Raw genomic sequence first — 45,374 nt, 5'->3', positions numbered from 1 at the left:
TCTCGTGGGCTCGGAGATGTGTATAAGAGACAGACGCCACACCGCTCGCCACGGCGACCCGGGCGAGCGCCGTCGGGGCAGGGGTCTCCGTCGTGCCGGCGGCGTACCGGCCGGCCGACGAGGACGGCACGGTCCAGCTCGCCAAGGGCTCGAAGGGGTCGGGCGGCTCGTCGGGGTCCAAGGGCTCATCGGGCTCGGGCGGCTCGTCCGGCTCGTCCGGCTCGAAGGGCTCCGGGTCCAAGGGCTCGAAGACCGGCCGCACCGTGCACCACCACATCGACCATTACGACTCGGACAACAACACCGGCGTCCACAGCCACTGCTCCGGCAACCCGGCGCCGGTGCCCGGCGGCTCGACGACACCTACCCAGCCACCGGCCCAGCCGCTGGCCGCGACACCGACACCACCGCCGACGCCGACGCCGCTGCCCACGCCGCCCAAGCCGACGGCCGTCCCGACCGCACCGGCCACACCGGCCACACCGGGCGTCCCGACCGCACCGGCCGTCCCGACCAAGCGCTGAGCGGACGGCCCCTCGGTCAGTCCAGGACCGGGTCCAGTCCCAGGGCCCGGTCCTGCTCCGCCTCCGCCTCACGGCGCAGCAGGCGGTACCACATGAAGACGACGAAGCCCCCGAAGACGAACCACTCCAGCGTGTAGCCCAGGTTCTGGAACGCCCGCAGGGTGAGCCCGTCGCCGCCCTGCGGCTGCACGGTCGGTACGGAGGTCAGCCCGGCGGGCGCCTCGTCGGCGGCCACCCAGCCGTCGTACCAGCCGTCGTACGCGAGGACGTTCAGCAGCGCGGCCCGGTTGATCATGCCGAGCTGCCCGGCCGGCAGGCCGCCGGCCACCGCACCGTTGGTGCCCACGGCCTCGTTGGCCTGCAGCCGCCCGGTCACCGTCACCTGCCCGCCCGGCGGCGTCCCGGTGACCGCCTCCGCAGCCGACGTCCCGGCGGCCGACATCCCCGACGCCCCCGACGCCCCCGCCCCCGGCGTCCCGGCAACCCAGCCGCGCACCACCGCGACGGCGTGCCCGTCGGCGGTGCGCAGCGGGGTGAGCACGTAGTAGCCCTGCTTGCCGTCCAGCACCCGGTTGGGGACGAGGAGCTGGTGTTCGGTGTCGTAGCTGCCGGTCACCGTGACGGGCTTGCCGACGGTCTCCGTGGTCACCTGCGGAGTCGTCTGGTTGAGCAGCGCGTCGATCGGCCGGGGATCACCCGAAGCGGTGACCGCGTTCTTGGTCTCCTGGTGCGTGGACACCCGGTCCTCGAAGCGGCCGAGCTGCCAGGATCCCAGCCATACGCACACCGCTACGGCCGCCACGGCCAAAGCGGTGCCGCCCAGCCAGCGCGGAGTCAGGAGGAACCGGTACACACCCCCCACGGTAACCAGTCCTCACACCCGCACGGCCCCCCGGGGCCGTTGCCGGGCGCCCTCACCTCGCCGAGGGAGTGCCCGACGGTTGGAGCGCCGCTCCGCCGGCCGGCTGGACGCCGCCGCGGTAGAGGGTGCCGCTGCAGGCCAGGGGCAGGGTCGCGGTGGCGACGTTGGGGCTGCCGGGGGCCGGGGTGTGGGCGATGGTGGCGGTGGGCGGCTGGCCGGTGGGGTTGGTGGTCGCGGTGGCGGTGGGGCTGGGGGCGCCGGTGGGGCCCGCCGAGGGGGACGAGCTGGCCTGCGGGTTGTTGCTGGCGGCCCCGGTGGCGCCGGAGGCGGGGGCGCCCGAGGCGGCGTGCGCCTGGGAGTTCGCGGACACCTGGTTGGCGCTGGTGGGCCCGGTGGTGGCACCGCCGGAGCCGGTGCAGCTCTGGTCGGGGATCCAGGCGAACGGCACCCGGTAGCCGGCCTGGGGCGCGAGCACCGGCGGCTCCGCGTCCATCGAGGTCAGGCCGCCGGCCGGGTCGCCGGGGCTGTGGTCGGCGGTACGGATGCGGCTGCGGTCGGCGCCGGTGACACCGGTGACGGCCACCGCGCCGGGCCCGCCGATGCGGCAGCTGTGCCCGGAGACGTTGTAGACGGTGAACGAGCCGTAGATCCGCCCGGCGGCGTCGGCCGTGCCGACCTGCGCGGTGCCCTCTCCGAGGTCGGCCCGGGTGCAGAGCGGCACGATGCCGCCGTCGCCCGCGCCGGAGGTCCCGGTGGGTGCGGCGGTGCCGTCGGCGCGCGAGGCCTCGGCGCCGGGGGTGCGCGAGGTGGAGGACGTACCGGCCGCCGGCGTGGTGTCCCCGGTGCCGCTCGGACCGGCGTGCGAGGCCGTCCCGGTGCCGTTGTGGCCGACGGCGGTGCTGCTGGGGGCCGTGGCGGCCGGGCTCTCGGCTTCGGCCGAGCCGGGGCCGCCGGAGAGCCCGAGGTGCTCCCCCTCGTGGATCACCGGCAGGACGATCGCGACGGCGAGGGCGAGGGCGGCGGCACCGGTCCAGGCTCCCCGCCGGGCGGCCCGCCGACGGGGGATGGCCCGCCGGATCCGGGGCAGTCCGCCGGCCGCGGGCTGGATCCGGCCGACGGCGTGGTGCATCAGCTCCCGCAGCGCCCGTTCCTCGGACGACAGCCCGGCCAGGCCCGAGAGCTCCGACAGCTCCGGGAGCCCCGACGGATCCGACGAGAGCTCTCCCCCCGGGGTCCTCGGACCCCTCATGCCACCCAGGCCCCCCATGCCACCCAGGCCCCCCGAACTGACCCCCGGCCGCCGCTCGCCGCCGTCAGCCTCACCCATGTCCGGCCTCCATCTGGGCGCGCAGTGCGGCGAGTCCGCGCGAGCCGTAGGCCTTCACCGAGCCGAGCGAGATGCCCAGGCTTTCGGCGACCTGCGCCTCCGTCATGTCCACGAAGTAACGCAGCACCAGAACCTCCCGCTGACGGCGTTGCAGACCACGCAGCGCGGCCTTCAACTGGTCGCGCTCCAGGGCATCGTAGGCACCTTCTTCTGCACTGGCCATGTCAGGCATGGGCTTCGGCAGCAGTCGCAGCCCGAGGATCCGGCGGCGCAGCGTGGAGCGGGACAGGTTGACGACCGTCTGCCGCAGGTAGGCGAGGGTCTTCTCGGGCTCGCGCACCCGGCGTCGGGCGGCGTGCACCCGGATGAACGCCTCCTGGACGACGTCCTCACAGGTCGACAGGTCGTCGAGGAGCAGCGCGGCGAGCCGCAGCAGCGAGCGGTAGTGCGCCTGGTAGGTCTCGGTGAGCAGGTCCTCGCTGGTACCCGCGTCGGTACCGGCACCGGAGTCCGCCGCACCCGGTGCGGCTGCCGTCATCTGGTCGTCTTCCGGCCTACTCGAAGGCCACGGGGCGTGCGGCGCGAACGACACCACGGCCCTCGCCGGGCTGCCCGCCCTTGCCCCCACCATCACGTTCGCCACGCCCGTTGGACACTCGATCCCCTGTCATGGTTGCCCAGCCCGGGGCCCATTCTTCCGCATGGGCGGAAGGAGCCTCCAGGGGATTCCCCCGGGATTCCGGACAGATTGTGTCGAGGAGCGGACACAGGTATGGACACAGGTGTGGACACAAGCGGGCACATCGGAAGCCTGCGGGGGTGTCGGAGCCCTACTCCACCGCCCTACTCCACCGTCAGCTGACCGGCCGCCACCGACTCCGCGATCTGCAGCAGGTTGAGCGCCGCGCCCTTGCGCAGGTTGTCCCCGCACAGGAACAGGTCCAGCGCCTCCGGCTCGTCCAGGGTCCGGCGCACCCGCCCGACCCAGACCGGGTCCGTGCCGACCACGTCGTTCGGCGTGGGGAACTCGCCCGCCTCCGGGTCGTCGTAGAGGACGACCCCGGGCGCGTCCCGCAGGATGTCCTGCGCGTGCTCCTGGGTGACCTCGCGTTCGAACCGCGCGTGCACGGCCAGCGCATGGGTGCGGACGACCGGGATGTGGACGCAGGTCGCGGAGACCTTCAGGCCGGGCAGGCCGAGGATCTTGCGGGACTCGTCACGGATGGCCATCTCCTCGGCGGCCCAGCCGCCTTCGCGCAGGCCTCCGGTCCAGGGCACCGCGTTGAGCGCGAGCGGGGCGGCGAACGGCCCCTGGTCGGCGATCATCGCGCGCAGGTCGCCGGTCTGCCGGCCGACCTCGGTGCCCGCCACCAGCGCGGTCTGCTCGCGCAGCGCCGCCTCGCCGGCGCGGCCCTCGCCTCCGGCGGCCTGATAGGAGGCGACCACGAGCTGCGCCAGCCCGTACTCGGCGTGCAGCGCGCCGACCGCCGCGATCATCGCGAGGGTGGTGCTGGCCGGGCTGGCGACGATGCCGCGCGGACGGATCCGCAGCGCGGCCGCGTTGACCTCCGGGACGACCAGCGGCACGTCCTCGGCGGTGCGGAAGGCGGCCGAGTCGTCGACCACCACGATGCCCTTGGCCGCCGCGATCGGCGCCCACTGGGCGGAGACCTCGTCGGGGACGGCGAACACGGCAACGTCGGTCCCCGCGAACGCCTCCTCGGTCAGCGGGACGACCTCGACCGTCTCCCCGCGCACGACCGCCTCGCGGCCGGCCGAGCGCGGGGAGGCGACGAGTCGGATCTCGCCCCAGACGTCCTGGCGGAGGGAGAGCAGGCCGAGCAGCACCTCGCCGACGGCGCCGGTGGCGCCGACGACGGCGAGGTTCGGCCGCCGGGTCATCGCCCGGTGACCCCGGTGCCCCGGGAGACCCGGGAGACCCCGGTGCCCCGAGTGCCCCGGCCCCGCTCCCGCTCCCGGGTCATCGCCCGGTGCCGCCGTAGACGACGGCCTCGTCCGACTCACTGTCCAGCCCGAAGGCGCTGTGCACGGCGCGGACGGCCTCCGGCACGTCCTCGGCCCGGGTGACGACCGAGATGCGGATCTCCGAGGTGGAGATCAGCTCGATGTTGACGCCCGCGGCGGACAGCGCCTCGAAGAAGGTCGCGGTGACGCCCGGGTTGGAGCGCATGCCGGCGCCGACCAGCGAGATCTTGCCGATCGCGTCGTCGTAGCGCAGCGACTCGTAGCCGATGCCCTCCTTGACCCGGCCGAGCGCGTCGATGGCCTTCTGGCCCTCGGTCTTCGGCAGCGTGAAGGAGATGTCGGTCAGACCGGTCGACGCGGCGGAGACGTTCTGCACCACCATGTCGATGTTGACCTCGGCGTCCGCGATGGCGCGGAAGATGCGGGCCGCCTCGCCCGGCTTGTCGGGCACGCCGACGACGGTGACCTTGGCCTCGGAGGTGTCGTGGGCGACTCCGGAGATGATGGCCTGCTCCATCTCGCCCCCTTCGGGCTTGTTCGGGTTGTCGTTGCTGACGATCGTCCCGGGGAGACCCGAGAAGGACGAGCGTACGTGAATCGGGATGTTGTAGCGCCGGGCGTACTCCACGCAGCGGTCGAGCAGCACCTTGGAGCCCGAGGACGCCAGCTCCAGCATGTCCTCGTAGGCGATCCAGTCGATCTTGCGGGCCTTCTTCACCACCCGCGGGTCGGCGGTGAACACGCCGTCCACGTCGGTGTAGATCTCGCAGACCTCGGCGTCGAGCGCGGCGGCGAGGGCGACGGCGGTGGTGTCCGAGCCGCCCCGGCCCAGCGTGGTGATGTCCTTGCTGCTCTGGGACACGCCCTGGAAGCCGGCGACGATCGCGATGTTGCCCTCGTCCAGGGCGGTGCGGATGCGGCCCGGCGTCACGTCGATGATGCGCGCCTTGTTGTGGACGGAGTCGGTGATGACACCGGCCTGGCTGCCCGTGAAGGACTGGGCCTCGTGGCCCAGGGATTTGATCGCCATGGCCAGCAGTGCCATGGAGATGCGCTCTCCAGCGGTCAGCAGCATGTCGAACTCACGGCCGGCAGGCAGTGGTGACACCTGCTCGGCGAGTTCGATGAGCTCGTCCGTCGTGTCGCCCATCGCGGACACCACGACGACGACCTCATGGCCGGCCTTCTTGGCGTCAACGATTCGGCGGGCTACGCGCTTGATGCCCTCGGCATCCGCAACGGATGAGCCGCCGTACTTCTGCACGACAAGGCCCACGTGCGCTCCTCGACTCGTGTCGTTTTTCCGGGGGCGCCAGGCCCCCGTTCCCCCCGGGGGAGGGGGGTGTGCGGTCCGCGTCAGTCTACCGAGCAGGGGTGCCCCGACCGGCGCTTTCCATATGATGAGACGCCCGTTTCAGCAGGTGATCGGCGGGGCGGGCAACCCCACCGGCAGGTCTGCGGGCGATTCGGTACGGCCCCGGAGAAACAGCGGATCCGGTGACGGTGATCCCGCGGTATTTCTTTTCCGGGCGAACCACTGAGGCATTCGTCACAGCCCGGTGAGCACACCCGGAAATCCGGGTGACCACCCGCAGGAATCCGGCCGTCACACCCGATCGGAGCCTTACCGCCCCAGCCCCAGCTCGGCCGCCATCAGGTCGCCGGCCTGCTGCTCCAGCTGCTCGTCGGTGAGCCCGTCGTCGTCGGTGTCCGCGCCGTCCGGCACCGCCCCGATCGGGCTGTCCAGCCGGACGTGGGCGATCAGCGACTGCAGCGCCCGCAGCACCGCCGTGCAGGTGGTGCCCCAGTTGGAGAGGTACGAGAACTGCCACCACCACAGCGCCTCGCTGACCCGGCCCTCGCGGTAGTGCGTCAGCCCGTGCTGGAGTTCGCTGACCACGCCGGCCAGGTCGTCCGAGATCCGGAAGGCGTTGGGCTTCTCCGGCGGGCCGTACGGGTCGAAGACCTCGTGGTAGACGTCGATCGGCGCGAGCAGCTCGGCCAGCCGCTCGCGCAGCTGCTCGCCGTCCGGCTCGGGACCGGCATCGGGCTCGAAGCGGTCCTCCGGGACGACGTCCTCGATGGCACCCAGCCGGCCGCCGGCCAGCAGCAGCTGCGAGACCTCCAGGAGCAGCAGCGAGACCGCGCTGCCCGGCTCGTCGCCCTTGGCGACCTCGGTGACGGCGAGCACGAAGCTCTCCACCGAGTCGGCGATCTGCACGGCGAAGTCGTCCGGCTCCGAACCGTGCCCGTGGGTGTGCTGCTGGTTGATCGTCCGGTCAGACATCGAGCAGTCGTCTCCCTTCGAAGGCGCGGCCGAGGGTGACCTCGTCCGCGTACTCCAGATCCCCGCCGACGGGCAGGCCGCTCGCCAGACGGGTCACCTTCAGGCCCATCGGCTTGCAGAGCCGGGCCAGGTAGGTGGCGGTCGCCTCCCCCTCCAGATTGGGGTCGGTGGCCAGGATCAGCTCGGTGACCGTGCCGTCCGCGAGACGCGCGAGCAGCTCCCGGATCCGCAGATCGTCCGGGCCGACGCCCTCGATGGGGCTGATCGCGCCGCCCAGCACGTGGTAGCGGCCGCGGAACTCACGGGTGCGCTCGATGGCGACGACGTCCTTGGGCTCCTCGACCACGCAGATGACGGCGAGGTCGCGGCGCGGGTCCAGACAGACCCGGCACTGCTCGGCCTCCGCGACGTTGCCGCAGACGGCGCAGAAGCGGACCTTGTCCTTGACCTCCAGCAGCGCGTGCGCGAGCCGGCGCACGTCGACCGGGTCGGACTGCAGCACGTGGAAGGCGATCCGCTGGGCGCTCTTGGGCCCGACGCCGGGCAGCCTGCCCAGTTCGTCGATCAGGTCCTGAACCACGCCCTCGTACAACGTCGCGCCTTCCCTCGGATGGTCGGTGGTACTCCGGTGCCATCATCCAACGAATCGGGCGTCGGACACAGCGCCCGACGCCCGACTCCCACATAAATCACACAGCTCAGGACCGTCGGGTCAGGCCCGTCGGCTCAGAACGGCAGGCCGGGGATGCCGCCGCCCAGGCCCTGGGTCAGCGGGCCCATGCGCTCGGCCTGCATCTTCTGCGCGGTCTGGTTCGCGTCCCGGACCGCCGCCAGGACCAGGTCGGCCAGGGTCTCGGTGTCCTCCGGGTCGACCGCGGCCGGGGCGATGGTCAGCGCCACCAGCTCACCGGCGCCGGTCACCGTCGCCTCGACCAGGCCGCCGCCCGCCGAGCCGGACACCTTCGTCTCGGCCAGCTCCTGCTGGGCCTTCGCGAGCTCCTGCTGCATCTTCTGCGCCTGCTTCATCAGCTGCTGCATGTTGGGCTGGCCACCACCGGGGAACACGGCTCTCTCCTTGCTGTCACGCGCTGTCTTGCGCCGTCGTCGCTGTCCTGCGCCGTCGTCGCGGTGAGTCCTTCGTCACCTTCGTCATCGCCGAGCCTACGTGCTGCGCCCCGCTCGGGTGCCCCGCTCAGGTACCCCGGTGGTGGATCTCCTCCAGCACCGTCGCACCCAGCTCGCGGATGATCAGCTCCTGACCGGAGAACGCCTCCTCGTTGAGGTCCGGGTCGTCCTCCTCCGGGACGTCGTCCTCCGGCGCCACCGACCGCACCGGACGGGCCGGCTGCGCCGCGACGGGCGGCGCGGCCTGCACCGGCGCGGACTGGACGGGCGGGGCCTGCACCGGCGGGGGCACCACCGAGGGCGCGGGCGCCGCAACGGGGGCGGCCGCCGGCGCCGCGGCCGGACGGGCCGGAGCCCCCCAGCCGCCACCGGCCGGGGCACCACCACCCTGGGCGCCACCGGACGGACCACCGCCCGGGGCGGCCCCGACGCCGCCGGACGGATCGACGATGCACTCGATGCGCCAGTCCACGCCCAGCGCGTCGGCCAGCGCGGCGCGCAGCACGTCGTCGCTGTTGCTGCCGACGAAGCTGTCCCGGGCGCCGGCGTTGATGAACGAGACCTGCAGCACACTGCCGTCGAACCCGGCCACCTGGCCGTTCTGGCTGAGCAGGATCCAGGTGAAGCGGCGGCGGTTCTTCACCGCCTCCAGGATCTGCGGCCACAGCTGCCGGACCTGCGCGGCGCCCTGCTGCGCGGCGGCCGACGGCTGCCCGCCGGGCGCCGCCACCGGGGCGGGCGCGGGCGCGGGGGCTGCGGGAGCCGGGGCCTGGACGGTCGGCTGCTGCTGCTGCTGCGGAGTGACAGGCGCCGCGGCAGCCGGCGCAGCCGGGGCGGGGGCGCTCCCGGCGGGCGGGAAGCTGCGCGGGATCGGCCAGGCCCCCGGCGCCGGCCCGGCGGGCGCGGCGGGGGGCGGTGACGCCTGCACGGGAGCCGCCTGCACCGGTGCCACCGGTACGGGCGCGGGCTGTACGGGCGCCGCAGCCGGGGCCTCCATCGCGGGCTCGGCCACCGGGGAGGGCATCGGCGCGGCCACCGGCACCGCCGCCGGAGCGCCCATCGGCGCGGCCCCCATCGGCGCGGCGAACCCGCCGGCCGCCGCCCGCCGCTCCAGCTTGTCCAGCCGGGCCTGCAGCGACAGCTCGTCGCTGTACGCGCCGGGCAGCATCACCCGGGCGCAGATCAGCTCCAGCTGCAGCCGGGGCGCCGCGTTGCCGCGCATCTCGGTCAGCCCGGTGTTGACGATGTCCGCGGCCCGGCTCAGCTCGGCCGCGCCGAACGCGTCCGCCTGGGCCTGCATCACCGCGACCCGGTCCGCCGGGGCGTCGATCAGCCCCTTCTCCCCGGCGTCCGGCACGGTGGCCAGGATCACCAGGTCGCGCAGCCGCTCCAGCAGGTCGGTGACGAAGCGGCGCGGGTCGTGCCCGCCCTCGACCACCCGGTCGATCACCTGGAACACCGTCGCCCCGTCCTGCGCGGCGAAGGCGTCCACCACCTCGTCCAGCAGCGCGGAGTCGGTGTACCCGAGCAGCGCCGTCGCCATCTGGTACGTGACGCCGCCCTCGCCGGCCCCGGCCAGCAGCTGGTCCATGACCGACATCGAGTCACGCACCGAGCCCGCCCCGGCCCGGACCACCAGCGGAAACACCGTGTCCTCGACCTGGATGCCCTCCCGGCCGCAGACCTCCGCCAGGTAGTCGCGCAGCGTGCCGGGCGGGACCAGCCGGAACGGGTAGTGGTGCGTCCGGGACCGGATCGTCCCGATCACCTTCTCCGGCTCGGTGGTCGCGAAGATGAACTTGAGGTGCTCCGGCGGCTCCTCGACCACCTTGAGCAGCGCGTTGAAGCCGGCCGAGGTCACCATGTGCGCCTCGTCCAGAATGAAGATCTTGTACCGGCTGTGCACCGGCGCGAAGAAGGCCCGCTCACGCAGCTCGCGCGCGTCGTCCACACCACCGTGCGAGGCGGCGTCGATCTCGATCACGTCGATCGACCCGGGCCCGCCGGTCGCGAGGTCGCGGCAGGACTGGCACTCCCCGCACGGCGTCGGCGTCGGCCCCTGCTCGCAGTTCAGACAGCGGGCCAGGATGCGCGCGCTCGTCGTCTTGCCGCAGCCGCGTGGGCCGCTGAACAGGTACGCGTGGTTGACCCTGTTGTTGCGCAGGGCCTGCTGGAGCGGAGCGGTCACGTGCTCCTGCCCGATGACCTCCGCGAAGGTCTCGGGGCGGTAGCGGCGGTACAGGGCTAGGGACACACCCCCGACGATATCGGGACGGACCGACAAACGCGTCGTCCCTCACTCCCCACCCCCGGCCCACCCGCCCCCGGGAACGCAAAGACCCCCCGTGCACCCGCCAGAGCCCTCCTACCCTTGCTGCCTTCCGGCCCTGGGGGGGTTCAGAGAGATGACGCCACACGAGGGGCTGCCCCCCACACTACCGGATCCCGGCCCCGACGATCCACAGGCCACCCCCGCCCTCCAACCTGCGGGATAGGTGGTCGCGACCACCCCGAAACATGTACTAAGCTCTCCCACGGAGGATTCGCCTAGAGGCCTAGGGCGCACGCTTGGAAAGCGTGTTGGGAGCAATCCCTCACGAGTTCGAATCTCGTATCCTCCGCCGGCAGAAGGCCCGGACCGTTTCGACGGTCCGGGCCTTCGTCGTTCCGTCCCTCCGTCCCTCCGTCCCTCCGTCCTTACGTGTGGCGGCGGGGTGGGGCGGGCTGTTGGTGGTGCGGGTCCGTGGGTCAGGACTGGAGGACCTGGGCGAGTTCGGCGGTGCACATCATGTAGCCGTCGGGGGTGGCGAGCCGGGCGAGGTAGTGGGTGAGGTCGGCGCCGAGGGAGAAGACCCGGACGGGGGTGCCGGCGGCGCGGGCGGCTTCGACGACGCGGTGGACGCCGTCGAGGACGGCGGGGTGGCGGGTCTGGTACGAGTCGGCGACGAGGTGGTTGCCGCGGTCGGCGGCCAGGTAGAACTGGACCAGGTCCTTGACCCCGACGAAGAGTTCGCTGGCGCCGGCGGCGCAGATCTGCGGGGTGGCGTGGACGGCGGCGGGCGTCTCGATGAACGCGGAGAGCGAGACGTCGGGCGGGAGTTCGAGGTGCGACCGCAGTTGGGCGTACTCGTCGGCGTCGTTGAGGAACGGGACGGAGAGGTGGATCCGCTCCGCCTGGTCGCCGAGCCGGGTGCGCAGGGTGTCGAGCATGGTGTGCAGGGCGTCCCGGTAGGGGGCCGAGCCGAGCAGCCAGCGGGCGCCGTGCAGGCCCAGCTCGGGGTTGGGTTCGACGGCGACGGGGGCCTGTTCGGTGACGCTGGCGGCGTGGTCGGAGCGCAGGTCGAGCAGGCGCAGGACGAGGCGCTGGCCGGGCCGGAGTTCCTCGACGAAGGCGCAGAGCCGTTCGGCGATGGCCCGCCCGTAGCGGGCGGTCTCCTCCGGCCCGCCGTCGAGGGCGTCGAGCGGGCTGAGCCCGGCGGCGAGGCAGAGGAACTCCTCGCGGATGAAGAACGAGTCGACGCAGGTGGCGTTCGGCCCGCAGGCGTTGACGGTGCGGATGTCCTGGAAGTCGGCGATCACCGCGCAGGCGGCGCCGAGGTCCTGGACGGTGGGGGTGGCGGTGCCCGGTGCGGGGAGGGGCCCGGCGGCCGGGTCGGGGCCGAGCAGGATCGACCCGTCCTCCAGGTCGAGGGTGACCTCGCCGACCAGGGCGGCGAGGTCGGCCTCGTCGACCAGGAGCACCGGGATGCCGCGGCCGCGGCAGAGGGACTGCATGTGACCGGTCTGTCCGCCTTCGCCGCAGACCACGGCGCTGGCCGCGACGATGGCGTCGTACAGGCCGGCCTCCAGGTTGGGGGCGATCAGGATGGATCCCGCCTGCGGGTGTCGGGTGCGGTTGCAGGTGGCGCGCAGGGTGGTCCGGGTGCCAGCGGTGAGCAGGGAGCCTTGGATCCGTCGCCCGTTCAACTAGCCCTCCAGGTACTCGTCGGCGTCCTCGGTGTCCGCGATCTCCAGGTGGCGCCGTAGTTGACGCGGTGCCATGGAGACGTCGGTGAGTCTCCGGACTGCGGACCGGTTGACCGCCGCCTGCAGCCGGCGACGGCACCAGGTGCCGTCCGGGGTGGCGAGGGAGCCGATCAGGGCGTCCAGGCGGGCGTCGAGCTGCTCCCGTCGGACGCGGGCACGGGTGGCCATTCTCCTCACCTCCAGCTTCACAGCGTGCGTGAAGGCGGGGTCGGCCGCTTCCTCGAACGTGCCGTCGGAGGTGCGGGATTCGGCCAAGTCGCGGGCCGACCCCGGGGCGGGGACGGGTAACCGCCCCGGGGCGGGGACCGGGAACCGCCCGAGGGCGGGCTCCGAGTCGGCCTCGGGCAGCTCCAGTTGTTCGATGACATGGGCGGCGACCGCGATGGAGTGGTTCTTGATCGCGGCGAGGTTGAAGGCGAAGGCGCCGGTACGGCCGTTGCGGACGATCTCGTCGCCCTCGCGCAGCGGGCCGACGGCGGTGAGCGGGCCGGCGGGCACGCCGGAGGGGGTGAGCAGGACGCCGCGGTGGTCGACGTCGAGGCCGCGGCCGGTGCGCCCGTGCGGGGTGACGAGGCCGCGGCGCAGCAGGTTGCGCCACAGTTCCCCGTCGACCCGCCGGTAGTCGCTCTCCCGGCCGAAGTTGGAGACCACCAGGTCGGCCTCGACGGCCTGTTTCCCGTCGGCGGTGGCGACGGTGACCTCCAGCCGGCCCGACACGGCGGGGGTGACCGCCTGGACGGCCCCGACCAGCAGGCGGACCGGCCCGGAGTGCATCGACCGCTCGATGACGTCGATGGTGTACTGCACCGCGCCGACCCGTAAGGCGGCGATCGCGGTCCCGAACTCGTCCAGCAGGGCGCGCAGTTCGGGTGAAGGGATGCGGTCGATGGCGGACGGCAGGTGCGGCTCCCAGGCCTTGGCGACCCGCTCGGCAGCCACCTCGGGGGCGACGTCCGGGTACTCGCGGGCCACGATCGCGCAGGCCGCCTCCCACTCGACCCGGACCCGTCCTAAGAACTCCTCGCGGTTGCGGTACGGCTCCAACAGAGCGCCGGGGCAGGGCAGGTGCACGACGCCGTGCTCGTGGGCGTCGGGGTAGGCGCGGAACATCGTCCCGGTGCGGGAGACCAGCCGGATGCCGCCGGTGTGGCCCTGGCGCAGCAGCAGGCCGGCCGAGTCGTAGGCGCTGAGCACCGAGCCGACGATCACCACCTCGGCCTCGGACGCCAGCGCCTCCAACTTCCGTACGCCGTCGGCGGAGTAGGGGTGGCGGAGGAAGCACGGGTGCTCCAGCACCTCGGTGGCGAAGGGCAGGTCCTTCAGCTCCAGGCCGGTGGCGAGGACCACGTGCGCGGCGGACAGCACGTGCTCGGCGCCGTCCGAGCGGACCGTCAGGTCGATGCCGTCGGCCGTCGGCGCGAGGTCGACGGCCTCGCCGTCGGCCTCGGTGAGCAGGACGCCCGGGTAGGCCTCGCGGGCGGCCTCGGCGAGCCGCTGCTCCAGGTAGTCCTGGAATATCCGCCGGGGTGCCGGGCCCGGCTCGGTGAACTCGTACTCGGCCCACTGCGCGGGCCAACCGCCGCGGTCGGCCTCCCGGTTGGCCCAGCGGACGAAGTCGAGGACGTCCTCCCGGAACACCGACATCCGCCCGGCCTGGATGTTGAAGACGTGGTCCCAGGGGTTGCCGTCCCGGTGGTAGGCGACCCCGGCGGAGCGGTAGTCGGTGCGCCGCTCCAGCAGGACGATCTCGACCGGGCGGCGGGCGAAGTGGAGCATCCTGATCGCGGTGGCGGTGCCGGCCAGGCCGGCTCCCACCACAACAACCCTGGGACAGGTGACTGTTCGACTCATGCTGAAGCCTTCCGCTCGCGGGGTCGGAACCGGGAACCCGGGGCCCGGCACCATCCACCGCGCCCGGGCACCGGGCCGCCGACGGAGTGTGCGCGGGCTGTCCGCGGATCAGGCTAGGACTGCGGATGTCGACACAGGCGGCCTTCCCCCGGGTTGTGACAGACGGGGCCGGAGTGACCGGCGAGGCCCACCGCCCCGTACGGGCGCTGACGGCGCCGACACCACTGGGTGAACTCCGCGCGCCGGACCGTACGGCCGCGACCTAACTTCGAGTCATGAAACTTTACTCTCCGCGCATGAAGTCCTGGGGGCGGGCCGGTGTGGTCGCCGCTGCCGTGGTGGTGTTCGGCGCCACGACGGCGGGTGGCGCCGTCGGCCGGGCGCCGTTCCTCGGGCCGCTGAACACCGTGTCACCGATCGCCTCGACGGTGCCCGCCAACGGGGACGTGAACCCGTACGGCACGTTCGTGGTCCGGCACAGTGTGGGCAAGCTGCGCCGCGGCCACGTCCTCGTCAGCAACTTCAACAACGCGCAGAACCAGCAGGGCACCGGGACGACCCTGGTCCAGGTCAGCCCGGACGGAGCAGTCAGCGAGTTCGCCCGGATCGACCCGTCGACGCTGCCCGGGCCCTGCCCCGGCGGGGTCGGGCTCACGACCGCGCTGACCGTGCTTCCGGGCGGCTGGGTCGTGGTCGGGAGCACGCCCACCACGGACGGCACCTCCGACACCGTCCAGGCCGGCTGCCTGCTGGTGCTGGACAGCAACGGGACGGTCCGCGAGACGATCGCGGGCGACGGCATCAACGGCCCGTGGGACATGACGGCGGTCAGCTTCGGCAACCGCGACGAGCTGTTCGTGACCAATGTGCTGAACGGTACGGTCGACGGCCGCGGGGCCGAGGTCGATCAGGGCACCGTGCTGCGGATCACCCTGTGCCGGCACGGCGACGCGCCGCCGCAGCGGATCGCCACCACCCAGATCGGCTCGGGCTTCGGCGAGAAGACCGACCCGGCCGCCCTGGTGATCGGCCCCACCGGCGTCGGGCTCGGCCACGACGGCACGCTCTACGTCGCGGACACCCTCGCCAACCGGATCGCCGCGATCCCCGACGCCGTCCACCGCACCACCGACGCGGGCACCGGCACCACCGTAAGCACCGGCGGCAGCCTCAACGGGCCGCTCGGCCTGGTCGTCGCCCCGGGTGGTGACGTCCTCACGGTGAACTCCGGCGACGGCAACCTGGTCGAGACCACCCCCGCCGGCGACCAGGTCGCCGTCCGCACGCTCGACAACAGTGGCTCCCCGGCCGGCGCCGGCGCCCTGTTCGGACTCGCGGTCGACCTCGACCACGACGCCGTGTACTTCGTCGACGACGCCGCCAACTTCCTGGACGTCCTCCACTGACCGGGACCGGCAGCAGGCCCGGACCGCTTCGCTGCGGCCCGGGCCTTCGCCGTGCGGTGGTTGCGCGGTTCAGCGGCACAGGGCCGCGTCGACGGCGCTCTGGGCGGCGTATGCGCCCACCGCCGGACCCGCCCGCGGGAGGCCGGTGCGGACGTCCGAATCCTTCAAGACCCGCCGCCCCCGCGCCGCCTAGCGTGAGGGGCATGACCAGCACATCCGCACCGCAGTTCGCCTTCATCGGCCTCGCCGTCTCCGACGTGGCCGCCTCGGTCGCCTTCTACCGGCGGCTCGGGATCGAGTTCCCCGAGGGCGTCGAGAACGAGCCGCACGTCGAGGCCGAGCTGCCCGGCGGGCTGCTCCTGGTGGTCGACGCGGAGTCCACCATCCGTTCCTTCCACCCGGCCTGGCAGCCGCCGGCCGGCGGCGGGCGCACCTCGCTGGCGTTCCGCTGCGAGAGCCCCGCGCACGTGGACGCGCTGTACGAGGAGCTGACCGGCGCCGGGTACCACGGGGAGCTGAAGCCGTGGGACGCCTTCTGGGGCCAGCGGTACGCCGCGCTGCACGACCCGGACGGCAACGGGGTCGACCTGCTCGCACCGCTGTCCTGACCGGCTCCCGACCCGCCACGGAACGCGCCAGGACGGCCGCTACGGCCGCTACGGCCGCAGCAGGGTGGTCACCGTCCGGCCCGCCAACTCCCTGACGTCACGGGCCAGATGGGCCTGGTCCGCATAGCCCGTCCGGGCCGCCGTCTCGGCGAGCGGGACGCCGGAGCGGGCCAGGGCGAGGGCGCGCTGCATGCGCAGGATGCGGGCGAGCGTCTTGGGCCCGTACCCGAAGGCGGTCAGCGAGCGGCGGTGCAGCTGCCGTGCGCCGAGGCCGACCGCCTCGGCCGTCGCCGCGACCGACCGGCCCGCGGCCAACGCGGCGACCACCGCCCGGATCTGCGGGTCCTCGGGCTGCGCGGCGGCCGCCAGGCGCAGCGCCAGGGCCTCCAGCTCGGCGGCCGGGTCGGGCGCCGCGTCGATCCGTTCGGTGAGCCGCCGTACCTCGGCGCCGGACCGCATATCGGCCAACTCGACCCGCTGGTCGAGGAGTTCGTACGCGGGGACGCCGAGCAGCGCGGGGGCGGCGCCGGGGCGGAAGCGTACGCCCACCCAGGGGCCCCGCAGTCCGGGTCCGGGGCTGAAGGCCCGGGTGTCCGGCCCGGCGACGAGCAGCCGGCCCGCTGTCCACAGCAGGTCCATGCAGCCGTCGGGCAGCACGAGCCCGGCCTCGCCACCGCCCGTGCGCCCCACGGCCCGCTTGGTCCACACGACCGCACCGGGCAGCCGGGACGCGCGCTCCAGGTACTCGGAGGACATGACGCGAAGGCTACGCGCCCGCGGCGGGGGCCGCCTTCCGGACTGCCGCGCTGCCGGGCGGCCGGACTGCCGCACTGCTGGGCGCCGGCCCGGCACACCGACGGCCCGGCCGGCGCGGCGGCTCAGCCGGCCGTCTCCGCCACCGGCTCCGCCGCACCCCCGCCCCCGGCGCCCCCGGCGGCCTTCGCGCCGTCGCCCCGCATCAGCACCAGGGTGAGCGCCGCGGCCGCCACCACCGCGATGCCGCCCACCGTGAAGGTGGTGGAGGTGGCGGTGTTGAAGGCCTCGCGGGCGGCCGTGGCCAGCCCGCCGTCCCCCGTGGAGCCGGCGACGGCGAGCGCGCCGGTGATGTCGTGGCGCGCGGCGGCGGGGGCGCCGTCGGGCATCGCGCCGGTGTAGGTGCCGGAGAGCACGGTGCCGAGGATGGCCACGCCGAGCGCGGCACCGGACTGCTGGATGGTGTCGTTGAGCGCGGAGCCGACGCCCGCGTGCTCGCCGGGGATGGCCCCCATCAGCGCGTTGGCGGCGGCCGGCATGCCGAGGCCGGAGCCGACACCCAGCACCAGCATGGCCAGGGCGACCTTGGTGAAGCCGTCGCCGACCGAGAGCGTGGCCAGCAGCCCGAACCCGCCCGCGATGACGAGCATGCCGGCCGCGGTGAGCACCCGGGCCGGGAGCTTCTTGCCGAGTGCGGCGCCCACCCCGTTGAAGACCAGCGAGGCGACGGCCAGCGGGATGAAGGCGAGACCGGTGTCGGTGGGCGAGAACTCCAGCACGAACTGGAGGTGCTGGGTGAGCACCAGCATCAGTCCGCCGGTGGCGAAGGTCAGCAGGACGAGCGAGAAACTGGCGCCGGTGAACACCCGGTTGCGGAACAGCTTGATCGGGACCATCGGCGCGTCGGTGCGGACCTGTCGGACGGCGAACCCGGCCAGTGCGGCCACGGCGACGGCGAGCGCCCCGAGCGTGCCCGGGCTGGTGAAGCCGTCGCGGGGCAGCACGATGATCGACCAGACCAGCGCCGTCATGCCGACCATCGACAGCACCATGCCCAGCAGGTCGGGCCGGCGCCACGGCCCCTTGGACTCCGGCATCAGCAGCACCGCGGCGAGGACGGCGACCGCCGCGACCGGCACGTTGAGCAGGAAGACGGCGCCCCACCAGAAGTGCGCGATGAGCGCGCCGCCCAGCACCGGCCCGCCGACCAGGCCGACCATGGCCACCGCGGTCCAGGCGGCGATCGCCTTCGGCCGCTCGTCGTCGTCGAAGACGGTGATCAGGATGGAGAGCGTGCTCGGCATGACCAGCGCGCCGCCGACGCCCATCAGGACGCGTCCGGCGATCAGTTGGCCGGGGCTGTCGGCGACGGCCGCGACCAGCGAGGCGGCACCGAACAGGGCCAGTCCGATGATCATCACCTTCCGCCGCCCGAAGCGGTCGGAGAGGCTGCCCGAGGTGAGCAGCAGGCCGGCGAAGACCAGGATGTACGAGTCGATGATCCACTGGATGTCCTGCGCCCCGGCCTTGAGGTCCTCCGCCATCGGCGGGATGGACACCGTGAGCACCATGTTGTCGATCACCAGCACCAGGCTGCTGAGGCAGAGCACAACCAGGATGAGCCAGCGCCGCGGATTGCGTTCCACCGCGTTCCCCCTTCGGACTTTTCGGACTTCTCGAACCTCTCGGACGGTCCCGAGGTCGAGATCGGTGCGCGGCCCGCGGCCGTGCGGAAGTCGTCGCGGCACACACCGCCCTCCGTCCCCACGGGAACAGCGTGCGCCGCTCCGAACACTGTACGGACGCCGCACAGTGTTCGCAACGCCGTACAGTGTGCGGAACGACTTATGCTGAACCGGACGAAGCCCGCACCGACGTACGGACCTGCAGACCTGCAGAGATCTACGGATCCACGGATCCACGGACCCGCGGACGGGCGACCACGAGCGATGAGGAGGGCCCGATGGCGGCCAAGTCGGAGGACGGAACGGCGGGCATCCCCACCCTGTGGACGCGCCCGCAGCGGCCCCGCCGGGATCAGCCCGCGCTCAGCCGCGAGCAGATCGTCACGGAGGCCCTCGCACTCCTGGACAGCGACGGCATCGAAGCGCTGAGCATGCGCAAGCTCGGCGCCCGCCTCAACGCCGGCGCCACCTCGCTCTACACCCACGTCGCCAACAAGGACGAACTGCTCGCGCTCGCCGTCGACCAGGTCTTCGCCGAGCTCCGGCTGCCGGAGCCGACCCCGGAGGCAGCCCCGGAGCCCGGCCAGGAAGCAGCCCCGGAGCCCGGCCAGGAGCCCAGCCAGGCGACAGAACGCCCCGACAGCGATCCGAAGGTCTGGCGCACGGCCATCGAGGAGTGCGCCGAGGGCGTGCGCGCGCTCATCCTGCGCCACCCCTGGATGGTCTCGGTGATCGGCGACGTCGGGATGGTCTACTTCGGCCCCAGCTGGATGCGGCTGTCCGAAGCCTTCCTGGCCCTGCTGGAATCGGCCGGCCTCAGCCTCATCGAGGCCAACGAGGCGATGGGCGTCGTCGTCGGCTACACCATCGGAGCGGCCACCGTGGAGGCCGCCTGGCTGAGCGCGCTGACCAAGCGCGGCCGGGACGAGCAGGAGTGGATGGATCAGCTCCTGCCCGCCGTCATCGAGGCCACCAAGGACCACCCGCGGCTGCACCGGCTGTACACCACGGCGGTGAGCCAGGAGGTCGAGCAGGGCCGGGACTCCGCCTTCCTCAGCGGCGTCCGACTGATCCTGGACGGGATCGAGGCCTCCTGGGCGGCGCGCACCGCCGGCCGGCCGGACTGAGTCACAACTCCCTTCGGACTAGCGCTCGTTCAGCGCCTGCACCTCCGCGTAGCCGGGCACCGCCCCCACCGGCTCGCCCGCCGCGACGGCGGCCGCCGTGGCCACCGCCGCCGCCAGCGCCGAGCGGTACAGCAGCGAGCCGAGGCTGACCCGGGCCACCCCGAGCCCGGCCAGCTCGGCCAGGCCCGGACCGGTCGGCGTCAGGAGGATGTTGAGCGGGACGCCCACCGCGCCGACCAGCCGGGCGATGGCCGCCGGCTCGGCCAGCCCGGGGACGAACACGCCGTCCGCGCCCGCCCGCCGGTACGCGTCCAGGCGGCCGAGGGTCTCCGGCTCCGGGTCGTCCTGCCCGCACCAGTAGGTGTCGGTACGGGCGTTCACGAACAGCTCCGGCACGGCCGCCTTCACCGCCGCGACCTTCGCCGCGTGAACGGCGACCGGAGCCAGCGTGCCGTCCGCCCGGCCGTCCTCCAGGTTGATGCCGACCGCCCCGGCCTGCGCCAACTCGACTGCCAGCGCGGCGACTTCGCCCGGGTCGTCGCTGAAGCCGGACTCCGCGTCGACACTGAGCAGGAAGCCCCCGCGCCCGAGCCGGCGCGCCAGCCGTACGGTCTCCGCACGGGTGGCGGCGGCACCGTCGGGCAGCCCGGCGGCGGCCGCCACACCCAGGCTGGTGGTGCCGATCGCGGGGTGGCCGGCGGCGGCGAGGGCGGCGGCCGAGGCGTGGTCCCAGGCGTTGGGGAGCAGCAGCGGACGGCCGGGGCGGTGGTGCAGGGCGGCGAAGGGGGTCATGGCACGGGCTCCTCGATGGTCAGTGGTTGTGGGGTTCGTACGGCCTGCGGGGCTCTCACGGCCTGCGGGGTTCCTGCGGCCTGCGGGGTTCGTACGGCCTGCGGGGTTCCTGCGCGCTGCTGGGTTCATACGGCCCCCTCGGCCACGGGCCCCGCCGGCCGCAGGTCCCCCACGGAGTCCGCGTAGTACCCGGACCCGGCGACGTGGCGGACGATCCGCCGGAAGCTCCAGCCCGTCCCCGGCGAGTCGTCCAGGTACGCGTCCGGCAGGGCGGCCACCCGGCGGGCCCAGATCACGGCCAGCCGGGTGAGGCGGCTGCGGGCCTCGTCGAGGTCGGCGGCGGTGAACGGGGCGAGGTCGGCCGGGGTGGTGACGTTGGAGGCGTGCCAGTGGTCGGGCTCGGTCGGTTCGCCGGCCAGCCGGGCGTCCAACTCGGCCAGGTGGTCGAGGAGATGGTCGGTGACGCGGCGAACCGCCTTGTGCGGCGTGTACGTCCGTCCGTCGGCGTTGACGACCGGGCGGCCGTCCCAGGCCGTCCAGGTGGCGGCCAGGGTGAGCACGTGGTCGACCATCTCCGGTACCAGCATGGCGAGTTCCGCCTTGTCGACGCCCCTCCCGCCTGCCTCATCGGCATCCACCGAATCCAGGTCCGCAGGATCGGAGGCCCCGAACAGGATGCCTTCCGCGATGACCAACGCGTGCGAGCGCCCCGGGCAGGCCCTGGGCGGCGCGCCGAAGGTGAGCGCCACGCCGTCCGGCGCTTCCGGCTGCGCGGCCGCGATGTCCAGCACCACGTGCGTCCCGGCCGGCACGGCGACCCCGCCGACTGCGGTCGCCCGGGCGGCGAGGCGGCGCATCGCCCGCACCGGCGGGTCCTCCCGCAGCACGACGTCCGCTCCGCACCCGTTCCGGCGGGCGGCCTCGACCAGGGCGGCGGTGGCATCGCAGGCCTGGACGAGCAGGCCGATCCGGTTGGCAGCCGTCTCCTCATCCGGGTCGCCCATGGCGGGCAGCAGCCGGGCCACCGCCGCGTCCGCCTCGGGGTCCTCCGGTCCGCCCGACGCGTCCGCGAAGTACGCCCGGGCCACTGTCGCGACGTCCCGCGCCACGGCCTCCGGGTCGGCCAGGCCGAGTGCCGCCGCGAGGACCCGGACCACCCGCAGCCGTACGTCGGGGTCGAAGCCGCCCGCCGCGGCCACCCGCAGCGCGGCCGGGTCCAGCCGTTCCAGGTCGGCCAGGACCAGCGCCCGGCGCCGGGCGTGCGGCTCGCCCGAGGAGAACCGGGCGACGGAGGCCCGCAACCAGGCCATCCCGGCGGGCGCACCGGCGCCCACGGGCGCCGCCGGCAGCGGGACCAACGCCGGGTCGGCCAGGGCCGCCGTGACGTCGTCGTAGCGGGAGAAGGTCAGGGTTGCGGAGCCGGAGGCCACCGTCGGTTCGCTCATGCCGCCATCGTGGCCCCGGCTCGTTTCGGCCCCCGCCGAACTGTGCCGGGGCGACGATGGAGCCATGCCCTCGCAACCCCGCCCCGCCGGCTCCGCCCAGTCCCGCCCGCGCCCGCCCCGCTCCACCCCTCGCCCGCCCCGGGCCGCCGACCACGGCGGCAGCTCGCTCGCCGCCCTCGCCGCCCTGCTCGCCGACCCCACCCGCGCCGCCTTCTGCGACGCACTGCTCGACGGCCGCGCCTGGACGTCCGGTGAACTGGCCCGGTACGCGCGCGTGGCGCCGTCCACGGCCAGCGAGCACCTGTCCCGGCTGATCGCGGGCGGACTGCTGGCCGAGGAGCGGCAGGGCCGGCACCGGTACGTCCGGCTGGCCACGCCCGCGGTGGCCACCCTGCTGGAGGACCTCACCGCCTTCGCCGAGTCCGGCGGCACCGGCACCCGCCCGCCCCGCACCCTGGCCGAGGCCGGTCGGCTGAGTGCCGAGGCCCGCGCCCGGACCTGCTACGACCACCTGGCCGGCCGCCTCGGCGTGGCCGTCGCCGACGCACTGCTCAACCGTGGCCTGATCGCCGAGGACACCGGGCTCGCCGTCACCGAACGCGGCCGGGCCTGGCTGGCCGCCCAGGCGATCGAGCTGCCGCCGCGCACGGGCCGCCGCGGCGGGCGCCCGGTGGTGCGCAACTGCCTGGACTGGACGGAGCGCCGCAACCATGTCGGCGGGGCGCTGGGCGAGGCGCTCTGCCGGACCGCCCTGGACCGCGCCTGGGTCGAGCGGATCGGCTCCGGCCGGGCCCTGCGGGTCACCCCGGACGGCGGCCGGGCGCTGCACGAACTCCTCGGCGTGGACGTCCCCTGACGCCGCCCGCTCCCGGCCCCCCGGCTCCCGCTCCCCTCCCCCGACCCCCGGCCCGTCCGCCTCACCCCATCGACTTCGCCCCGTCCAGCGACTCCCGGATGATGTCCGCGTGCCCGGCGTGCTGCGCGGTCTCCGCGATCACGTGCAACAGCACCCGCCGGACCGACCAGGCCGTACCCGGCGGGAACCACGGCGCCGACGGCAGCGGGTGGGCGAGGTCGAGGTCGGGCAGGGTCCGGATCAGCTCGTCCGTCCCGCGCGCCACCCGCTCGTACTCCGCGAGCAGCCCGGCCAGCGTCTCGCCCTCCGCCATCCGGAACTGGGCCGCCCACGCGTCGGCCCCGCCCTGGTTGCTGTCCCCGGCCCGCATCGCCTCCGCACCGCCGGTCATGAACCGGGACCAGCGCGCCTCGACGGCCGCCACGTGCTTGAGCAGCCCGCCCAGGCACAGCTCGCTGACCGTGGTGCGCTCGGCCGCCTGCGCGTCGGTGAGGTCGCGCACGGTGCGCCGCAACAGGCCGCGGTGCTTGTCCAGCGTCTCGACCAGGTCCTCGCGCTCGCCCATCAACTGCTCCTCATCGGTCGCACCCCCGTCACACGGACCCCGTCACGCGGACCCCGTCGAACGGACCCGTCACACGTCCACCGTGTTCGGCTGCTCGCCGACCGTCCGTCCGAGGTCGATGATCCCGAAAGCCGCGCCCTGCGGGTCGCCGACCGCCGCGAATCGGCCGAAAGGACTGTCCATCGGCCCGAAGTAGACCTTGCCGCCGCGCGCCGTCAGCCGATCGATCGCGGCGTCGGTGTCGTCCACGGCGAAGTAGACGCTGACGTACGAGGGCGCCTCGGGCGGCAGGAAGTCGCCCTCCGCACCCATCCGGCCCAGCACCGGCCGGTCGCCGATCTGGAACATCCGGTAGTCGAACTCCTCGGAGTCCATCTTCTTCACGCCGTACGGGAAGACCGCCGGGAAGAAGGCGTCCGCCTTCGCCGGCTCGCGGGTGACCAGTTCGGCCCAGCTGTACGCCCCGGGCTCGCCCTGCTTCTCGAAGCCCGCGTGGCGCCCGGCCTGCCAGACGCCGAACACGACACCGCCCGGGTCCTTGGCGATCACCATCGTGCCGAAGTCCCCGACCTGCATCGGCCCCATGACCACCTCGCCGCCGTTGGCGCGGATCCGCGCGGCGGTGGCGCCGGCGTCCGGCGAGGCGAGGTACAGGCACCAGGCGGACTGCACCTGCTCGCCGGGCATCGGCGGGACGACCGCGGCGACCGCCTTGCCGTCGGAGTACGCCTGCGTGTAGTTGCCGAACTCCGAGGAGCTCTCGCCGAAGGTCCAGCCCAGCACGTCACCGTAGAAGGCCTTCGCGCCCTCCACGTCGGTGAACATCGCGTCGGCCCAACAGGGTGTGCCCTCAGGTAGCGCAGCCATCTCTCAGCCCTCGTCCGTGGCGAAGTGCGCGCGCCGGAAGGCGCACGCGCGGCCCCCGACTCGCCAGCCTAGCCACGACGCGGCGCACCCGCGCGGGATGACCGCACGGGTGCGCCGGGTGCCCTCGTACGCCGACCGCTCAGTGCTTCGGCACCGCCCCGCTCAGCGGCGGCCGCAGCGAGGCCGTGCCCAGACCGGTCGGGCCGAGCCGAACCGCCGGACCCACCGAACCTGCCGCCCTCGCCGGAGCTGCCGAACCCACCGCCCCCGCCCGCCGGGCCTCCACCGCCGCCGCCAGGTCCCGCTCGGCGCCGAAGTGCCGTCGCAGGTCCTCCTCGGTGTACCGGCGGCAGCCCTCGTGCCAACTCAGGATGCCCGCGAGCCAGTTCTCCAGTTCCTTCACGTACCCGTCGAGCGTCTCCCGGGCCGCCGGGTCCAGCCCGAAGTCCTCGTACATGACCGGGAGTTCCTTCGCCACGACGTGCTGGAACTGGCCCAGCCGCGAGTGCATCAGGTCGTCGACGATCCGGACGGCCGCCGGGTAGTCGCAGCCGAAGAAGTTCTGCACCACCAGGACGACGTTGTGCAGCTCCCCCTCGTACTCGACCTCCTTCTGGTACGAGAAGAGGTCGTTCATCATGGCCGCGTAGTCCATGGCGGAGTGCTCCAGCGCACGCATCGAGCCGTGCCGGTACACCTCCGCGGGCACGGTCTGGCCGTGGCCGAGGCGGCAGAGGCTCGCGGTGAGGTCGGAGCCGAAGGTCGCGCGGCGCATCTCCAGGTAGTCCACCGGGTCCGGGATGCGGTGCTGGATCGCGTTGGCGAGCTCCCAGATCCAGCTCGCCGTCATGTCCTCGACGGTCTTGCGGAACTGGCCCCTGGCCTCGACGGTCATCGGGCCGGCGGTGCGCTCCCAGATGTCGGCGAGGCCGCGTTCCAGCGCGTTGGCGGGCTCCGGCGCGGGGCTGCCGTCCACCGGCATGAACAGCGCCAGCCGCTCGTTGGCGCGCTTGGCGCCGGTCAGGTCGCGGGTGCGGCCGAAGACCGCCGGGTAGTAGTCGTCGGCCCAGGTGCCCCAGGCCAACCAGGCGGTGTCGATGTCGAGTTGGTCGGCGGTGGCGTCCGGGTGGATGCCGGCCGCGCAGAGCGCGAGGTCGTAGTCGCGCATCGACTCGGCGTCCCAGATGCCGGATCCGGGGATGGCCGGGTCCGCCTCCAGCAGGCCCATCCGCCCGGCCCACTCGACCACCCGCTCCCGGGCGCCGTCCAGGTGCGGGCTGAGCGACAGCGCGAACGGCAGCCTGAACTCGGGCAGTCGGGACGGTCCGACGGCCTGGTACGGCACGTGCCCGTGCGAGCGCGCCCGCCGCTCGGCCGGTCCCGCCCCGGCCTTCACCGCCGAGCCCGCCGCGCCCTCCGCATCCTTCCTCTCCGCCGTCCCACCGGCCGTCGCCCTGCTGCGCAGGATGTCCAGCGCCGAGGTGCCGATCCCGCCGATCGCGTACTGGTCCCACCAGTTGCCGGAACCCGGCAGCCCCGGCAGCCCCGGCAGCGCCCCGCCCGAGCCGGGCGCCACCTCACCGGCCGAACCCGCCGCCGCCCCGCCGCCGTTCATGTACCGGCTGGAGCGCATGTGCCACTCGTGCCCGCCGGACTGCCAGTCCTGCAGCCCCTTGACGTACGCCATGACCTTCGCCCGGCCCTCCGGGCCGATCCCGGTCTCCGCGAACAGCACCGGGAGTTCGGTGAACACGGTGTTCTCGAACTGCTGGAGCCGCGAGGTGAGCAGGTCGTTGACCGCGTCGGCGGCCTCCTGGGTGCTGCACTCCAGGAAGCGCTCCAGCACCAGGATGCCGTTGCTCAACTCCCCCTCGTCCTCCACCTCCCGCTGGTACGAGAAGATGTCGTTGCGCAGGTGCACGCCGTCGGAGAAGGCGTCCATCAGCACCCGCAGCGCGCGCGAGCCCGACACCTCCTTCGGCACCTCGGCGCCGGCCGCGTACTCGACCAGCTGGGCGGACCACGGCGCACCGCCGACCTTGCGGCGCATCTCGATGTACTCGACCGGGTTGGCCACCCGGCCGGCGTCGATGTTGGCGAGCTCCCAGAGCGACTCGTCGAGCAGGTTGCGGGTGCTCTCGGCGAACCGGCGCCGCCAGTCCTCGCCCATCGCCGGCACGGTGCGCCGCCACAGGTCGGCCAGGCCCGCCTCGACCGGGTTCTCCGGTTCCGGCATCGGGGTGGCCGGGTCGGCCGGCATGAACAGCGGCAGCCGGTCGAGGTGCGCCTTGCCCGCCTCGCGGTCGTTGGTGCGCTTGTACATGTCGAGGAAGTGGTCGTCGAAGAAGAAGACCCAGACGTACCAGTCAGTCACCAGCGACAGCGCCTCGGCGGAGGCGTCGGGGTGGGTGTAGGCGCAGAGCAGGCCGTAGTCGTGCGCATCCAGGTCGGCCTGGTCCCAGATTCCGGAGCCCTCCAACATGCCCATCTCCCGGGCCCAGTCGGTGGAATGGGCCCGCGCCTCGTCCAGGTGGGGGTTGAGGCGTGCCGGGTGCGGCACGTAGAAGGACGGCAGTTCGAACGGCTGGGTCACGGCGGGCGAGCCTTTCTGGACGCGTCGATTGGACCAAGAATGACCCGCACCCCGGGCGCCACACCGGCACAACAGAAACAGTCATATGAGATGACCAACCCGCTCGAACCCCAGCTCGAACTGCCACCCGAGCGATCACCCGGCCCCGGATCGTACGGACGACCCCCCTCCCCCACCCCGTCCGCCCCACCACAACCACCCACCCAGCCGAGCGCACCCCCACCCCCACACGCCCCGTCCCCACCCCGCACCACCCGCCGACCCCGACCCCAACGCCGCAGGGGCGGACCCCCATCGGGTCCGCCCCTGCGCTGTGACCGGTGTGCGCCGGCGTTCAGGCCGCCAGTCCGAGGGCCCGTACTCGGCGCCGGCGAAGACCGAGTACGCCGAGAAGCCGACCATGAGGGCGCCGAGGATGGTGACGACGATGTGGGCGACGGTCATTGAAGTGCTCCCCATTCGGTGGCTGTTCGGTTCGACACCCCTCTGACCCGCAGCCCGCGACGGATGTGACAGCCGCGGCCAAAACGCGGGCAAAAAATATTCCGCACCACCCCTGCGAATCTTCAACAATCGCTCTGCCAACGAACAAAGCAAGCACGGCAAGGCTTGGAACACCAAGAGTTCCCCCGGTACGGGCGTGTTGACCGCCTCCGCCAAGGTCGCGTCCACCAGACTGGGCGCCGACCCGACGTCAACTCCGAGGAGGGCAAGCCCATGAACGTCACCGTTCGGCTCGCACAGCAGCCCGAGGCCGACGAACTGCTCGGACGGAGTGCACTCGCCGCGCTCGTCGGCATGCTGCTCGACCAACAGGTGCCGATGGAGTGGGCGTTCACCGGCCCGCTGACCATCGCGCAGCGCCTCGGCCGGGACGACCTGGACGCCCACGAGATCGCCACCTACAACCCGGAGGAGTTCGTCGCGCTCCTGTCCGCGAAACCCGCCGTCCACCGCTACCCGGCCGCGATGGCCAAACGGGTCCAGCAGCTCTGCCAGTTCCTCGTCGCGCAGTACGACGGCGAGGCCGCCGCGCTGTGGAAGAACGTGCGCACCGGCAAGGAGCTGCTGAGCCGCCTGAACGCCCTGCCCGGCTTCGGCAAGCAGAAGTCGCAGATCTTCCTCGCCCTGCTCGGCAAGCAGTACGGCGTACGGCCCGAGGGCTGGCGCGAGGCCGCCGGCGCGTACGGCGAGGAGGGCGCGCACCGCTCGGTCGCCGACATCACCGGCCCCGAATCCCTCACCCTGGTACGGGAGTTCAAGCAGGAGATGAAGCGCGCCGCGAAGGAGGCCAAGGCGGCCGCCAAGCCGCGCACCGTCGGCCGTACGACGGCCTCGCCCGCCCCGACCGGCGTGCGCTGAGAACCGGTTGCTCCCGCCCGCCCCACCGGGCGCACCTCCCGGCCGGCAGCGGCTACCGACTGGTCCCCGAGCGCCGGTAGGCGTACCGCCCGCGGATCCGCCGGACGAAGTACCGCCCGTGGCTCGGCGCCGCCAGCAACTCCCGGTGCACCCGGGCGGGTACGTCCTCGTAGACGTACAGGCGTCCGCCGGTGAACTCCAGCTCCAGCTGCCGCGCCGCCGGGTCGTAGCCGACCGAGCGCAGCACCGAGGAGTCCACCGCGGTACGGTCCATCGCCCCAGTGTGCGACGGAGGCCCCGGCCGCGCAGGGCGACCGGGGCCCGGCAGAACGGCGCGACGTCAGACCAGAGCGGTCTCCCGCTCCCCCGCCGCATCCTCCGCAGCGTCCCCCTCCGCCACCGCACCCGCACCCGCGCCGACCGCCTTGCGCCGCGCGGGCAGCGCGAGCATCAGCAGGAACACCGCCACCAGCACGCCCACGACCCACCACAGCGCGTGCACGAAGGCCCCGCCGAACGCCGTCCCGACCGCCTCCGGCGCGACCACGTCGTCCATCGCCCCGAAGAAGGCGACCGACACCAGGCCGAGCCCGAGCGCGTTCCCCACCTGCTGGACGGTGTTGATCAGCCCGGACGCCGAACCGGCGTGCTCACGCGGCACCTCCGCCAGCACCGCGTCCGTGATCGGCGCGACGATCAGCCCCATGCCGAGGCCCATCACCACCAGCGGCAGCGCCATCTGCCAGGGCGTGATCGCCGTCCCGTACCGGTCCGCCTCCCAGATGTAGGTGAGCACGCCGGCCGCCATCACCAGCGCCCCCGCCTGCAGCACCTTCCGCCCGAACCGCGGCACCAGCTTCTGCACCGACAGTCCGGCCGCCGTGGAGACGGCGATGGAGAACGGGATGCCGGTCGCGCCGGCCTTGAGCGGGCTCCAGCCCAGGCCGACCTGCATGTAGAGGGTCCAGACCAGGAAGAAGATGCCCAGCGCCACGCCGAAGGCCAGCTGCACGCAGATCCCGGCCGCGAAGGACTTCACCCGGAACAGCGCCAGCTCCACCAGCGGCGAGCCGTCCCGCCGGGTCTTGACCTTCTCGTACGCGACGAAGAGCGCGAACACCGGCAGGCTGCCGACCATCGACAGGTACCCCCAGAGCGGCCAGCCGGCCTCGCGCCCGTGCGTCAGCGGGTAGATCAGCATCAGCAGGCCGAGGCTGGCCAGGGCCACGCCGACCAGGTCGAGCTTGAGCGCCTGGTCGGCCTTGGACTCGTCGATGAAGCGGCGTCCGAGCAGCAGGCCGGCGATGCCGACGGGCAGGTTGATCAGGAAGATCGGCCGCCAGGCCAGGCCGAACAGGTCCCACTCGGTGAGCAGCGCCCCGATCATCGGACCGGATACGGCGCCCAGCCCGACCACCGCGCCGAACATGCCGAACACCTTGCCGCGCTCCTCCGCCGGGAAGGTCGCGTGGATGATCGACAGCACCTGCGGCACCATCAGCGCCGCCGTCCCGCCCTGCAGCAGCCGCGTCGCGACCAGCATCTCCGGGCCGGAGGCCAGCCCGCAGAGCGCGGAGGCCGCCGTGAAGCCGCCGATCCCGATCAGGAACAGCCGCTTGCGGCCGTAGATGTCGCCCAGCCGCCCGCCGGTGATCAGGCCGATCGCGAAGGCCAGGGCGTAGCCGCCGGTGACCCACTGCACGGCGCTGAAGGAGGCGCCGGTGTCCGCCTGGATGCTGGGGATGGCGATGTTGACGATGGTGACGTCCACCAGGTCCATGAAGGAGGCCACCATCACGATCGCCAGCGCGATCCACCTCCGCCGGTCGGCTGTCGCCGCGCCCATTCCGTGCTCCTCGCTCTTGTCCGCCTTGTCCACGAGCACGACGGTACGGGCCATCTAGGTCAGATCCTGTCCCAGTTCCTCGGGCATGCTGGACGGCATGAGCGACACCCCGGCACGTCTGCTGAACCTGCTGTCCCTGCTGCAGACCCCGCGCGAGTGGCCCGGCAGCGAACTCGCCGAGCGGCTCGGCGTCAGCCCCCGCACCATCCGGCGCGACATCGACCGGCTGCGCGAACTCGGCTACCCGGTGCAGGCCACCATGGGCGCGGACGGCGGCTACCGGCTGGTCGCGGGCACCGCGATGCCGCCGCTGCTGCTGGACGACGAGGAGGCGGTGGCCATCGCCGTCGGCCTGCGGGCCGCGGCCGGGCACGCGGTGGTCGGCATCGAGGAGGCCTCGGTACGGGCGCTCGGCAAACTGCTCCAGGTGCTGCCGGCCCGGCTGCGGCACCGGGTCGGGACGCTCAACAGCGCCACCGTGCCGCTGCTCACCGGGGACGGCCCGACCGTCGACCCGGAGGAGCTCACCCTGCTCGCAGGCGCCGTCACCAACCACGAACGCCTGCGGTTCGCCTACCGGGCCCGCGACGGCGCCGAGACCCGGCGCAACGTCGAGCCCGAGCGCCTCGTCTCGACCGGACGCCGCTGGTACCTGATCGGCTACGACCTGGACCGCGAGGACTGGCGGCTCTTCCGGGTCGACCGGCTGAGCGAACCCTTCGCCACCGGCGCCCGCTTCACCCCGCGCCCGCTCCCCGCCGAGGACGCCGCCGTGTTCGTCGCGAGCAGACTGCGCCGCCAGTCGCGGGCCCACACCATGGTGGCCACCGTCCACCGCTCCGCCGCCGAGGTCGACGGCTGGATGCCCTGGACCGGGGACTACGAGATCGAGCCGATCGACGACCACAGCTGCCGCCTGCGCTCCCGGGCGGACTCCCTGAAGTGGCTGGCGGCCGGACTGCTGATGCTGGACTGCGAGTTCGAGGTGCACGAGCCCCCGGAACTGCGCGAACACCTGCGCACCCTCGCCGAACGCGCCACCCGGGCGGCCGCGCAGCCGGGCCAGGCCTCGACCGAGCACCCCGGTCGGAACGCCTAGGCTTCGACCCGGTACCAGCCGTTGCCGGACCGGAACCAGAGCACGCCGTCCCGGCCGTACGCGCGCCCCCGGTCGAGCTCCCCGAGGACGCCCACCCGCTGCCGGCGGACCTCCCGCCAGCCCTTGCGACTCTCCCGTTCGCACCGGATCAACTCGCCGTCGGGCTGCAGGAACACGGCCCGGTCCCCGGCGATCGCGAAGCCCACCGGTTGCCGGGTCGGCAGCCGCATGGCGACCGGCTTCCCGGCGGTGGGGTCGATCCCGGTGAGGTGGCTGTTCTCCCCGTACCAGGCCAGCCAGGTCCGCCGTCCCTCGGTGGCGGCGGCCAGGCCCTCCAGCGGGTGGTCGGGCAGGTCCCCGGGCGCCGGCCGCCAGACGATCCGTCCGGTGGTGTCCAGCCCGGCCAGACCGTACCGGCCGATCGGGTTGTCGCCGTAGGTACCCTCGTCCCCGAAGGACAGCCAGATCCGGCCGTCCCGGTCGGTGATCAACGCCTGGACGTCGTCGCCGAGTTGGAGTTCCCGGCCGGGCCGGCCGGCCGGCCCGAACAGCAGGCCGTTGCGTTCCCACCCGTCCGGCAGTTCGTCGGCGCGGCGGCCGGCCAGCAGCACCCGCCCGCCCGGCAGCAGCGCCAGCAGGTCCGGCGAGACGCCGACTCCTTCGAGCGGCACCCGCCACCCGCCCTGCGGGCCGTGCACCACCACCTCGCCGTCGAACGGCAGCGCGGCGTACGGCCACGACCCGGCCGGCGCCGCGTACCGCTCCGGCACCACCAGGACGGCCAGCTCCCCGTCCGGCCCGACCGTCCAGGTCAGGGCCCGGCGGCCGGCCCGCCACTCCTCCTCGGGCAGCCGCCAGACCTCGACCGGACGGCCGGGTATCGACACGTCAGACCCCGTACTCGGCGGTCAGCAGCGCCCGGCCGAGGGTGTGGAAGGTGAGGTGGAAGCCGACCTGGGCCGGCGGGGTGTCGGCGGTGACGTCCAGCTTCTCCACGTCCAGGGCGTGGACGGCGAAGACGTAGCGGTGCGGGGCGCCGGGCGGCGGGGCGGCGCCGTCGTACTTGTTGCTCGGGAAGTCGTTGCGCCCGTGGAAGGAGGCCGCGCCCGGCAGGCTCCCGTCCGAGGAGCCGGCGCCGCGCGGCAGCTCGGCGGTGTCGGCGGGCAGGTCGAGGGCGAGCCAGTGCCACCAGCCGGAGCCGGTGGGCGCGTCCGGGTCGTAGCAGGTGACGGCGAGGCCGCGGGTGCCCTCCGGCAGGCCCGACCAGGCCAGCTGCGGCGAGAGGTTGCCGCCGCCGTGGATGAACTCCCGGGCCAGCGTGCCGCCTTCGGTGATGTCCTGACTGCTCAGCTCGAAGGACGGCACCTGCGGCAGGAACTCGTACGGCAGCGGCGGGCGAACAGTCATGGGTGGCCACCTCTCACAGTCGGAATGACACGGGTCACTGTAATGGGGTGCACGGCCGATCCGGCGGCCCCTACAGTCGGCGTCATGGCCTCGAACGACCCCAGCCGCGCGGCGACCACGCTCGACCCCGCCCAGATGATCGCCGACGCCCGCCGGGCGCTCTTCACCATGGTCGGGGTGCTGGCCGCGATCTGGTTGATCCAGCTGGTGAACTGGATGGACGACTACGACCTCGGCCGACGGTTCGGCGTCGTCCCGCAGGATCCGGGCCGGCTGCCGAACATCGTCACCGCGCCCTTCCTGCACTGGAACTGGGCCCACCTGGAGGCCAACTCCGGCCCGCTGTTCGTCTTCGGCTTCCTGGCGGCCTACCGCGGGGTGAAGAAGTTCCTCGGCCTCACCCTGCTGGTGGCGCTGACCAGCGAGCTGACCGCCTGGGTCTTCGACCCCCCGAACTCGGTCGGCGCCGGGGCCAGCGGCGTGGTGTTCGGCTACTTCGGCTACGTGGTGCTGCGCGGGGTCTTCGACCGCAACCTGGTGGACACCCTGATCGGCGTCGTCCTCGGCGCCTCCTTCGCCTACATGGTCACCAGCGCCCTGCCCGGCGTCGCCCCGGGCATCAGCTGGTCCGCCCACCTCGGCGGTCTGATCGGCGGCCTGGCCGGCGCCTGGATCTTCCGCAACCGCGCCCCGCGCGCCGCCGCGCCGGCGAACCCCGCCCCCACCACCACCGCCGCCCCGGACAGCCCCAACGCCGCCCTGCTCAAGGAGCTCGACGACCTGGGCCTGTGAGACCCGCCGGGAGCATCAGGTATAGACCATCCCCACCCCCGCGGCTAGCGTGAACAGCGCACCTGTTCCCAGCCCCGGAGCCGCACCGTGGAGTCGTCCGTCCTCGCCTTCGCCACCGACCTGCTCGACGAGGGCGCCGACACCTTCTTCGGCAACCTCACCGACCGCGCCGGGGTCGGCGGTGTCACCCTCGCCTCCGTCTACCACGAGGCCCGCGACGTCTTCCCGCACAACCCCCGCCGGGTGATCCGCTACCTGGAGCCGGGCGCGGCGTACTTCCGCCCCGACCCGGACGCCTGGCGGGGCCGCCGCCTGGCACCCGTGCCGTCCACCGCCCTCGGCGCCCACGACCCCTTCGCCGAGGCCGCCGACGAGGCCCGCCGGCGCGGCCTGAAGCTGCACGCCTGGACGGTGTTCTGCCACAACGACCGGCTCGGCTTCGCCCACCCGGACTGCGCCCCGGCCAACGCCTTCGGCGACCGCCACCTCACCGAGCTCTGCCCGGCGCACCCGGAGGTCCGCGAGTACGCGCTGACCCTGGTCGCCGAGCTGGCCCGGTACGGCGTGGACGCGATCCGCGCCGAGTCGCTGCACTTCCACGGGCTGCGCCACGGCTACCACCACGAGCGCTACTTCGAGGAGCTGGGCGCGACCGCCGAGGCCCTGCTCGGTGTCTGCTTCTGCCCGCACTGCCGCGCCGCCGCCACCCGCGCCGGCGTCCCGGCCGAGGAGGCGGCCGAGGCCGTCCGCACCGAGCTGCGCCGCCGACTGGCCGAGGAGTCCGCCGCCGCCGAGCCCGCCGACCTGAGCGCCCTCGCCGACGGCGCCTTCGCCGCGTACGTCGACGCCTCCGCCGCCACCGTCACCTCGCTGGCCGCCGACCTGTCCGAGCAGGCCCGCCGCCACGGCATGCGGCTGAGCTTCATGGACGGCGGCGGCCCCGGCAAGGGCTGGCTCTCCGGCATCGACCTGCCCGCCCTCGCCGGGGCCGCCGACCAGATCGAGACGCTCGGCTACGCCAGGACGCCGGAGGCCGTCCGGGAGAAGATCGCCGCCTTCGCCCTGCACGGTGTCCGCCCGCAGGACATGGCGGTGATCCTGCGCCCGATGTCCTCCGACTGCGACGGCCCGGAGAACCTCGCCGCCAAGATCGCCATGCTGCGCGAACTCGGCGTCCCCGAGGTCGAGTTCTACCACTACGGGCTGATGCGCCTGTCCTCCCTGGACCGGATCGGCACCGCTCTCTCCGGCTGAACCGCCCCCCTCGGAGCCCGGTCACCGCCGCCGCTTGGACGTCCCGAACAGGCTGCGCGGGGGCGGGCCCGGTGAAGGCGTACCCGTCGGCGATCTCCCGGACGGCCGCGGGGGTGGGGGCGGAGGACATCGGTGCACACTCCCGGACGGACCAGAGCGCTTCGGAACGCTTTGGAACGCATCGGAACGCTTCGGAACGCTTCGGAACACTTCGCCATCGGAACCGGAGCCCGGTCCGCACCGGGCGATCTTCGCGACATTTCCCATCAAACAGCCGCATTCGTCCACCGGCAGTTCACACCGGTACGCGTGGCGGCCTCGCGGCTGCTGCGCCATCCGCCGCCCAAACGGTAGGCTTTCCGTGTGATCTTCAAGCGCATCGGCAATGGGCGGCCGTACCCGGATCACGGCCGGACGAGCACCCGACAGTGGGCTGACGTCGCCCCGCGTCCGGTGCGGCTCGACCAGCTGGTGACCACCAAGGGCCAACTCGACCTCGAAACCCTGCTGGCCGAGGACTCGACCTTCTACGGGGACCTCTTCGCCCACGTGGTGAAGTGGCACGGCGACCTCTACCTGGAGGACGGCCTGCACCGGGCCGTGCGGGCCGCGCTGCAGCAGCGCCAGGTGCTGCACGCCCGCGTCCTCGAAATGGAGTGACGGGCCGCCACCCCAGGGCCCGTCGGACCCACCGCAGGCTTCCGGACCGCCCCCTCGCCACCCGGCGGAGGGCGGTCCACTCGTACCCCGGTACCCCCTTTCGGGTACCGGGGTACTCCAGATGATGATCGTTTAGTACCTTCGCGGCTGTACGGCACTACGCTGCTGACTACGGCCGCGACCAGGGGATCCGCCCGCACCGGGGATGCCCGCACCCGGCCGACCCGTCATCCCGACCCCGCCCCGGTACGAGGGGGAGACAAACCATGAGCATGTTGACTCCCCAAGGCCTCAAGGGGAAGCAGTACCGCATCACCGGCAACTCCTACCCGCGCCTGGGCCGGCCCCCGAAGCGGAGCCGCAAGGTGATCGCCGCGCTCGCCGGTCTGCTCGCCCTGGCCTTGGTCGCCCTCGGCGGCGTGCAGCTGTACGACATCTTCACGGGCAGGAACAGGAACGCCTCCGCCCAGGCCTGCGCGACCCCCTCCGGCAAGCCGCTGGCCGCGCCGACGGGCGGCGCCACCCCGGGTGCCCCCGCCGCCTCCGGCGCAGCCGCCGCCCAGGGCGACCCGCACGCCATCCCGCAGCCCGCCACGGTCACCGTGAACGTCTACAACGCCACCGCCAAGGCCGGCCTGGCCGGGCGGACCGCGGAGGAGCTCAAGAAGCGCGGCTTCACCATCGGCAAGGTCGGCAACGCCCCGGCCGAGCTGGACAAGAAGGTGCCCGGGACCGCCCAGGTGATCGCCGGCCCGGCCGGCGCCGGGGCCGGCACCCTGCTCGGCTCGCAGATCGCCGGGGCCGCCGTCACCGCCGACGCCCGCACCGACGCCAGCGTGGACTTCGTGATCGGCGACAGCTACAACGCCCTGCTGGACGAGACCCAGGCGGCCGCCGCCCTCGCGCTGGCCACCAAGCCCTCCCCCACCCCGACCACCACCGGCAGCTGCTGACGCCACGGAACGAACGGAAGGGTCCTCCGGCGGTTCGCCGGAGGACCCTTCGGTCGGTCGGGGACGGACTCAGCCCGCGGTGCCGTACAGCCGGTCGCCCGCGTCGCCGAGGCCGGGAACGATGTAGCCGTTCTCGTTGAGCCGCTCGTCCAGGGCGGCGGTGACCACGGTGACCGGCAGGCCCGCCAGCTCCCGCTGCATCAGCTCGACGCCCTCGGGGGCGGCCAGCAGCACCACGGCGGTGACGTCGGTGGCACCGCGCTCGATCAGCATCCTGATCGCGGCGACCAGGGTGCCGCCGGTGGCCAGCATCGGGTCGAGCACGTAGACCTGGCGGCCGGAGAGGTCGTCCGGCATCCGGGTGGCGTACGTGGAGGCCTCCAGGGTCTCCTCGTTGCGCACCATCCCGAGGAAGCCGACCTCGGCGGTCGGCAGCAGGCGGGTCATCCCGTCCAGCATGCCGAGGCCGGCCCGCAGGATCGGCACCACCAGCGGGCGCGGGTAGCTGAGCCGGGTACCGAGCGTGACCGCCACAGGTGTGGTGATCTCCACCTCGTCGGTGCGGACGTCCCTGGTGGCCTCGTAGGCGAGGAGGGTCACCAGCTCGTCGGTCAGGCGACGGAAGGTCGGCGAGTCGGTGCGCTCGTCGCGCAGGGTGGAGAGCTTGTGGGCGACCAGGGGGTGGTCGACGACGTGGAGACGCATGTACCGAGGTTAGCCGGGTCTGGACGGGTGTACGACACGCCGTGCCCGACCCGGCCCGCGGACCGGGTGACTCAGTCGTGACACGCCGTGACGTGCCGCGTATGTCCGGACGGAAGCGCCTCCTGTGGTATCAACCGGGCGGTTCTGGGAATGTCACGTCTTATGACGAGCAACCCGAAGGCCGGGGGCGGCTCGGCGGACGAGCCCGTCGGCGGAGCGGGCCCCCCGCCCGACCACCCGGAGACGGAGGCGGAGCGCCGCAAACGGCGGGCCGTCTTCCTGCGCGAGCTCACCGAGGCCCGCGAGCTGCGGGAGCGGGTCCAGCCCCGGCGGACCAAGGAGCGGCGGATGCGCGAGGCGATGCGGATGCGAACCTTCCGGATCTGAAACGGCATCCGTCCGGGGCCCGAAACGGCCCCGCCGAGCGTTCGGAGCAAATTTCGACCGGCTTCGGACCGCCCCGGCACGGGCACGCCCCCCACCTCCCGGTCCTTCCGACACGACCTGCAAAGACGCGCTGCCGAACACCCCCCGCGAACGCGGCCTTTCTGTCACGATTCCGATGGGACGGTCCGAACAAGCGGACCGCCTCTGGCGCGGGGGCGGCCAGTGTTCCGCGTTGCCCGAGCGCGCCGACAGCCGAGACCGATGATCTTGGGAGTGTCCCTGGTGGCGTACTTCGCTGCAGTGCTTGCTCGCACCGAGGACGGGTGGGATGTGAGCGAGACGGAGCTCGACGATGTCGAAACCCTGGCCGACCTGGCCGACCTGGCCCGCGGCTCCGCCCAGGACGACGACAGCGTCCTGATCTTCATCGAACAGGAGGACGCCTGGTTCGCCATCGTCCGCGTGGACGGTGAGGACGACCCGCGCATCTTCGTGTCGGACGGTGCCGCCGCCGCCCGCAGCTCCTACGGCTCCGTCCTCACCGACGAGCTGGTCGACCAGGCCGGCGAGAGCGAGTTCGGCGACCTGGACCACCTGCTGGAGGACAGCGAGGAGGCCGAGGAGCAGGACGACGAGGACTCCGACGGCCACAGCGGCGTCCCGGTCGGCCCGCTCGGGGACGCCCACCTGCTCACCGAGTTCGGCCTGGCCTCCGACGAGCTGCTCGCCCTCAGCGGCGAGGGCGCGGTGCCGGGCGACGCGCTGGAGGAGATCGCCGAGGCCCTGGGCTGCGGCGAGGTCCTGGAGGCCGTCCGGTAGCGGGCGGATGCCCGACACTGGATGCCATGCAGTCCGCATCCACCACGCAGCCCCTCCCGTACGTCCCCCCGCTGCCCGCCCCCGTCCGCCCCGACCCGGTCCGCGACCGCTGGTCGGCGCCGATGCGCCTCGCCATGGCTGAGGCCGCCCTGGCGCCGGCCACCGGGGACGTCCCGGTCGGGGCGCTCGTCCTGGGCCCCGACGGCGAGGTGATCGGACGCGGCCACAACGAGCGCGAGGCCGTCGGCGACCCGACCGCGCACGCCGAGGTGGTCGCGATCCGGCAGGCGGCCGCGAAGATCGGAGAGTGGCGGCTCTCCGGCTGCACACTGGTCGTCACCCTGGAGCCCTGCACGATGTGCGCCGGCGCCATCGTGCTCTCCCGGATCGACCGGGTGGTCTACGGCGCCCTCGACGAGAAGGCCGGCGCGGCCGGCTCGCTCTTCGACGTGATGCGCGACCGCCGGCTCAACCACCGCCCCGAGGTGATCTGGGGCGTCCTCGCCGAGGAGTGCGGCGAGCAACTGCGGGCCTTCTTCGACACCCACCGCTGACCCCCCGCACCGGCGGTCACCGCGATACGGATTTCGTTCCCGCGCCACCCGTCCGGTAGAGTTCCCCTCGGTAGCGTGTCCGAGCGGCCAAAGGAGCACGCCTCGAAAGCGTGTGTGGGGGCAACTCCACCGTGGGTTCGAATCCCACCGCTACCGCCATGAGCAGGAAAAACGAAGGGCCCCGACTGGTGACAGTCGGGGCCCTTCGTCATGCCGGTCTCAGTTTCGGTCTCAGTTCACCCGTTAAGCCGCCTTCTCCGTGCCGCCCGGCTCGTCCTGCTCGCCGTCGTCGGAGTCCTTGGCCACCTCCCAGATGAGGCCGCCGATCTGCATCGCCACGTCCCGCCGGATTCGGGCCGTCACGTGCTGGTACCGATGGGTCATGGCGGTGCTGGACCACCCCATGATCTCCATGACGATCCGCTCGGGGACGCCGAGCAGGAGCAGGATCGTCCCGGCGGTGTGACGAGCGTCATGCAGGCGGCCGTCCCGGATGCCGGCGGCGACGAGCAGTTCCTTCCACCGGTCCCAGTCCGTTCGGGGGATGAGTGGGTGTCCGATCTCCGAGGCGAAGACCCACCCGCCTTCCACCCATTCCTGACGGGCGGCCAGTCGCTCCCGGTCCTGCTCCTCCTTGTGGAGCTTGAGCAGCTTCACCAGCTGATCCGGGAGACCGATCAGGCGCTTCCCCGCCCTCGACTTCGTGAGCGCGGCGTCCGCGTTCGTCCGGACCCGCTCCGGGCACCGGCCAGCATGCTTCCGGCCGCACGGCTCCGAGCAGCCGTGCGCGTACTTCGGCCGCTGCCGGGCCTGCCGGACACGCAGGGTGCCCGCCTCCAGGTCGATGTCACGCCACTGGAGGCCGAGCGCCTCGCCCTGCCGAAGCCCGAGCGCCAGTGCGATCGCCCACCGCCCGCTGTTCCGGTTCTTGCCCGCCTCCAGGAGGAGCGCCTGCACCTCCTCCACCTCGTACGGCTCCACCTCCTCTTCCTCGACCTTGGGCGCGACGGCCAGCGAGGCGACGTTCCGGGTGAGGTGCCCCCTCCGGATCGCCTGGTTGAGCGCCGTCCGGATAGTGCGGTGCGCCTGATGGGCGGTGGCGGGCTTGCTGCCGTTGTCCTGCATTTTCTTGTAGAGCCGCTCCAGGTGCTCCGGCTCCAGCTTCTCCAGTCGGTGAGCGCCGACCCCGGGGATCAGGTGGACGTTCACCGCCACCCGGTACCCGGAGAGGGTGTTCGGCCGGACGTGCAGCGCGGCGATGTTCTCCACCCAGTGGGTGAGCCACGTCGCCACGGTCCACTTCTTCCCGGCCTTCGGCACGTTGCCGTCGTCCCGCTTCTTCTCCAGCTCCCGAACCTTCTTGGTCACCTCCGCCCGGGTCTTCCCCCGGACGTGTCGGCGGTCCGGCGTGCCGTCGTCCTTGACGCCGACGGTCACGCGGCCGTGCCACTTGCCGTCCTTGTCCTGGTAGATGCTGGATGCTCCGTTCGGCTGACGGGTCGCCAAGGGTGCTGCCTCCTCAGGCTGCGATGGGAGTGGTGGTGTGCTTCCGCATGCGGCTGCGGGTGAACTCGACAACGGCCTCGGCCGGCACGCGCCTGGCTCGGCCGATCGGGATGGTCTCGATCTCGCCGTCGCGGATCAGGGCGTACATGGTGGTGCGGCCGATGCTGAGTCGGCGAGCGGCCTCTTCGACCGTGAGGGCGACGAGGGTGGGGTCGTAGTCGGGGTGGCCCCCGATGGCGGTGACGGTCACTGCGGCTACTCCTTGGCGGAGGGGGCGAGCGGCGCATTGCGGGTACACGGGGCGCTGGTGGGTGGCCCTTGCGGGCCGACAGAACCGCCAGAACTGACAGAACCTCTTCTCTGACGCCCTGAGCTGGGGATTTGCGACTGGCGGGATGGGTGACGGAACCGGTTCGAAACCCCGACAGAAACCCCCGCCTGGTCGAGCGGGTGAGTTGTGTCGGGGTTTGTGTCCGGTTCCGTCACCGGGACCATTCGGGTGTTTGCGCAGGTGGGTGGTGGCGGGGTGGGGTTGTGGCGGTTTTGGCGGTTGTGTCGGCGGGTCAGGTGCTGGTCTGGGTGAGCTGGGGGTGGGCCTGGTAGCGGGGGGACGGCGGTCGGCCGCCTTTCCCGGAACGCGGGGGCTGGGGTTCCTGGCGGATCCAGCCGTGGTCTTCGAGGAGGGCGAGGGCCGGGTCGAGGTCGGCGACGGCGGGGAAAGCGCCCCCGGGCATGGCGCGGAAGATGTCGCGCTTGCTGACGGACTCGGCGGGGTTGGCGCGGAGCCAGGCGAGGACGGTGCGGGCCTTGACGAGGGCGGGGTCGGCGCCCATGGCGTCGAAGACGGTGAGGGCGTGGGCGGTGTAGTAGGCGCCGATGCGGGTGGCTGCGGTGAGGGTGTCGGCGCTGATGGGGATCGCGTAGCCGTCCTTGGGGTGGTCGGCCAGGTGGAGCAGGCCGGCGATGCGGGCGACGGCGCCGTCGAGCTTGCTGGCCCACTCGGCGATCGGCCGCAGGGGGCCGCCCCTGCGGAGCTTGTGCTCGACGTCGGTGCGGTGCTGCAGCATGACGGCTGCGGCTTCGGGACTGAGGGTGAGCACGGCGGGGTCGGTCCACTCGGCCATGGCCAGGGTGAGCGCGCGGACCTTCTCCGCGTAGTCGTCGGCCACCTCGTCCGGGACGGTGTCGGGCTCCAGGTTGCGGTAGCCGACCAGGGAGTCGGGGACGGCGTAGAGGAAGCGGGCGAGGAGACCGCGTCCGTCGAACCCGTTTACCTTGGCGATGTCCTCCAGGACGGACGGCTGGATGGCCAGGCCCATGGTCAGGGCGGGGGCTTCGATGAACTGGGCTTCGCGGCCCTGCCGGTTGACGCGGAGCATGTCGCCGGCGTGGCCTTGGAGGAAGACGTCCATGTTGGGCTTGCCGCTGTAGCGGCCGGCGATGATGTCGAAGATGCCGCCGCCCTCGGCGGACATCAGGGCCAGGCGCCCGCCCTGCTCGGCGAGCAGGGTCGCGGCGTTCTCGGCGGTGACGTCCTGGGCGATGAGCTGGGGGCGGACCGGGACGGTGGCCTGTTCGGCGGTCTGGGCGAGGCTGATCGCGTCGGCGGTGAGCCGGTCCTGGTCGCTCGCGTCGGCGTTGGCGGCCTTGTGGGCGGCCTTCTCGGCGGCGGCGCGGGCGAGCTTGGAGGTGACCTCCGCCTCGGCGATCTGGGCGGTGGCCCGCTCCACCAAGGTCTTCTCGACCGCGAGGACGGGTGCGCTCATGAGGGCGACCACGGCGGACTTGCGGTTGCCCGGCGGGAGGGCGGTGACCAGGTAGAGGTTCACCGGCTCGCGCCAGCGCCCGCGCACGGAGACGACCGCTCGGCCTCCACAGGCTGTGGACAGCGCGGCCAGGGCCATGCCGCCGGCCAGGTCGGTGGGGGTCTGGGTCTCCTCCGCCACGGCATCGACCATGGTGCCGAGCCACCCGGGCAGCGCGTCGGTGGGGAAGGTGGGCAGTGCGCGGGCCTGGCCGAGCGGGATCGGTTCCTCCCACGCGGGCGGCTCGGCGGCGAACGCGGCCGGGACGGTGTCCTCCCAGCCGTCAGTGAACAGCGACTCGGACGGCGGGACGGGGGCGGTCACGCGGCCCACCGCCTCGGGCGATGCCCCGAGGAGAAGCGCTTTTCCTTGGCGCAGGACGGGTGACGGTTGCTCATGCGGCCCGCCCCACCGCTCCGGCGCTACGGGCGAGGCCGTTGGCGATGGTGCGCCGGCACTCGGCCTCGCCGAGACCGGCCTTCAGGCCCGCGCCGAGGAGGGCGTCGGTGGCGTCCGGCTCGGGCAGCGCGCCGGAGGCAACGAGGCGGCCGAGGGCGGCGGCGGAGGCGAACAGCCGGTCGTTGCGCCCGCCCTCGCCGGTCTCTCGGATCTTGGCGGTCTCCCGGGCCACGGCCGTGTCCACGTAAGGGCCGAGGCGCCTGATCCGGGCCCGCACCGCGCTCGCGTCCACCACGGTCGTCGGGGTGGGCTTGGGGGTGAGCAGGCCGAGCAGCCACGCGGGCAGCCGGATCGGGTCGGTGTTGTTGACGACGGTGTAGGGGCGGTGGTTGACGACGCTGCCGGGGGCGACGACGTAACCGCCGTACGCCCGGGTGTCGATCTTCCAGCCGAGCCCGTTGCCCTTCTCCCCGCAGGTGTTGCGCAGGACCACGCCGGTGGGGGCGGCGAAGTACAGGTGGGCGCCGCCCCGGCCGGTGCGGACCTCGTACGTCTGCGGGAGGGACTGGCCGTGCTGCTCGCACAGCGCGGCCAGCACATCCCGACCGTCCGTCACGCCCTGCCCGCCCCAGCGTGCGGGCGGGGTGTCCCGGCGGTGCTTGGGCACGTCCAGGTCGACCACCACCAGGCCGGACGGCCCGCAGGCGAGGCCGATGTTGTACGGGGCCACCTGCCACGCACGGCGGATCACGCCGGGGTCGGCGGTGGCCCGGCGCTCCCACCCGAGGTGCCCGCCCTCGCACCCGCCAGTGCGGGGGCAGTCGTTCTCACCATGCAGCGCCGGGTACTTCGAACCCGGGGCCAGCGGGAACACCCGCTGGCCCCGTTCGGCCGCCGCGAGCGCGGCCACCATCTGCGGGTTGCTGTTCATCAGGTCCTTCCAGTTCGGCGGCGCGCTCGGCGCAGACCTTGTGCGCAGGCCTGCGCCGCTCGTCTCGAAGCGGGGTGGGGTGTCGGCACCAGCGGCAGGGGCGCGGGCCGGTGCGGTCGAAGTGGGAGGCGTCGCGCCAGTCCAGAGCGGCGGACACGGCGGACGTCCTAGGCGGCCCGAGCGGCGGACCCGCCGCCGAGCCGGGCGGCGGCCTGGCAGCCGATCAGCTCGGTGTAGGCCGGAGGGATGGCTTCGCGCAGGCCGTCGCGGCTGGCCCAGGGCATGCCCATTACGGCTTCGCTGCGGGCGAGGGGGACGTTGGAGAAGTTGCCGACGACGTGCATGAACTCGCCCTCGGCGACGGGGCGGCCCATCTTCGCGTTCGGGACGGTGTGCGCCGGGTGCGGGGGCGGGGTGATGGTGAGGCCGCCGCCGGGCTCGAAGAGGCGGTGGCGGTAGGTGCGCAGGCGGAACGCCGCCCCGCACAGCATCACCGGGTCGCGCAGGTCGCCCCGGGCTTCCATGACGTTCTCGATCACCCACGGGCGCCCGGTGGACTCCAGGGCCTCGCGGGTGGGGGCGATGAGCCGGGGGTGCTCCCGCTTGTTGATCTTCCAGGTCAGGGACTGCGCCTGGCAGGGCGGGGAGGCGTGGACGAAGTCGAAGAGGTGCCCGTGCTCGGCGATGAAGGCGACGGCGTCGGCCTGGACGAAGGGGAACGGGTAGCGGGGCTGGTCGTCGAGGTCGACACCGAGCACGTTGTATCCGGCGAGGTAGTAGCCCATGCCGGCGCCGCCCTGGCAGCAGTAGGCGTCCAGGACGGTCAGCCCGTTCCAGGCCCGGGCGGGCAGCCACCCGGCGGCCGGACGGGCCGCAGAGAAGAGGCCGGGGGCGCTCACCGGGCGCCTCCGAGCAGGTCGGCGACGAGCCGGGTGAGGTGCCGGTTGGCGTGCTCGGCGAGGGCCCTGACCACGGTCTTGGCCTCGCTGGTGAGCGTGCGGCCGGGGCGGGCCGTGGTGGGGGCGATGAGGATGCTGTCCGGGATGGGAAGGAGCACGGTGGCGGTCACCAACAGGGCGGGCCGGTCGGTGCGCTCCGGGTCGACCAGCACGGGCCACGGGTCACCGGGGCGGGACCACGGCGAGCGCTCCCAGTCCAGGGGACGCCCGGTGGGACGGTGGGCGAGCGCGCTGTGCCGCAGGCCGACCTTCGCGCAGAACTGGGCGCCGCCGTCGTGGTCGCGGTACACCTAGATGCGGTCGAGGTCGGGGCGCACGGCGACGTAGCCGGGGGCCATGACCGGGCTGGTGGCGGTGCGCCACGCGGCGACGGCGAAGTCCACCGGGCGGAGCAGCTCGCCGTCGTCGCGGAAGTCGGCGGCGTGCTGGGCGATGTAGGCGCCGTAGCGGGAGCGGCCGTCGCTGGCGCTCTCCCGGTCGGCGGTGTCGTCGACGATGACGAGCGTGGAGTGGTCGAACTGGGGCATGCTGGTCCCATCTCGTTGAGGGATGCACGGCCCCGCACCGGCCGGTTCTCTGCCAAGAAAAGGCGGCTGGTGTGGGGCTTCGTGTTGTGCGGCAGCGGGTCTGCCGGTCCCCCGCACCGTCCGGGCCCCGGCCGCTGGCTGCGGCGGTGTCCGGGCGGCACGGCCGGTCGGGCAGGCCGGTCAGCGGTGCGGGCCGTCGCAGTACGAGTCCTTGCAGGAGCAGCCGCCGCACTCGGTGCAGATGTCGTCGGAGCAGTCCCCGCACAGCTCGTGGCCGGGGCAGTCCTCGTCGGCGCATTCGTCGCAGTAGTGACCGGGGCAGCCCCAGTCGTCGCACTCGTCGCAGTAGGACACGGTGATCTCCAGGGGTCAGCGGTTGCGGTTGGTGACGTTGACGCTCACGTTCACGGCGCCCTGCCCGCCCCGGCCGCTTCCTCCGCTGCTGTTCTTGAGGAGGTAGATGACGCCGAGGGCGGCGACGAGCAGGCCGAGACCGGTGGTGGCGGCGGCGAGGGTCTGCAGCAGGAAGCCGACGCCGAGTCCGGCGCTGCCGATGCCGACGCCGCCGGCGAGCAGGCGGGCGGGCCACGGGTCGCGCACCGGGAGCGGGGCGGGAATGTGCTGGGCGGGCAGGTAGGCGACGGGTCCGGGGTGGTGGATCGGCACGGGGCTGTCTCTTATACACATCTGACGCTGCCGACGAGCGATCTAGTGTAGATCTCGG

47 protein-coding genes, 2 tRNA genes and 1 other RNA gene are annotated in these 45,374 nt (G+C 73.2%); 16 read left to right on the top strand and 34 right to left on the bottom strand.

Going from position 1 to position 45,374, the window contains the following annotated elements; genetic code table 11:
* Positions 1 to 262, bottom strand: a 262-nt coding sequence (locus tag OP86_RS37535; RefSeq protein ID WP_209440360.1) for a hypothetical protein, incomplete at its 3' end; no start/stop codon positions are given.
* A 1-nt stretch (position 263) separates the two neighbouring features.
* On the opposite strand from OP86_RS37535, the gene OP86_RS37530 reads away from it, so the two are divergent.
* A complete protein-coding gene (locus OP86_RS37530; RefSeq protein WP_209440359.1) occupies positions 264 to 524 on the top strand; it encodes a hypothetical protein in 261 nt (86 codons plus the stop codon).
* Positions 525 to 540: 16 nt separating this feature from the next.
* On the opposite strand, the gene OP86_RS21410 is transcribed toward OP86_RS37530, so the two are convergent.
* The 10 genes from OP86_RS21410 to ffs all read right to left on the bottom strand — a co-directional run bounded on the left by OP86_RS21410 (position 541) and on the right by ffs (position 10,539).
* Positions 541 to 1,377, bottom strand: a complete 837-nt coding sequence (locus tag OP86_RS21410) for an SURF1 family protein (RefSeq protein WP_030060027.1) — start codon at positions 1,375 to 1,377, stop codon at positions 541 to 543.
* 61 nt (positions 1,378 to 1,438) lie between these two features.
* The gene (locus OP86_RS21405; protein ID WP_157849802.1) at positions 1,439 to 2,635 is read right to left on the bottom strand and encodes a hypothetical protein; all 1,197 of its coding nucleotides are present in this window, start codon (positions 2,633 to 2,635) and stop codon (positions 1,439 to 1,441) included.
* A 70-nt stretch (positions 2,636 to 2,705) separates the two neighbouring features.
* Complete coding sequence (locus OP86_RS21400) at positions 2,706 to 3,251, bottom strand: SigE family RNA polymerase sigma factor (protein WP_051830375.1); 546 nt, start codon at positions 3,249 to 3,251, stop codon at positions 2,706 to 2,708.
* A gap of 305 nt (positions 3,252 to 3,556) precedes the next feature.
* Positions 3,557 to 4,615, bottom strand: coding sequence for an aspartate-semialdehyde dehydrogenase (locus tag OP86_RS21395; protein ID WP_030060031.1), 1,059 nt, complete (start codon positions 4,613 to 4,615; stop codon positions 3,557 to 3,559).
* A 79-nt stretch (positions 4,616 to 4,694) separates the two neighbouring features.
* Positions 4,695 to 5,975 (bottom strand): aspartate kinase, encoded by a 1,281-nt coding sequence (locus OP86_RS21390; protein WP_030060032.1) that lies wholly within the window; start codon positions 5,973 to 5,975, stop codon positions 4,695 to 4,697.
* Between the two features lie 348 nt (positions 5,976 to 6,323).
* Complete coding sequence (locus OP86_RS21385) at positions 6,324 to 6,986, bottom strand: DUF5063 domain-containing protein (RefSeq protein ID WP_030259197.1); 663 nt, start codon at positions 6,984 to 6,986, stop codon at positions 6,324 to 6,326.
* Positions 6,979 to 7,578: a recombination mediator RecR gene (gene recR / locus OP86_RS21380; RefSeq protein WP_030060035.1), complete on the bottom strand. Its 600-nt coding sequence runs from the start codon at positions 7,576 to 7,578 to the stop codon at positions 6,979 to 6,981. The genes OP86_RS21385 and recR overlap by 8 nt, the downstream gene beginning before the upstream one ends.
* Positions 7,579 to 7,712: 134 nt before the next feature.
* The gene (locus OP86_RS21375; protein WP_030259194.1) at positions 7,713 to 8,051 is read right to left on the bottom strand and encodes a YbaB/EbfC family nucleoid-associated protein; all 339 of its coding nucleotides are present in this window, start codon (positions 8,049 to 8,051) and stop codon (positions 7,713 to 7,715) included.
* Between the two features lie 127 nt (positions 8,052 to 8,178).
* Complete coding sequence (locus OP86_RS21370) at positions 8,179 to 10,365, bottom strand: DNA polymerase III subunit gamma and tau (RefSeq protein ID WP_033332798.1); 2,187 nt, start codon at positions 10,363 to 10,365, stop codon at positions 8,179 to 8,181.
* A 77-nt stretch (positions 10,366 to 10,442) separates the two neighbouring features.
* Positions 10,443 to 10,539, bottom strand: an RNA gene (ffs, locus tag OP86_RS34345) — signal recognition particle sRNA small type.
* A 108-nt stretch (positions 10,540 to 10,647) separates the two neighbouring features.
* On the opposite strand from ffs, the gene OP86_RS21365 reads away from it, so the two are divergent.
* Positions 10,648 to 10,732, top strand: a tRNA-Ser gene (locus OP86_RS21365).
* A 127-nt stretch (positions 10,733 to 10,859) separates the two neighbouring features.
* Here the strand turns inward: OP86_RS21365 and OP86_RS21360 are convergent.
* Positions 10,860 to 12,077 (bottom strand): putative PEP-binding protein, encoded by a 1,218-nt coding sequence (locus tag OP86_RS21360; RefSeq protein ID WP_030060039.1) that lies wholly within the window; start codon positions 12,075 to 12,077, stop codon positions 10,860 to 10,862.
* Positions 12,078 to 13,952 (bottom strand): FAD/NAD(P)-binding protein, encoded by a 1,875-nt coding sequence (locus OP86_RS21355; protein WP_234435031.1) that lies wholly within the window; start codon positions 13,950 to 13,952, stop codon positions 12,078 to 12,080.
* 311 nt (positions 13,953 to 14,263) lie between these two features.
* On the opposite strand from OP86_RS21355, the gene OP86_RS21350 reads away from it, so the two are divergent.
* Together OP86_RS21350 and OP86_RS21345 are read left to right on the top strand one after the other, a co-directional pair.
* Positions 14,264 to 15,394 carry an NHL repeat-containing protein gene (locus OP86_RS21350; RefSeq protein WP_030060041.1) on the top strand — a complete coding sequence of 377 codons (1,131 nt, stop codon included), beginning with the start codon at positions 14,264 to 14,266 and terminating at the stop codon, positions 15,392 to 15,394.
* Positions 15,395 to 15,597: 203 nt separating this feature from the next.
* On the top strand, positions 15,598 to 16,002 hold the full coding sequence (locus OP86_RS21345; protein WP_030060042.1) for a VOC family protein: 405 nt from the start codon (positions 15,598 to 15,600) through the stop codon (positions 16,000 to 16,002).
* 48 nt (positions 16,003 to 16,050) lie between these two features.
* On the opposite strand, the gene OP86_RS21340 is transcribed toward OP86_RS21345, so the two are convergent.
* Together OP86_RS21340 and OP86_RS21335 are read right to left on the bottom strand one after the other, a co-directional pair.
* Entirely contained in the window at positions 16,051 to 16,758 is a 708-nt protein-coding gene (locus OP86_RS21340; protein ID WP_030259182.1) for a helix-turn-helix domain-containing protein, read from the bottom strand.
* A 122-nt stretch (positions 16,759 to 16,880) separates the two neighbouring features.
* A complete protein-coding gene (locus OP86_RS21335) occupies positions 16,881 to 18,401 on the bottom strand; it encodes an MFS transporter (protein ID WP_030060044.1) in 1,521 nt (506 codons plus the stop codon).
* Between the two features lie 317 nt (positions 18,402 to 18,718).
* Here OP86_RS21335 and OP86_RS21330 point away from each other — a divergent pair, with 317 nt between their 5' ends.
* The gene (locus OP86_RS21330; RefSeq protein WP_051830374.1) at positions 18,719 to 19,567 is read left to right on the top strand and encodes a TetR/AcrR family transcriptional regulator; all 849 of its coding nucleotides are present in this window, start codon (positions 18,719 to 18,721) and stop codon (positions 19,565 to 19,567) included.
* An 18-nt stretch (positions 19,568 to 19,585) separates the two neighbouring features.
* Here the strand turns inward: OP86_RS21330 and OP86_RS21325 are convergent, their stop codons facing one another.
* Both OP86_RS21325 and OP86_RS38245 read right to left on the bottom strand, forming a co-directional pair.
* Complete coding sequence (locus OP86_RS21325; RefSeq protein WP_030259175.1) at positions 19,586 to 20,359, bottom strand: isocitrate lyase/PEP mutase family protein; 774 nt, start codon at positions 20,357 to 20,359, stop codon at positions 19,586 to 19,588.
* A 125-nt stretch (positions 20,360 to 20,484) separates the two neighbouring features.
* Complete coding sequence (locus OP86_RS38245; protein ID WP_234435030.1) at positions 20,485 to 21,804, bottom strand: hypothetical protein; 1,320 nt, start codon at positions 21,802 to 21,804, stop codon at positions 20,485 to 20,487.
* 64 nt (positions 21,805 to 21,868) lie between these two features.
* Between OP86_RS38245 and OP86_RS21310 the strand changes: the two genes are divergently transcribed.
* Positions 21,869 to 22,660, top strand: coding sequence for an ArsR/SmtB family transcription factor (locus OP86_RS21310; protein ID WP_078589123.1), 792 nt, complete (start codon positions 21,869 to 21,871; stop codon positions 22,658 to 22,660).
* A gap of 61 nt (positions 22,661 to 22,721) precedes the next feature.
* On the opposite strand, the gene OP86_RS21305 is transcribed toward OP86_RS21310, so the two are convergent.
* The 3 genes from OP86_RS21305 to OP86_RS35020 form a co-directional block, all read right to left on the bottom strand.
* Complete coding sequence (locus OP86_RS21305) at positions 22,722 to 23,225, bottom strand: DinB family protein (protein ID WP_051830373.1); 504 nt, start codon at positions 23,223 to 23,225, stop codon at positions 22,722 to 22,724.
* Positions 23,226 to 23,294: 69 nt separating this feature from the next.
* Positions 23,295 to 24,092 carry a VOC family protein gene (locus tag OP86_RS21300; RefSeq protein WP_030060048.1) on the bottom strand — a complete coding sequence of 266 codons (798 nt, stop codon included), beginning with the start codon at positions 24,090 to 24,092 and terminating at the stop codon, positions 23,295 to 23,297.
* A gap of 139 nt (positions 24,093 to 24,231) precedes the next feature.
* Positions 24,232 to 26,685 (bottom strand): terpene synthase family protein, encoded by a 2,454-nt coding sequence (locus tag OP86_RS35020; protein ID WP_051830372.1) that lies wholly within the window; start codon positions 26,683 to 26,685, stop codon positions 24,232 to 24,234.
* Between the two features lie 717 nt (positions 26,686 to 27,402).
* Between OP86_RS35020 and OP86_RS21290 the strand changes: the two genes are divergently transcribed.
* A complete protein-coding gene (locus OP86_RS21290; protein ID WP_051830371.1) occupies positions 27,403 to 28,047 on the top strand; it encodes an HhH-GPD-type base excision DNA repair protein in 645 nt (214 codons plus the stop codon).
* 52 nt (positions 28,048 to 28,099) lie between these two features.
* Here the strand turns inward: OP86_RS21290 and OP86_RS21285 are convergent, their stop codons facing one another.
* Together OP86_RS21285 and OP86_RS21280 are read right to left on the bottom strand one after the other, a co-directional pair.
* Positions 28,100 to 28,321 carry a KTSC domain-containing protein gene (locus OP86_RS21285; RefSeq protein ID WP_030061371.1) on the bottom strand — a complete coding sequence of 74 codons (222 nt, stop codon included), beginning with the start codon at positions 28,319 to 28,321 and terminating at the stop codon, positions 28,100 to 28,102.
* 66 nt (positions 28,322 to 28,387) lie between these two features.
* Positions 28,388 to 29,893: an MFS transporter gene (locus OP86_RS21280; RefSeq protein ID WP_030061373.1), complete on the bottom strand. Its 1,506-nt coding sequence runs from the start codon at positions 29,891 to 29,893 to the stop codon at positions 28,388 to 28,390.
* A gap of 97 nt (positions 29,894 to 29,990) precedes the next feature.
* Here OP86_RS21280 and OP86_RS21275 point away from each other — a divergent pair, with 97 nt between their 5' ends.
* Positions 29,991 to 30,992 carry a helix-turn-helix transcriptional regulator gene (locus OP86_RS21275; RefSeq protein ID WP_030255989.1) on the top strand — a complete coding sequence of 334 codons (1,002 nt, stop codon included), beginning with the start codon at positions 29,991 to 29,993 and terminating at the stop codon, positions 30,990 to 30,992.
* Here OP86_RS21275 and OP86_RS33735 read toward each other — a convergent pair.
* Together OP86_RS33735 and OP86_RS21265 are read right to left on the bottom strand one after the other, a co-directional pair.
* On the bottom strand, positions 30,989 to 31,879 hold the full coding sequence (locus OP86_RS33735) for an NHL repeat-containing protein (RefSeq protein WP_030255986.1): 891 nt from the start codon (positions 31,877 to 31,879) through the stop codon (positions 30,989 to 30,991). The two genes, OP86_RS21275 and OP86_RS33735, sit on opposite strands and share 4 nt — an antisense overlap.
* A gap of 1 nt (position 31,880) precedes the next feature.
* Positions 31,881 to 32,399, bottom strand: coding sequence for a YbhB/YbcL family Raf kinase inhibitor-like protein (locus OP86_RS21265; protein ID WP_030255984.1), 519 nt, complete (start codon positions 32,397 to 32,399; stop codon positions 31,881 to 31,883).
* A gap of 84 nt (positions 32,400 to 32,483) precedes the next feature.
* Between OP86_RS21265 and OP86_RS21260 the strand changes: the two genes are divergently transcribed.
* The 4 genes from OP86_RS21260 (at position 32,484) to OP86_RS21245 (ending at position 36,058) form a co-directional block, all read left to right on the top strand.
* Complete coding sequence (locus tag OP86_RS21260) at positions 32,484 to 33,191, top strand: rhomboid family intramembrane serine protease (RefSeq protein ID WP_030061385.1); 708 nt, start codon at positions 32,484 to 32,486, stop codon at positions 33,189 to 33,191.
* Between the two features lie 87 nt (positions 33,192 to 33,278).
* The gene (locus OP86_RS21255; protein ID WP_030061386.1) at positions 33,279 to 34,445 is read left to right on the top strand and encodes a hypothetical protein; all 1,167 of its coding nucleotides are present in this window, start codon (positions 33,279 to 33,281) and stop codon (positions 34,443 to 34,445) included.
* Between the two features lie 363 nt (positions 34,446 to 34,808).
* Positions 34,809 to 35,105 carry a type II toxin-antitoxin system VapB family antitoxin gene (locus tag OP86_RS21250; RefSeq protein ID WP_030061387.1) on the top strand — a complete coding sequence of 99 codons (297 nt, stop codon included), beginning with the start codon at positions 34,809 to 34,811 and terminating at the stop codon, positions 35,103 to 35,105.
* Positions 35,106 to 35,371: 266 nt separating this feature from the next.
* On the top strand, positions 35,372 to 36,058 hold the full coding sequence (locus OP86_RS21245; protein WP_030061388.1) for a LytR C-terminal domain-containing protein: 687 nt from the start codon (positions 35,372 to 35,374) through the stop codon (positions 36,056 to 36,058).
* Positions 36,059 to 36,127: 69 nt separating this feature from the next.
* On the opposite strand, the gene upp is transcribed toward OP86_RS21245, so the two are convergent.
* A complete protein-coding gene (upp, locus tag OP86_RS21240) occupies positions 36,128 to 36,763 on the bottom strand; it encodes a uracil phosphoribosyltransferase (RefSeq protein WP_030061389.1) in 636 nt (211 codons plus the stop codon).
* 162 nt (positions 36,764 to 36,925) lie between these two features.
* On the opposite strand from upp, the gene OP86_RS21235 reads away from it, so the two are divergent.
* From OP86_RS21235 to OP86_RS21220, 4 genes are all read left to right on the top strand, one after another.
* Positions 36,926 to 37,150 carry a hypothetical protein gene (locus OP86_RS21235; RefSeq protein ID WP_051830369.1) on the top strand — a complete coding sequence of 75 codons (225 nt, stop codon included), beginning with the start codon at positions 36,926 to 36,928 and terminating at the stop codon, positions 37,148 to 37,150.
* Positions 37,151 to 37,411: 261 nt separating this feature from the next.
* The gene (locus OP86_RS21230; protein ID WP_030061392.1) at positions 37,412 to 37,969 is read left to right on the top strand and encodes a tRNA adenosine deaminase-associated protein; all 558 of its coding nucleotides are present in this window, start codon (positions 37,412 to 37,414) and stop codon (positions 37,967 to 37,969) included.
* A 26-nt stretch (positions 37,970 to 37,995) separates the two neighbouring features.
* A complete protein-coding gene (tadA, locus tag OP86_RS21225) occupies positions 37,996 to 38,523 on the top strand; it encodes a tRNA adenosine(34) deaminase TadA (RefSeq protein WP_051830368.1) in 528 nt (175 codons plus the stop codon).
* 69 nt (positions 38,524 to 38,592) lie between these two features.
* Positions 38,593 to 38,682, top strand: a tRNA-Ser gene (locus OP86_RS21220).
* 84 nt (positions 38,683 to 38,766) lie between these two features.
* On the opposite strand, the gene OP86_RS21215 is transcribed toward OP86_RS21220, so the two are convergent.
* The 9 genes from OP86_RS21215 to OP86_RS21180 form a co-directional block, all read right to left on the bottom strand.
* Complete coding sequence (locus tag OP86_RS21215; protein ID WP_051830367.1) at positions 38,767 to 40,029, bottom strand: tyrosine-type recombinase/integrase; 1,263 nt, start codon at positions 40,027 to 40,029, stop codon at positions 38,767 to 38,769.
* 13 nt (positions 40,030 to 40,042) lie between these two features.
* The gene (locus tag OP86_RS36765) at positions 40,043 to 40,279 is read right to left on the bottom strand and encodes a helix-turn-helix domain-containing protein (protein WP_033332790.1); all 237 of its coding nucleotides are present in this window, start codon (positions 40,277 to 40,279) and stop codon (positions 40,043 to 40,045) included.
* A 313-nt stretch (positions 40,280 to 40,592) separates the two neighbouring features.
* Positions 40,593 to 42,158 carry a YfjI family protein gene (locus tag OP86_RS21205; protein ID WP_234434813.1) on the bottom strand — a complete coding sequence of 522 codons (1,566 nt, stop codon included), beginning with the start codon at positions 42,156 to 42,158 and terminating at the stop codon, positions 40,593 to 40,595.
* Positions 42,159 to 42,228: 70 nt separating this feature from the next.
* A complete protein-coding gene (locus tag OP86_RS21200) occupies positions 42,229 to 43,164 on the bottom strand; it encodes a bifunctional DNA primase/polymerase (RefSeq protein ID WP_030255971.1) in 936 nt (311 codons plus the stop codon).
* Positions 43,165 to 43,331: 167 nt separating this feature from the next.
* Complete coding sequence (locus OP86_RS21195; RefSeq protein WP_234434821.1) at positions 43,332 to 43,949, bottom strand: SAM-dependent methyltransferase; 618 nt, start codon at positions 43,947 to 43,949, stop codon at positions 43,332 to 43,334.
* Between the two features lie 110 nt (positions 43,950 to 44,059).
* On the bottom strand, positions 44,060 to 44,413 hold the full coding sequence (locus OP86_RS21190; protein WP_030061410.1) for a hypothetical protein: 354 nt from the start codon (positions 44,411 to 44,413) through the stop codon (positions 44,060 to 44,062).
* Positions 44,414 to 44,650: a hypothetical protein gene (locus OP86_RS21185; RefSeq protein WP_030255963.1), complete on the bottom strand. Its 237-nt coding sequence runs from the start codon at positions 44,648 to 44,650 to the stop codon at positions 44,414 to 44,416.
* A gap of 180 nt (positions 44,651 to 44,830) precedes the next feature.
* Positions 44,831 to 45,004 (bottom strand): hypothetical protein, encoded by a 174-nt coding sequence (locus OP86_RS37210; RefSeq protein WP_167344221.1) that lies wholly within the window; start codon positions 45,002 to 45,004, stop codon positions 44,831 to 44,833.
* Positions 45,005 to 45,019: 15 nt separating this feature from the next.
* A complete protein-coding gene (locus OP86_RS21180; protein WP_033332787.1) occupies positions 45,020 to 45,316 on the bottom strand; it encodes a hypothetical protein in 297 nt (98 codons plus the stop codon).
* Between the last annotated feature and the right edge of the window lie 58 nt (positions 45,317 to 45,374).

This window comes from Streptomyces novaecaesareae (assembly GCF_000716875.1).
Classification (GTDB): domain Bacteria; phylum Actinomycetota; class Actinomycetes; order Streptomycetales; family Streptomycetaceae; genus Kitasatospora; species Kitasatospora novaecaesareae.
The sequence above is the reverse complement of the archived record's forward strand: the minus strand, read 5'-3'. Positions and strand labels throughout refer to the sequence as shown.

Excerpts from the sequence above, each read along its gene's own strand:
- OP86_RS21195 (WP_234434821.1), bottom strand. The coding sequence starts at position 43,949 with ATGGGCTACTACCTCGCCGGATACAACGTGCTCGGTGTCGACCTCGAC.
- OP86_RS21350 (WP_030060041.1), top strand. The coding sequence starts at position 14,264 with ATGAAACTTTACTCTCCGCGCATGAAGTCCTGGGGGCGGGCCGGTGTG.
- OP86_RS21330 (WP_051830374.1), top strand. The coding sequence starts at position 18,719 with ATGGCGGCCAAGTCGGAGGACGGAACGGCGGGCATCCCCACCCTGTGG.
- OP86_RS21200 (WP_030255971.1), bottom strand. The coding sequence starts at position 43,164 with ATGAACAGCAACCCGCAGATGGTGGCCGCGCTCGCGGCGGCCGAACGG.
- OP86_RS21310 (WP_078589123.1), top strand. The coding sequence starts at position 21,869 with ATGCCCTCGCAACCCCGCCCCGCCGGCTCCGCCCAGTCCCGCCCGCGC.
- OP86_RS21235 (WP_051830369.1), top strand. The coding sequence starts at position 36,926 with ATGACGAGCAACCCGAAGGCCGGGGGCGGCTCGGCGGACGAGCCCGTC.
- OP86_RS21260 (WP_030061385.1), top strand. The coding sequence starts at position 32,484 with ATGGCCTCGAACGACCCCAGCCGCGCGGCGACCACGCTCGACCCCGCC.
- OP86_RS21185 (WP_030255963.1), bottom strand. The coding sequence starts at position 44,650 with ATGCCCCAGTTCGACCACTCCACGCTCGTCATCGTCGACGACACCGCC.
- OP86_RS38245 (WP_234435030.1), bottom strand. The coding sequence starts at position 21,804 with ATGAGCGAACCGACGGTGGCCTCCGGCTCCGCAACCCTGACCTTCTCC.
- OP86_RS21245 (WP_030061388.1), top strand. The coding sequence starts at position 35,372 with ATGAGCATGTTGACTCCCCAAGGCCTCAAGGGGAAGCAGTACCGCATC.
- OP86_RS21395 (WP_030060031.1), bottom strand. The coding sequence starts at position 4,615 with ATGACCCGGCGGCCGAACCTCGCCGTCGTCGGCGCCACCGGCGCCGTC.
- OP86_RS21405 (WP_157849802.1), bottom strand. The coding sequence starts at position 2,635 with ATGAGGGGTCCGAGGACCCCGGGGGGAGAGCTCTCGTCGGATCCGTCG.
- OP86_RS21305 (WP_051830373.1), bottom strand. The coding sequence starts at position 23,225 with ATGGGCGAGCGCGAGGACCTGGTCGAGACGCTGGACAAGCACCGCGGC.
- OP86_RS21285 (WP_030061371.1), bottom strand. The coding sequence starts at position 28,321 with ATGGACCGTACCGCGGTGGACTCCTCGGTGCTGCGCTCGGTCGGCTAC.
- OP86_RS21385 (WP_030259197.1), bottom strand. The coding sequence starts at position 6,986 with ATGTCTGACCGGACGATCAACCAGCAGCACACCCACGGGCACGGTTCG.
- tadA (WP_051830368.1), top strand. The coding sequence starts at position 37,996 with ATGCAGTCCGCATCCACCACGCAGCCCCTCCCGTACGTCCCCCCGCTG.
- OP86_RS21275 (WP_030255989.1), top strand. The coding sequence starts at position 29,991 with ATGAGCGACACCCCGGCACGTCTGCTGAACCTGCTGTCCCTGCTGCAG.
- upp (WP_030061389.1), bottom strand. The coding sequence starts at position 36,763 with ATGCGTCTCCACGTCGTCGACCACCCCCTGGTCGCCCACAAGCTCTCC.
- OP86_RS21230 (WP_030061392.1), top strand. The coding sequence starts at position 37,412 with ATGATCTTGGGAGTGTCCCTGGTGGCGTACTTCGCTGCAGTGCTTGCT.
- OP86_RS21400 (WP_051830375.1), bottom strand. The coding sequence starts at position 3,251 with ATGACGGCAGCCGCACCGGGTGCGGCGGACTCCGGTGCCGGTACCGAC.
- OP86_RS21325 (WP_030259175.1), bottom strand. The coding sequence starts at position 20,359 with ATGACCCCCTTCGCCGCCCTGCACCACCGCCCCGGCCGTCCGCTGCTG.
- OP86_RS21345 (WP_030060042.1), top strand. The coding sequence starts at position 15,598 with ATGACCAGCACATCCGCACCGCAGTTCGCCTTCATCGGCCTCGCCGTC.
- OP86_RS21300 (WP_030060048.1), bottom strand. The coding sequence starts at position 24,092 with ATGGCTGCGCTACCTGAGGGCACACCCTGTTGGGCCGACGCGATGTTC.
- OP86_RS21340 (WP_030259182.1), bottom strand. The coding sequence starts at position 16,758 with ATGTCCTCCGAGTACCTGGAGCGCGCGTCCCGGCTGCCCGGTGCGGTC.
- OP86_RS21265 (WP_030255984.1), bottom strand. The coding sequence starts at position 32,399 with ATGACTGTTCGCCCGCCGCTGCCGTACGAGTTCCTGCCGCAGGTGCCG.
- OP86_RS21290 (WP_051830371.1), top strand. The coding sequence starts at position 27,403 with ATGAACGTCACCGTTCGGCTCGCACAGCAGCCCGAGGCCGACGAACTG.
- OP86_RS21280 (WP_030061373.1), bottom strand. The coding sequence starts at position 29,893 with ATGGGCGCGGCGACAGCCGACCGGCGGAGGTGGATCGCGCTGGCGATC.